Below are 49086 nucleotides of genomic sequence, written 5' to 3'. Positions count from 1 at the left end.
GGCCGCCAAGCATGCGTGCCAAGCATGCGTGCCAGGCATGACTGCGTGGGAGCGGGCTTGCCCCGCGATAGCGCCCGCTGGGCTTTAAATCTGCTCCAGCAGCCAGCCACGAAATGCCCGCAACGACGGCAATGCCTCATTACGCGGCGGATATATCAGGTAGTAACTGCGCTGGCTGGCAAACGCGACGCCCGGGCTGAACAGCTCGCCCTTGGCCAGTTCTTCCTCGACCAGAACCCGCGGCACCAGGCCAATGCCAATGCCTGCTCGTACCGCCTGGATCAGGTGCGAGGTCAGCTCGAAGCTTGGCCCCAGGCGCATCGCTCGGTGTGGCAGGTCATGGTGGGAGAACCACTCGCCCCAGGCGTGCGGGTTGTTGGCCACATTCAGCAGTACCTGTTCGCTGATGCGCGCCGGGCTCCAACCCTGCGCCTCACTGGCAGCCTCCTGCGGCAGGATCACCACCAGCTCTTCGGCATGCAGGCGATGGCAGATCAGCCCTGGCAGGTCATGGCTGGCCACGCCGATGGCGGCGTCGATCTCGCTGGTGTCGAAGTTGATCGCTTCAATGCGTGAATGAATATGTACCAGCATCCCCGGATGGGCCGCGTAGAAAGCATGCAGACGCGGCAGCAGCCATTTCGAGCCGAACGTCGGCAGGGTGGCCAGGCGCAAGGTGCCGACGCCTGTCTGGTAGGCCAGTGCCTGCAAGGTGGCGCTGCGGATCCGCCCGAGCGCTTCGCTGAGCTCGCGCTGGTACAGGCGCCCGACGTCGGTCAACTGCACCTGGCGCCCTTCGCGGCGGAACAAGGTCAGGCCTAACTGCTGCTCCAGTGCCTGCACCTGGCGGCTGACCGCGCTCTGGGTCAGCGACAGTTCGGCGGCAGCGCGAGTATAGCTTTCATGCCGAGCGGCGGCCTCGAACGCCAGCAGCAGCGACATCGACGGGGTCAGGTGGCGGTAATTCATTCATAAAGCTCATCAATAGCGGCAGGAATATCCGTTTGCCCCTGGCCGGAAAGTACAGGAACATTGGCATATTCGTCATCCCTGGCTGTGTAACCTATGCCGGGAAGACAGGTTTACCGTGAATCAGCCCATATCAAGAGGCCATCCAACGATGATCGCCCAGCTGTCGACCAGTGCCCCTGCCGTCAACTACCCGGAATTTCTCGAAGCCCTGCGCAGCAGCGGTTTCCGCGGCCAGATCAGTGCCGACTACGCCACCCGTACGGTGCTCGCCACCGATAACTCGATCTATCAGCGCCTGCCACAGGCGGCGGTGTTCCCGCTCGATGCCGACGATGTGGCCAAGGTGGCCGCACTGATGGGCGAGCCGCGTTTCCAGCAGATCAAGCTGACCCCGCGTGGCGGTGGTACCGGCACCAACGGCCAGTCGCTGACTGACGGCATCGTCGTCGACCTGTCGCGGCATATGAACCAGATCCTGGAGATCAACGTCGAGCAGCGCTGGGTGCGCGTCCAGGCCGGGGTGGTCAAGGATCAGCTCAATGCGGCGCTCAAGCCACACGGCTTGTTCTTTGCCCCGGAGTTGTCCACCTCCAACCGCGCTACCGTGGGCGGCATGATCAACACCGACGCCAGCGGCCAGGGCAGTTGCACCTACGGCAAGACCCGCGACCACGTGCTTGAACTGCACAGCGTGTTGCTCGGTGGCGAGCGCCTGCATAGCCTGCCGATCGACGATGCGGCGCTGGAGCAGGCTTGCGCCGCGCCGGGTCGTGCTGGCGAGGTTTATCGGGTTGCCCGCGACATCCAACAGGGCCAGGCCGAGCTGATCGAAAGCACCTTCCCCAAGCTCAATCGCTGCCTGACCGGCTACGACCTGGCGCACCTGCGCGACGAGCAGGGCCGCTTCAACCTCAATAGCGTACTGTGCGGCGCCGAGGGCTCGCTGGGCTACGTGGTCGAGGCCAAGCTCAATGTGCTGCCGATCCCCAAGTACGCAGTGCTGGTCAATGTGCGCTACACCAGCTTCATGGATGCCCTGCGAGACGCCAATGCGCTGATGGCGCACAAGCCACTGTCGATCGAAACCGTCGACTCCAAGGTGCTCATGCTGGCGATGAAAGACATCGTCTGGCACAGCGTTGCCGAGTACTTCCCGGCTGACCCTGAGCGGCCGACCCTGGGTATCAACCTGATCGAGTTCTGCGGCGACGAGCCGGGCGAGGTCAACGCGCGGGTGCAGGCGTTCATCGCGCATCTGCAGAGCGACAAGGGGGTCGAGCGCCTGGGTCATACCCTGGCCGAGGGGGCCGAGGCCGTGACGCGGGTCTACACCATGCGCAAACGCTCGGTGGGCCTGCTGGGCAACGTCGAGGGCGAGGTGCGGCCGCAGCCGTTTGTCGAAGACACGGCAGTGCCGCCTGAGCAGCTGGCTGACTATATCGCTGACTTCCGTGCGCTGCTCGACAGCTATGGTCTGGCCTATGGCATGTTTGGCCACGTCGATGCCGGGGTGTTGCACGTGCGTCCGGCCCTGGACATGAAAGACCCGGCCCAGGCGGCGCTGGTCAAGCCAATCTCGGATGCGGTGGCGGCGCTGACCCAGCGTTACGGCGGTCTGCTGTGGGGCGAGCATGGCAAGGGCCTGCGTTCGGAATACGTGCCGGATTACTTCGGCGAGTTGTACCCGTCGCTGCAACGCCTGAAGGGTGCGTTCGACCCGTATAACCAGCTCAACCCAGGCAAGATCTGCACGCCACCTGACAGCGCCGAAGGCCTGACCAAGGTCGATGGCGTGAGCCTGCGCGGTGATCTTGATCGAACCATCGATGAGCGCGTCTGGCAGAGTTTTGGCAGTGCTGTGCACTGCAACGGAAATGGCGCCTGCTACAACTACGACCCCAACGACGCCATGTGCCCGTCGTGGAAGGCCACCCGTGAACGGCAACATTCGCCCAAAGGTCGCGCTTCGCTGATCCGGGAGTGGCTGCGTCTGCAAGGTGCGGCGGATATCGATGTGCTGGCGGCGGCGCGCAGCAAAGTGTCCTGGCTCAAAGGGCTGCCGACCCGCCTGCGCAATAACCGAGCGCAGCAGCAGGGCCAAGCGGACTTTTCCCACGAGGTGTACGAGGCCATGGCCGGTTGCTTGGCCTGTAAGTCGTGCGCAGGGCAATGCCCGATCAAGGTCAATGTCCCGGACTTCCGTTCGCGTTTCCTTGAGCTGTACCACGGCCGCTACCAGCGCCCGCTGCGCGATTACCTGATCGGCTCGCTGGAGTTCAGCATTCCCTATCTTGCCCATGCGCCGGGCCTGTACAACGCGGTGATGGGCTCGACGTGGGTGAGCAAACTGCTGGCGGACAAGATCGGCATGGTCGACAGCCCACTGATCAGCCGTTTCAACTTCCAGGCCACCCTGAGCCGTTGCCGGGTCGGTGTTGCCAGCGTGCCAGCGCTGCGCGAGCTGACCCCGGCCCAGCGTGAGCGCAGCATCGTGCTGGTCCAGGATGCCTTTACCCGTTACTTCGAGACGCCGCTGCTGGCCGCGTTCATCGAGCTTGCCCATCGTCTGGGGCATCGTGTGTTCCTGGCGCCCTACAGCGCCAACGGCAAGCCGCTGCACGTGCAGGGCTTTCTCGGTGCGTTCGCCAAGGCGGCGATCCGCAATGGTAGCCAGTTGAAGGCGCTGGCCGACTGCGGCGTGCCTTTGGTCGGCCTGGATCCGGCGATGACGCTGGTCTATCGCCAGGAGTATCAGAAGGTGCCTGGCCTGGAAGATTGCCCGAAGGTGCTGCTGCCGCAGGAGTGGTTGATCGATGTGCTGCCTGAACAGGCGGTGGCGGATGCCGGTCACTTCCGGTTGATGGCCCATTGCACCGAGAAGACCAACGTGCCGGCCAGTACCAAGCAGTGGGAGCAGGTGTTTGCCCGCATGGGGCTGAAGCTGGTGACCGAGGCGACCGGCTGCTGCGGGATGTCCGGCACTTATGGGCATGAGGCGCGCAATCAGCAGACGTCGCGGACCATCTTCGAGCAGTCGTGGGCGACCAAGCTGGATAAACAAGGGGAGCCGTTGGCGACTGGCTATTCGTGCCGTAGCCAGGTCAAGCGCATGGCCGACAAGCAGATGCGCCATCCGCTGGAGGTGGTGTTGCAGTACGCCCTGCGCTGACCCTCAAGCGCATCGCGGGGCAAGCCCGCTCCTACAGATCTGTGGGAGCGGGCTTGCCCCGCGATGGCCATTCAGGCTTGGCGCAACCGCCGCGCCTGGCGGTACAGATACAGGCTCAGCACCAGCCCGCAAGCCGAGGCCGCTGCGGCAAACAGAAACATCGAGGCAAAGCCAAACCCAGATGCCACTGCGCCCACCAGCGGCCCGGTAATGCCCAGCGACAGATCGATGAACAGCGAATACGCCCCCACCGCGGCGCCGCGGTTGGCTGCTGATACCTGATTCACCGCCTCGACCCCCAGTGCTGGGAAGACCAGCGAGAAGCCAAACCCACTCAACGCAGCGCCCGCCAAGGCAATCTCGGCACTCGGCGCCTGCCACAGCATCAGCAACCCCAGGGTTTCCACCGACAGGCAGGCAATTGCCACCCGGAAGCCGCCGATGCGGTTGATCAGGTTGCCGAACAACAGTCGAGCACTGATGAAGCTGGCGCCAAACAGGCTCAGGGTCAATGCGGCATTGGGCCAGTCGCGGCTGGCGTAGTACAGGGTGATGAAGGTGGCGATGGTGCCAAAACCGATCGAGCCCAGGGCCAGCCCCGAGCCGTGCGGAAACACCTTGCCCAGCACCTGCAAAAACGGCAGGCGCACACCGCTGACAATGGGCGCGGCGCGCTTGGGCCATGCCAGCAGCAGGCCCGTCACTGCCAGCAGGATGATGCTCACGCCCATGCTCCACAGCCCCCACTGCTTGACCATCAGCACTCCCAGCGGGGCGCCGACGGCCAGCGCGCCGTAGCTGGCGATACCGTTCCAGGAGATTACCTTGGCGGTATTGTGCGCGCCCACTCGGCCGATACCCCAGCCGATCGAGCCGGAGCCGACCAGGCTTTCTGCGCTACCCAATACCAGTCGGCCAATCAACAGGCAGGTCAGGCTGAGCCATGGCATGTGGTTGAGAAAACTGCAGGCGAGCATGAACACGCCGCTCAGGCCGCAGCCGAACAGGCCATACATGACCGCTTTTTTGCTGCCCAGGTTGTCGATGATGCGGCTGGCCGTGGGGCGGCTGAGCAAGGTGGCGAGGTACTGCACGCTGATCACCAGGCCCGCGACTACTGCGCTAAAGCCCAGTTCGTTATGCACATAGCCCGGCAGTACGGCCAAGGGGATGCCGATGTTCAGGTAGCCGATAAAGGTGAAGATGACGATCGAGACGACTTGCAGGGTGACCGCAAGGGGGCGCGGTGAATCGGGCATGGAGGGTCTTCGTGGCAGGGGATCTGGACGGTGTGAAAACGTGATGACGTGGGAGTTCCCGAAGGTCAGCCGTTTTCACACTGTCGTGCGCGGTTATTCCTGATCAGCGCTGGATGTATCGTCGCCATCCTGCTCGACGGCAGGCGTCGGCTCGGAGTGGGCGGCAACGGTTTGCTCTTCGGGGTTCAGGCTTGGGAAGGGAAGATTCGGGATTTCATGCATCTCGACGTTCCTCGCAAGTGTGAGTGAAAAGGCTGCGCCAGGCGCGTTTATGGCTTTGGAAAGCTGGGGCAGGATACAGCAGTCTGCATGACAGTTTGAACTTTTTGCCTGTCAGTTGTCGGTTTTGCGGGCGGATACCGGACGGCAACGGGCCGGTTGGCCCTTCTAAATGCAATCGCGGGGCACGCCCGCTCCCGCGCGCCTGCTTCATTGCGCAGGGCGTAGGAGCGGGCTTGCCCCGCGATCAGAGGTGTAGCGAGTTACTTGCGGCCTTCAGCCGTCTCGGCAACTTTGTCAGTGCGCGCGCACATGATGAAGTCGTTGCGATGCAGGCCCTTGATCGAGTGGCTCCACCAGGTCACGGTGACTTTGCCCCACTCGGTCAGCAGGCCTGGGTGGTGACCTTCGGCTTCGGCAATTTCGCCAACGGCATTGGTGAACGCCAGCGCGTGCTTGAAGTTCTTGAACAGGAAAACCCGCTCAAGCTCCATGTGGCCGTCACGCACTTCGATGTTCCAGTCCGGGATCTCGCGGATCAGCTGCGCCAATTCTTCATCGCTGACTTTCGGCGCATCGGCGCGGCAGGCTTCGCAGTGGGCTTGGTTCAAGGCATTCATGGGTGTCATTCCGGTTTGAGTTGTTATCGTCAAGGCGGCTCAGGCAGCGACCTTGGGTGGAAACTTCGGCGCGTGCAGGCCCAGCTGCATGCCCTGGTGGACCATGCCCATGATGTCTTCGTGGGCCAGGTCGAACAGGCGCTTGAGGTTCGGCAGAACGAAATACAGCGGCTGCAGGATGTCGATCCGATACGGCGTGCGCATGGCTTCGATTGGGTCGAACGCCTGGTGTTCCGGCTCGTTCGACAGGCTGTAGACGGTCTCCTTGGGCGAGGAGAGGATGCCACCGCCATAGATCTTGCGACCTTGCGGGGTGTCCATCAGGCCGAACTCGATGGTCATCCAGTACAGACGCGCCAGGTACACCCGCTCTTCCTTGGTCGCGGCCAGGCCGAGCTTGCCATAGGTGTGGGTGAATTCGGCGAACCAAGGGTTGGTCAGCAGAGGGCAGTGGCCAAAGATCTCGTGGAAGATGTCCGGCTCTTGCAGGTAGTCGAGCTCTTCCGGGGTGCGGATGAAGGTAGCCACCGGGAAGCGCTTGCTGGCGAGCAGTTCGAAGAAGGTCTGGAAGGGGATCAGCGCCGGGACGCGGGCGACCTGCCAGCCCGTGGTAGCGCCCAGTACCTTGTTGATTTCGCCCAGCTGCGGGATGCGGTCATGGGGCAGCTTGAGCTGCTCGATGCCGTCCAGGTATTCCTGGCAGGCCCGGCCTTCGATCACCTTCAATTGACGGGTGATCAGGGTGTTCCATACCGCATGCTCTTGCTGCGGGTAGTCGATAAAGCCGTGCGCGTCGGGCTCGCGTGCCACGTACTGCGTCTGTTTCATGTGGCTCTCCTGGTGAGGGCGGTCTTTCTTGTTATGGATGCGACATGCCCTAGGAATAGCCCTTCAGCGCAGCCTTTGCACTGGGTGTGGGGTGTTTGCTGATCAGGTGAAGCGGGTGATTTCGTAACGTAAATTTTACAAAAAAGCGCTTATCCCGGAAAATCACGGAGATCCGGCTGACCTTTTACCTGAATTTGTCAGCTTATCTTTACGACTTTTACGCGTGCCGATGAAAAAATCGGCGGCTTCGGGACATTTCCATGCGTATCAAAGTGCATTGCCAGAACCGCATCGGCATTTTGCGAGACATCCTCAACCTGTTGGTCGAGTACGGCATCAACGTGCTGCGCGGCGAGGTTGGCGGCGACCACGGCAATGCCATCTACCTGCATTGTCCGAACCTGGTGAACCTGCAGTTCCAAGCCTTGCGGCCGAAATTCGAAGCGATCGCCGGGGTGTTCGGCGTCAAGCGCGTCGGCCTGATGCCCAGCGAGCGTCGGCATATGGAGCTCAATGCGTTATTGGGTGCATTGGAGTTCCCGGTGCTGTCGATCGACATGGGCGGCAGTATCGTGGCGGCCAACCGTGCGGCGGCGCAGTTGCTTGGGGTGCGGGTCGATGAGGTGCCAGGCCTGCCGCTGGCGCGCTACGTCGAGGACTTCGACCTGCCCGAGCTGGTGCGGGCGAACAAGTCGCGCATCAATGGCCTGCGCATCAAGGTCAAGGGGGATGTGTTTCTCGCCGACATCGCCCCGTTGCAGTCCGAGCATGACGAAAGCGAGGCGTTGGCCGGGGCGGTGCTGACCTTGCATCGCGCCGACCGCATTGGCGAGCGCATCTATAACGTGCGCAAGCAGGAGCTGCGCGGATTCGACAGTATTTTCCAGAGCTCGCGGGTGATGGCCGCCGTGGTGCGCGAAGCGCGGCGCATGGCGCCGTTGGATGCGCCGTTGTTGATCGAGGGCGAAACAGGCACTGGCAAGGAGTTGCTGGCGCGTGCCTGCCACTTGGCCAGCCCGCGTGGGCAGGCGCCGCTGATGGCGCTCAACTGCGCGGGGTTGCCGGAGTCGATGGCCGAAACCGAGCTGTTTGGCTATGGTCCGGGCGCTTTCGAGGGCGCGCGCGCGGAGGGCAAGCTGGGGCTGCTGGAACTGACCGCAGGAGGCACGCTGTTCCTTGATGGGGTGGCCGAAATGAGCCCGCGCCTACAGGTCAAGTTGCTGCGTTTCTTGCAGGATGGTTGCTTTCGCCGGGTGGGCAGCGATGAAGAGGTGTATCTGGATGTGCGGGTCATTTGCGCCACCCAGGTCGACCTGTCCGAGCTGTGCGCGCGGGGCGAATTCCGCCAGGACCTGTACCACCGCTTGAATGTGCTGTCGCTGCATATCCCGCCGCTACGAGAGTGCATGGATGGCCTCGAAGGCCTGGTGCAGCACTTTCTCGATCAAGCCAGCCGGCAGATTGGCTGCCCGATGCCGCGCCTGGCGCCCGCCGCCATGGAAAAACTCAGCCACTACCATTGGCCGGGTAATGTGCGGCAATTGGAGAACGTTTTATTCCAGGCTGTTTCATTATGTGAAGGCGGGCTGGTGAAGAGCGAACATATTCGTCTGCCGGATTATGGCGTGCGCCAACCGTTGGGGGAGTTTTCGTTGGAAGGGGAACTTTCGCAGATTGTCGGACGCTTTGAAAAAGCGGTGCTGGAAAGTTTGCTTGGCGAATACCCAAGTAGTCGGGCATTAGGCAAAAGACTGGGGGTTTCGCATACAACCATTGCCAACAAGTTGCGTGAATACGCCTTGGGCAAATCGTCCGAGTAAACAGTTGAAGGGGCCGCTAAGCGGCCCCATTCACAGGGATCAACCGTTGGAGCAACCGTTACCCATCACGCGGTATTCGAGAATGTGCTTCTGGCCCTTGGAGTCCTCGTAGGTCATGCGGGCGGGCACTACTTCACAGACGTTAGGCACTTCGCTCATGGACAGCACACGGGCAATGTCCAAGTGCTGCGAGTAACTGTACTGTTCAACCGGAATCTGCTCGACATCGTTTGCAACTTCGTCGGCCATCGCCGCGCTGCAAAGACCGCCAAGTACCAATACCAGTAACGCTTTCATTTTCAATTTACCTGTCTAAGGTCGTGAGGGGGCACGCGGCGCTTGTGACGCCGCGAGTACAACGAGTGTTTAACTATCGGGATGAAGAGGGGATTAACGTTGCCTTCGTGGGGGCTGTTACCAGAAGTTAATCGCCTTGCCGTTGCTGGCGAGGTGAATTTTATGGCCCGGCCTACAGCTGAAACAGTGGGGGTTTTGATAAAGACTGTTGACAGAATCTGTAACAATCGCCGGGAAAGCAGCTTTTGATTACTGGTCGAATGCCGGTGTTGTGCGGGCTAGAGCGGTTGCGCGAAACCTCTGCGGCGAAGGAGGGGCTTGCTACTACCAACGTCGAATGGCCTTAGCCGCTCTGGTACAGTTACAAACGGTTCCATACAAAAACAACTATTACACCGAGGTAACACAGATGAGTGCGGCTCCACTGTATCCCGTTCGTCCCGAGGTTGCGGCTACTACCCTGACCGACGAGGCCACCTACAAGGCCATGTACCAGCAGTCGGTGATCAACCCCGACGGTTTCTGGCGCGAACAGGCCCAGCGCCTGGACTGGATCAAGCCGTTCACCAAGGTCAAGCAGACCTCCTTCGACGATCACCATGTCGATATCAAATGGTTTGCTGACGGCACTCTGAACGTTTCCTACAACTGCCTGGACCGTCACCTCGAAGAGCGCGGCGATCAGGTGGCGATCATCTGGGAAGGCGACGATCCTTCCGAAAGCCGCAACATTACCTACCGCGAGCTGCACGAGCAGGTGTGCAAATTCGCCAACGCCCTACGTGGCCAGGATGTGCACCGCGGCGACGTGGTGACCATCTATATGCCGATGATCCCCGAGGCGGTGGTGGCCATGCTGGCTTGCGCCCGAATTGGCGCGATCCATTCGGTAGTGTTCGGTGGCTTCTCGCCTGAGGCCCTGGCCGGTCGAATCATCGACTGCAAATCGAAGATTGTCATCACTGCCGACGAAGGCGTGCGTGGCGGTCGGCATACGCCGCTCAAGGGCAACGTCGACCTGGCCCTGACCAACCCTGAAACCAGCAGCGTGCAGAAGATCATCGTGTGCAAGCGCACCGGTGGCGACATCGCCTGGCACCAGCACCGCGATATCTGGTACGAAGACCTGATGAAGGTCGCCTCCAGCCACTGCGCACCTAAAGAGATGGGCGCCGAAGAAGCGCTGTTCATCCTTTATACCTCTGGCTCGACTGGCAAGCCCAAGGGTGTCCTGCACACCACTGGTGGCTACATGGTCTACGCCTCGCTGACCCATGAGCGGGTGTTCGACTACCGCCCGGGCGAAGTCTACTGGTGCACCGCCGACGTTGGCTGGGTCACCGGCCACAGCTACATCGTCTATGGCCCGCTGGCCAATGGCGCCACCACCGTGCTGTTCGAAGGTGTGCCGAACTACCCGGACATCACCCGCGTGTCGAAGATCATCGACAAGCACAAGGTCAATATCCTCTACACCGCGCCGACCGCGATTCGCGCGATGATGGCCGAAGGTCAGGCCGCCGTTGCCGGCGCAGATGGCTCCAGCCTGCGCCTGCTCGGTTCGGTGGGGGAGCCGATCAACCCTGAGGCCTGGAACTGGTACTACCAGACTGTCGGCAAGGAGCGTTGCCCGATCGTCGACACCTGGTGGCAGACCGAAACCGGCGGCATCCTGATCAGCCCGCTGCCAGGGGCGACTGGCTTGAAACCGGGTTCGGCAACCCGTCCGTTCTTTGGCGTGGTGCCGGCCCTGGTGGATAACCTGGGTAACCTGATCGAAGGCGCCGCCGAGGGTAACCTGGTGATCCTCGACTCCTGGCCGGGTCAGTCGCGTTCGCTGTATGGCGACCATGACCGCTTTGTCGACACCTACTTCAAGACCTTCCGCGGCATGTACTTCACCGGTGACGGTGCGCGCCGTGACGAGGATGGCTACTACTGGATCACCGGTCGCGTGGATGACGTGCTCAACGTTTCCGGTCACCGCATGGGTACCGCCGAGATCGAAAGTGCGATGGTGGCCCACCCGAAAGTCGCTGAGGCGGCGGTGGTCGGCGTGCCGCATGACATCAAAGGGCAGGGCATCTATGTGTATGTGACCCTCAATGCCGGGGTCGAGTCGAGCGAGCAATTGCGCCTGGAGCTGAAGAACTGGGTGCGCAAGGAGATTGGTCCGATCGCTTCGCCGGATGTCATCCAGTGGGCGCCAGGCCTGCCCAAGACCCGCTCGGGCAAGATCATGCGGCGGATCCTGCGCAAGATCGCCACGGCCGAGTACGACGCGCTGGGCGATATCTCGACCTTGGCCGATCCAGGTGTGGTGCAGCACCTGATCGATACCCACAAGGAAATGAGCCGCGCTTCGGCTTGATAGCGGCCAGTCTGCACAGAACCCCGCCAGCAACGGCGGGGTTTTTGCATTCTGTTACCTCGACATTCATCGGTAACCGTTTTCTGTCACCTTGGTCGCACGAGAACGGGGCCGTCAGAAACATTCCTGTGCCATTGTGGGGCAATCCTGCAGACAATTCGTGCAGGTTTGCACGCTACACTTGCCGGAATACAAGGGTTTGCCAATAATAGGCGCACTTATTGCTTCGTTTACAGGTTGTTTTCTTTTCGCTCTTGCATAATGAGTGAGAGCTGTCAATATCGCCCGCCGCGGTTTCAAGCGCTTCTGTAACTAGTTGTCGCTTTGAAGAAATATCGACTACCGGGCTGTCGTTAAAATGCCACTCACTCGCTCGTGGTCTGCGACCTTGGTCGATACCCCTCGCGGCTCGCGTTGTACCCATTCGCATTCGGGCAGCTGTTACCCCTGCCTTGTATTGCCCCGTACCGATGGAGTTACCTGATGAAGAAGCTCGCACTGCTTGGCGCCCTGGCGCTGTCCGTGTTGTCCCTGGTATCGCACGCCGATGAGAAACCGTTGAAGATCGGTATCGAGGCCGCCTACCCACCCTTCGCCTTCAAACAGCCCGATGGCAGCATCGCCGGCTTCGACTACGACATCGGCAACGCCCTGTGCGAAGAGATGAAGGCCAAGTGCACCTGGGTCGAGCAAGAGTTCGACGGCCTGATCCCGGCACTGAAAGTGCGCAAGATCGACGCCATCCTGTCGTCGATGTCGATCACTGACGATCGCAAGAAGTCGGTCGATTTCACCAAGCGCTACTACCTGACCCCGGCTCGCCTGGTCATGAAGCAGGGCGTCACCGTCAGTGACAGCCTGGCTGAGCTCAGTGGCAAGAAGATCGGCGTGCAGCGCGGCTCGATCCACGACCGTTTCGCCAAGGAAGTCCTGGCGCCTAAAGGTGCAACCGTGGTGCCTTACGGCACCCAGAACGAAATCTACCTGGACGTGGCTGCCGGTCGCCTCGACGGCACCGTGGCTGACGCTACCCTGCTCGAAGATGGTTTCCTCAAGACCGACGCCGGCAAAGGCTTCGCGTTCGTTGGCCCATCGTTCACCGACGTGAAGTACTTCGGCGACGGCGTCGGCATTGCCGTGCGCAAAGGCGACAAGGCCAACGCTGAGCGGATCAACGCCGCCATTGATGCCATTCGCGCCAACGGCAAGTACAAGGCGATCCAGGACAAGTACTTCAACTTCGACATCTACGGGCCTGACGCTCAGTAAGACATCGAGTTTCACCTGTGCAATGGTGCAAACAGCAGAGACTCTGAGGTTTGCACCATTTTTCATTCCCTGGGTCTAGAGGAATCCCAATCATGTTGAAAGGCTACGGGGCAGTCATCCTCGACGGGGCGTGGCTGACGCTGCAGCTCGCCCTGTCGTCGATGGCCCTGGCCATCGTGCTTGGCCTGATCGGCGTGGCGCTAAGGTTGTCGCCAGTGCGCTGGCTGGCCTGGCTGGGCGATATGTATGCCACGGTCATTCGCGGCATTCCGGATCTGGTGCTGATCCTGCTGATCTTCTATGGCGGCCAGGACATTCTCAACCGGGTGGCGCCGCTGCTCGGCTACGAAGACTATATCGATCTCAACCCGCTGGTGGCCGGTATCGGCACCCTGGGTTTCATCTTTGGTGCTTACCTGTCGGAAACCTTCCGCGGTGCCTTCCTGGGCATTCCCAAGGGGCAGGCCGAGGCAGGCGTGGCGTACGGCATGAGCAGCCGCCAGGTGTTCTTCCGCATCATGGTGCCGCAGATGATTCGCCTGGCGATCCCAGGCTTTACCAACAACTGGCTGGTATTGACCAAGGCTACCGCGCTGATCTCGGTGGTGGGTCTGCAGGACATGATGTTCAAGGCCAAGCAGGCGGCTGATGCCACCCGCGAACCCTTCACCTTCTTCCTGGCGGTGGCAGCCCTGTACCTGGTGATCACCAGTGTCTCGCTGCTGGCGCTGAAGTACCTCGAGAGGCGCTACTCGGTGGGCGTTAAGGCGGCAGAACTATGATCTTCGACTACAACGTCATCTGGGAGGCGCTGCCGCTTTATCTTGGCGGCCTGCTGACCACCCTCAAGCTGCTGGCGCTGTCGCTGTTGTTCGGTCTGCTGGCGGCGGTACCGCTGGGCCTGATGCGCGTTTCCAAGCAGCCGCTGGTGAACATCACCGCCTGGCTGTACACCTATGTGATCCGCGGCACGCCGATGCTGGTGCAGCTGTTCCTGATTTACTATGGGCTGGCCCAGTTCGAGGCGGTGCGCGAGAGCATCTTCTGGCCGTGGCTGTCGAGCGCGACGTTCTGTGCCTGCCTGGCCTTCGCCGTCAACACCAGTGCCTACACTGCAGAAATCATCGCCGGTAGCCTCAAGGCCACCCCGCATGGTGAGATCGAAGCGGCCAAGGCCATGGGCATGTCACGCTTCAAGATGTACCGGCGCATCCTGCTGCCGTCGGCCATGCGCCGGGCGCTGCCGCAGTACAGCAACGAAGTGATCATGATGCTGCAGACCACCAGCCTGGCCTCGATCGTCACCCTGATCGACATCACCGGCGCGGCGCGCACCGTCAATGCCCAGTACTACCTGCCTTTCGAGGCCTACATCACGGCGGGCGTGTTCTACCTGTGCCTGACCTTCATTCTGGTGCGCCTGTTCAAGATGGCCGAACGCCGCTGGCTCGGCTACCTGGCGCCGCGCAAGCACTGAACGCTCTGTGAGAACCGACAGCATGTACAAACTCGAAGTCCAAGACCTGCACAAGCGCTATGGCAGCCATGAAGTGCTCAAGGGCGTGTCCCTGGCCGCCAAGGCAGGCGATGTGATCAGCATCATCGGCTCCAGCGGTTCGGGCAAGTCGACCTTCCTGCGCTGCATCAACCTGCTCGAGCAGCCGCATGCCGGCAAGATCCTGCTCAACAACGAAGAACTCAAGCTGGTCGCTGGCAAGGATGGCGCGCTCAAGGCTGCCGATCCCAAGCAGCTGCAGCGCATGCGCTCGCGCCTGTCGATGGTATTCCAGCACTTCAACTTGTGGGCGCACATGACGGCGCTGGAAAACATTATCGAAGCACCGGTGCATGTGCTGGGCATGAGCAAGAAAGACGCGCTGGAAAAAGCCGAGCATTACCTGGCCAAAGTCGGCGTTTCGCACCGCAAGGACGCCTACCCAGGGCATATGTCCGGTGGCGAGCAGCAGCGTGTGGCGATTGCCCGGGCGCTGGCGATGGAGCCGGAAGTGATGTTGTTCGACGAGCCGACCTCGGCGCTAGACCCAGAGCTGGTGGGCGATGTACTCAAGGTCATGCAGTCGCTGGCCCAGGAAGGCCGGACCATGGTGGTGGTCACCCACGAGATGGGCTTTGCTCGCGAGGTGTCCAATCAGCTGGTGTTCCTGCACAAGGGGGTAGTGGAGGAGGCGGGCAATCCGCGCGAGGTGCTGGTCAATCCGCAATCGGAACGGCTCAAGCAGTTTCTCTCTGGCAGCCTGAAGTAAAGGCTGCACCTTTGCACCATAATAGGGCATGCTGCGCAGCGAGCGCAGCCTGACCCGGCGCCACTGACTCGAACTTCCCAAGGTTTCGGACCACGCCCTATGACCACCCAGCGAATCGGTTTTCTCATCTGGCCCAGCACCAAGCCGTTGACCTTGGCGTTGGCCGAGGAGGCATTGCTGGTGGCCCAGCGGGTGCATCCAGATGTCGTCTACGAGCTGGTGTTCCTTCAGGCCGAGCCGTCCGAGCAGCAAGGCTGGCGTCTGCCGGGTGAACCGTGGAATGGGCGTCTGGAAGGTGTGCACAAGCTGTTGCTGCTGGCCGATGAGCCGCCCACGGCGGTCAATGCCACGTTGTCTACTGCGCTCAAGCAGCTGGCGCGCAGTGGCTGCATGATCGGTGGGCTTTCCGCAGGCGTGTATCCGTTGGCGCTGTTGGGTTTGCTCGACGGCTATCGGGCTGCGGTGCATTGGCGTTGGCAGGACGATTTCGGCGAGCGCTTCCCCAAGGTGATCGCCACCAGCCATCTGTTCGACTGGGATCGCGACCGCCTGACCGCCTGTGGCGGCATGGCCGTGGCTGACCTGCTGCTGGCGGTGCTGGCCCGTGATCATGGTGCCGAACTTGCCGGGGCGGTGTCGGAAGAGTTGGTGGTCGAGCGCATCCGTGAGGGTGGCGAGCGTCAGCGGATTCCACTGCAAAACCGCCTGGGTTCCAGCCATCCAAAGCTGACCCAGGCAGTGCTGCTGATGGAGGCCAACATCGAAGAGCCGCTGACCACTGACGAGATCGCCCAACATGTGTGCGTATCTCGCCGACAGCTGGAGCGGATCTTCAAGCAGTACCTTAATCGGGTGCCGAGCCAGTATTACCTGGAGCTGCGCTTGAACAAGGCGCGGCAGATGTTGATGCAGACCAGCAAGTCGATCATCCAGATTGGCTTGTCGTGCGGGTTCTCTTCCGGGCCGCATTTCTCCAGCGCCTATCGCAACTTCTTTGGCGCCACCCCGCGCGAAGATCGCAACCAGCGCCGTAGCAACAGCCCGTTCGAGCTCAGCTCGGCCCCTGCCGAACGCGGCTGAAATCTGCCCCGGATAGATTGCGTGGGAGCGGGCTTGCCCCGCGATTGCGTCAGCAGAGCCTACACCGCTCCCAATTGAGAAACGCTCGCTTGTCACCCTCGCTGCCAAGCTGTCGCACTAGGCTGTGAACAAGCGTTCACCCATTTGCGGCTGCCATCTCCCCGACAAACCCTGCCTCCTTTACACTGCGCGATTGCGACACTGTTTGTCGCATTGCCGAAAGCCTGGCTAAAACAGGGTTTTGCGCTGTAACAAGTTGTCGCTTGGCCGCAAGGACAGGCGCTGATCAGTCCTTACAATCCCCCCATCGCTCGCCACTTTCAGGCCAGCGTTCCTCTTCAGGAGACTCAGATGTCCGTTGAGCAAGCCCCGGTGCAACGTGCCGATTTTGACCAGGTCATGGTTCCCAACTACTCCCCGGCGGCCTTCATTCCTGTGCGAGGCGAGGGTTCCCGAGTCTGGGACCAGTCGGGTCGCGAGCTGATCGACTTCGCGGGCGGCATCGCGGTAAATGCCTTGGGTCATTGCCATCCGGCACTGGTCAAGGCCCTGACTGAGCAGGCCAATACCCTCTGGCACGTCTCCAACGTGTTCACCAACGAGCCGGCCCTGCGCCTGGCGCATAAACTGGTGGATGCGACCTTTGCCGACAAAGCGTTCTTCTGCAACTCTGGGGCTGAATCCAACGAGGCGGCTTTCAAGCTGGCCCGTCGCGTCGCCCACGACCGTTTCGGCCCTGAAAAGCACGAGATCATCGCCACCCTGAACAGCTTCCACGGGCGCACCCTGTTCACCGTCAGCGTCGGTGGCCAGCCGAAGTACTCCGACGGTTTCGGCCCGAAGATCACCGGCATCAGCCACGTGCCATACAACGATCTGGAAGCGCTCAAGGCGCAAATTTCCGACAAGACCTGCGCGGTAGTGATCGAGCCGATCCAGGGTGAAAGCGGCGTAGTGCCAGCCGACAAGGCCTACCTGGAAGGCGTGCGTAAACTGTGCGACGAGCACAATGCCCTGCTGATCTTCGATGAAGTGCAAACCGGCGTTGGCCGTACTGGCTCGCTGTACGCCTACCAGCACTATGGCGTCACCCCAGACATCCTCACCAGTGCCAAGAGCCTGGGCGGCGGTTTCCCGATTGGCGCCATGCTGACCACCGCAGACCTGGCCAAGCACCTGGCCGTTGGCACCCACGGCACCACCTACGGCGGCAACCCGCTGGCCTGCGCCGTCGCCTGCGCGGTGCTGGATGTGGTCAACACGCCCGAGGCCTTGGCGGCTATCACCGCCAAGCACGCGCGCTTCAAGGCGCGCCTGGAAAAAATCGAGCTGTTCAGCCAGGTGCGCGGCGTCGGCCTGCTGATCGGCTGCGTACTGGTCGATGCCTGGAAAGGCAAGGCCAAGGACGTGCTCAACGCGGCCGAGAAGGAAGGCCTGATGGTCCTGCAGGCCGGCCCGGACGTGGTGCGTTTCGCGCCAAGCCTGGTGGTCGAAGATGCCGACATCGATGAAGGCCTGGATCGCTTCGAGCGCGCCATCGCCAAGCTGACCCAGGGCTGATCGCCCTTGTCGCCGGCCCGGTGCGTAACGCCGGCCGGCGATCGCTGAATTCCAGTGCGGGTGCCTGCCAAGTCAATAATCACGGCGCCCGCCGTTTTTCCGTGCCGAGCCACTCGGCCCGTATTCCAAAGGAGTGACACCATGCTGGTAATGCGCCCCGCGCAAATGGCTGACCTCAATGAAGTGCAGCGCATGGCTGCGGACAGCCCCGTTGGTGTCACTTCGCTGCCGGATGATGCCGGTCGCCTGGGCGACAAGATCGCCGCGTCCGAGACCTCGTTCGCCGCTGAAGTCAGCTTCAATGGCGAGGAGAGCTATTTCTTCGTCCTCGAAGACAGCGAAACTGGCAAGTTGGCCGGCTGCTCGGCGATCGTCGCCTCGGCAGGCTACTCCGAGCCGTTCTACAGCTTTCGCAACGAGACCTTCGTGCATGCGTCGCGCGAGCTGAAGATCCATAACAAGATCCACGTGCTGTCGCTGTGCCACGACCTGACGGGCAACAGCCTGCTGACCAGCTTCTATGTGCTGCCCGAATTGGTCGGCACTGGCTGGGCCGAGCTCAATTCGCGGGGTCGCTTGCTGTTCATGGCCGCTCACCCTGAGCGCTTTGCCGATTCGGTGGTCACCGAGATCGTTGGCTACAGCGACGAGCACGGCGAGTCGCCGTTCTGGGATGCCATTGGGCGCAACTTCTTCGACCTCAATTATTCCGATGCCGAACGCCTGTGTGGCCTGAAGAGCCGCACCTTCCTCGCCGAGCTGATGCCGCACTACCCGATCTACGTGCCGCTGCTGCCGGACCTGGCCCAAGAGGCCATGGGCCAAGTGCACCCGCGCGCGCAGATCACCTTCGACATCCTCATGCGCGAAGGCTTCGAGACCGAGCACTACATCGACATCTTCGACGGCGGCCCCACCCTGCATGCGCGGGCTTCGGGGATCCGCACCATCGCGCAAAGCCGCGTGGTGCCAGTCAAGCTTGAGCAAGCGCCGGCCAAGGGTGGTCGCCCGTACCTGGTGTGCAACGGTCAGTTGCAGGATTACCGCGCTGTGTTGCTGGAGCTCGATTGGGTGCCGGGCAAGCCGGTCAGCCTCAGTAGCGAAGCCGCCGAGGCCCTAGGTGTCGGTGAGGGGGCAAGCGTGCGTCTGGTCGCCGTTTGATGGCCGTGGCCGGATAGCCACGGGGCGCGACCGGCAGCAGAGTTTCGCGGCAGGCACAGACCGCCGCACAAGGAGATAGCATGATCGTTCGTCCTGTACGCAGCAGCGATTTACCCGCGCTGATCGAATTGGCACGGAGCACCGGCACGACCGGGCTGACCACCTTGCCGGCCAACGAGGAGCGCCTCGGCCAGCGGGTGCGCTGGGCCGAGAAGAGCTTTAACGGCGAAGCCGGGCGCGGTGACACCGATTACCTGTTCGTGCTGGAGAACGACGAAGGCCTGGTAGTGGGTATCAGCGCCATCGCCGGAGCGGTCGGCTTGCGTGAGCCTTGGTACAACTACCGGGTCGGGCTGACGGTCAGCGCTTCGCAGGAGCTGAACATCTATCGTGAAATCCCCACGCTGTTTTTGGCTAACGACCTGACCGGCAATTCCGAGCTGTGCTCGCTGTTCTTGCGTAGCGACTATCGCAATGGCCTCAATGGCCGCCTGTTGTCCAAGGCGCGGATGCTGTTCATTGCTGAGTTCCCCGAGCTGTTCGGCAAGAAGGTGATCGCTGAAATGCGCGGTATCTCCGACGCGGCCGGTCGCTCGCCGTTCTGGGAATGCCTGGGGCGGCACTTCTTCAAGATGGAGTTCAGCCAGGCGGACTATCTCACTGGCGTGGGCAACAAGTCGTTCATCGCCGAACTGATGCCCAAGTTCCCGCTGTATACCTGCTTCTTGTCTGAAGCGGCGCGCGAGGTCATTGGCCGGGTGCACACCGACACCGAGCCTGCACTGGCCATGCTTGAGCGCGAAGGCTTCAACTATCAAGGCTATGTCGACATCTTCGACGCAGGCCCGGCGATCGAGTGCGAGACCGCCAAGATCCGTGCCGTGCGCGAGAGCCAGAACCTGGTGTTGGCGGTGGGTACGCCAGGCGACGATGCCACGCCTTATCTGATTCACAACCGCAAGCGCGAAGACTGCCGCATCACCGCCGCGCCCGCACGCCTGGCGGCGGGCACCTTGGTGGTCGATCCGCAGACCGCCAAGCGCCTGCGCCTGGGCGCTGGCGATCATGTGCGCGCGGTGCCACTTTCGGCCGCGCGGGAGGCTCAGTAATGACGACTCATTTCATCGCGGGGCACTGGCAAGCAGGGCAGGGCGAGCCACTGCAATCGCTCAATCCGGTCACTCAGGCAGTCGTTTGGCAAGGTCAGGGCGCCACTGCCGCTCAAGTCGACGCGGCAGTGACAGCAGCGCGGCAGGCCTTCCCGGCCTGGGCGCAACTGAGCCTGGATGCGCGTATTGCCGTGCTTGAGGCTTTTGCCGATCAGCTCAAGGCCAATGCCGACGAGCTTGCGCGTTGCATCGGTGAAGAAACCGGCAAGCCGTTGTGGGAGTCGGCCACCGAAGTGACCAGCATGGTCAACAAAGTGGCGATCTCGGTGCAGAGCTATCGCGAGCGCACCGGGGAAAAGAGTGGTCCACTGGCGGACGCTACGGCGGTGTTGCGGCACAAGCCGCATGGCGTGGTGGCGGTGTTTGGCCCGTATAACTTCCCCGGCCACCTGCCTAACGGGCACATTGTGCCGGCGCTGTTGGCGGGTAACTGCGTGGTGTTCAAGCCGAGTGAGCTGACCCCCAAGGTCGCCGAGTTGACGGTCAAATGCTGGATTGCCGCCGGCTTGCCTGCGGGTGTTCTCAACCTGCTGCAGGGCGCTCGCCAGACCGGTGTCGCCCTGGCCGCCAATCCAGGTATCGATGGCCTGTTCTTCACCGGCTCCAGCCGTACCGGCAATCTGCTGCACCAACAGTTCGCAGGGCGCCCGGACAAGATCCTTGCCCTGGAAATGGGCGGCAATAATCCGCTGCTGGTCGATCAGGTCAAGGACCTGGACGCTGCGGTGTACACCATCATTCAGTCGGCCTTCATTTCTGCGGGGCAGCGCTGCACCTGCGCCCGCCGCCTGCTGGTGCCGCAAGGTGCCTGGGGTGACGCGCTGCTGGCGCGCCTGGTCGAGGTGAGTCGCACGATCAGCGTTGGCGCGTTCGATCAGCAGCCGGCACCGTTCATGGGTTCGGTGATTTCCTTGCAGGCCGCCCAGGCATTGCTGGATGCGCAACAAGCCTTGCTCGGCAATGGCGCTGTAGCGCTGTTGGAAATGACCCAGCCGCAGCCTGACGCCGCGCTGTTGACCCCGGGCATTGTGGATGTCACCGCTGTGGCTGAGCGCCCGGACGAGGAATTCTTCGGGCCGTTGCTGCAAGTGATCCGCTACAGCGATTTCGACGCCGCCATCGATGAAGCCAACGCTACCCAGTACGGCCTGGCGGCGGGCCTGTTGTCAGACTCGCGTGCGCGCTACCAGTACTTCTGGCTGCGTAGCCGGGCCGGCATCGTCAACTGGAACAAACAGTTGACGGGGGCGGCCAGCAGTGCGCCGTTCGGCGGTGTGGGTGCCAGCGGCAACCACCGCGCCAGTGCCTATTACGCGGCCGACTACTGCGCCTATCCGGTGGCTTCGCTGGAGACCGCCAGCCTCGCCCTGCCGGCGACTTTGACGCCGGGCGTCACCCTATAACAAACGGTCTCGGAGCCTAGCCGATGAAATCCTACGAAGTGAATTTTGATGGCCTGGTGGGGCCGACCCACAACTACGGCGGTCTGTCTTACGGTAACGTGGCCTCGCAGAGCAATAGTCAGCAGTGCTCCAACCCGCGTGAAGCGGCGCGCCAGGGCCTGGCCAAGATGAAGGCGCTGAGCGACCTGGGCTTCAAGCAGGGCGTACTGGCCCCGCAGGAGCGGCCGGATGTCGCCGCCCTGCGTCGGCTGGGCTTCTCTGGCAGCGATGCCGAGGTGATCAGCCGCGCCGCGAAAGAGGCCATGCCGCTGCTGGTCGCCAGCTGCTCGGCGTCGAGCATGTGGGTGGCCAATGCCGCCACGGTCAGCCCAAGCGCCGATACCGCCGATGGTCGCGTGCATTTCACCGCTGCCAACCTCAACTGCAAGTACCACCGCAGCATCGAGCACCCGACCACCAGCCGGGTGTTGGCAGCCATGTTTGCCGATGAGCAGGTGTTCGCTCATCACCAGGCGCTGCCTGCGGTGGCCCAGTTCGGCGACGAAGGTGCGGCCAACCACACGCGCTTCTGTCGCAGCTATGGCGAGCCAGGGGTCGAGTTCTTCGTCTATGGCCGCAGCGCTTTTGACAGCCGCTTCCCGGCGCCGCAAAAGTACCCGGCCCGGCAAACCCTCGAGGCCTCGCAGGCCGTGGCTCGGCTGCATGGGCTCAGCGACGACGGGGTGGTCTACGCTCAACAGAACCCGGCAGTGATCGACCAGGGGGTGTTCCACAACGACGTAATCTCGGTGGGCAACGGCGAGGTGCTGTTCTACCACGAAGACGCCTTCCTCGAGACCGATGCGGTACTTGCGCAACTGCAAGCTAAACTGGCCAGCAAGGGCGCCAACTTCCAGGCCATCCGGGTGCCTCGGGCGGCGGTAGCGGTAGAGGACGCGGTGCGTTCCTACCTGTTCAACAGCCAGCTGCTCTCGCGTGAAGATGGCTCGATGCTGTTGGTGGTGCCGGAGGAGTGCCGCAACAACGAGCGGGTCTGGAGTTATCTCGGCCAGCTGACCAGCACGGGCGGCCCGGTCAAGGAGGTCAAGGTGTTCGACCTCAAGCAGAGTATGCAAAACGGCGGTGGCCCGGCTTGCCTGCGCTTGCGCGTGGCCTTGAAGGAATCGGAACTGGCGGCGGTCAATCCAGGCGTTATCATGTCGCCGTCGCTGTACGACACCTTGGTCCGGTGGGTAGACAAGCACTACCGCGATCGCATGAGCGAGACCGACCTTGCCGATCCGCAACTGCTGGTCGAGTGCCGTACGGCCCTGGATGAATTGACCCAGATCCTCATGTTGGGTTCGGTCTATCCGTTCCAACGCCAACCTTGAAGAGAGAATTGTAATGTCCGACGCCCTGCGCCTGATCCTTGAAGATGAAGACGGCACCCAGCTGGAAACCTCCTGCACGCGGTTTGCCGTGGTCTGGCAAGGTAAAGAAGTGTGGATCCAGCAGGACGGCCGCGGCCAGCTGCTGATCGGCGTCGATGTCGCCGAAGACGACACCGAGTACGCCAACCTGCTGCTGCGCCCGATGGCCACCAACCTGGTCAGCCTGGAGCTGGAAATGGAGTCGGCAGAAGTCGGCGACGATGACGACCACGTCCACGGTCCTGACTGCGGTCACCACCACTAAGGAAACGCCTATGCTCGCTCTCGGCAAATTGCTTGAGCTGACCCTGACCGATCACGAACCGGCCGAGAAGACCCAAGTGACCACCCGGGGCGTGCGTTTGCGCTGGCTGGGCGAGGGGGCGTTGGAAGTACGCCCGCCTGAAGGCGAGGATTGCGGCCTCGACCTGCTGTTGTCAGCCGGTATCCATGGCAACGAGACGGCTCCGATCGAGCTGCTCGAGAAGTTGCTGCATGGTGTGGCCAATGGCGAGATCAGGCCGCGCGCGCGGGTGCTGTTCCTGTTCGGCAACCCGCCTGCGATCCGCAAGGGCGAGCGTTTCATCGAGCAGGATATCAACCGCCTGTTCAACGGCCGTCACGAGCTTTCCAGTGGTTTCGAAGCGTTGCGCGCCGCTGAGCTTGAGCAGTTCGCCCGGGTGTTCTTCAGCAAGCCTGAGCGCACCCGCCTGCATTACGACCTGCACACTGCTATCCGCGGCTCGAAGATCGAGCAGTTTGCGCTGTATCCGTACAAGGAAGGGCGCAAGCACTCGCGCCGCGAGCTGGCCCGCCTGGCAGCGGCGGGGATGCAGGCGGTACTGCTGCAGAGCAAGTCTTCGATCACTTTCAGTGCCTTTACCTATGAGCAGCTGGAGGCCGAAGCCTTCACCCTGGAGTTGGGCAAGGCGCGGCCATTTGGGCAGAACGAGCAAGTCAATCTCGACCGGCTCGAGACCCGCCTGCGCCAGATCATCGAAGGCAACGAGCCGCCGACCGACGACACGCTCGATGGTTTGCAGCTGTTCAGCGTGGCGCGCGAGATCATCAAGCACAGCGACTCTTTCAACTTGCACCTGCCGACGGATATCGAAAACTTCTCCGAGTTGGCCAAAGGCTACCTGTTGGCCGAAGACCTGGCCGAGATGCGCTGGGTGGTCGAGGAGGAGGGCGCGCGGATCATTTTCCCCAACCCTAAAGTGCGTAACGGCTTGCGCGCCGGCATCCTGATCGTGCCGACTTCTGCACAGCTGCTGGGTTGAGCGTGCATGTTGGCGTGACAGCGAGAACGAGAGAACAAAATAGCGTGGGAGCGGGCTTTGCCCCGCGATAGTGGTTAGCGATTCGCCCCCCGTTCTGCCACTGCACCCAAGCAAATCCTTGGATCCAAACACCGATGAAAACCTTTTAATTCACCACCTATTCCATTTTCCCTTCCCCTGAGCGGTAATTGGCTTGCCACCGGCCAAACGCTCGCCTTAGCATCCCGGTCATGTTTTTGCCCGCGTTGAGCTGAAATTCCGTCCAATCGACGGTTTCCATCGCATAAACACACTGCACCGAGATTGCAGGACCGATATAATGCGGCCCTTTGCCGTCGTTTCGACGCGTTTGCCTTAACGGCCGCCGTTTCCGTGGAAGAACCTATGAAAAGCGCAGAAATCCGTGAAGCCTTCCTCCGCTTCTTCGAGGAGCAGGGGCATACCCGAGTCGCCTCCAGCTCCCTGATTCCGGGCAATGACCCGACCCTGCTGTTTACCAACGCCGGTATGAACCAGTTCAAGGACTGCTTCCTCGGCCAGGAAAAGCGCGCCTACACCCGCGCTGCCAGCAGCCAGAAGTGCGTACGCGCCGGCGGCAAGCACAACGACCTGGAAAACGTCGGCTACACCGCGCGTCACCACACCTTCTTCGAAATGCTGGGCAACTTCAGCTTCGGCGACTATTTCAAGCGCGACGCGATCACCTTTGCCTGGACCTTCCTGACCTCCGACAAGTGGCTGAACCTGCCCAAGGAAAAGCTCTGGGTCACCGTCTACGCCAGTGACGATGAAGCCTACGACATCTGGACCAAGGAAGTCGGCGTGCCGGCCGAGCGCATGGTGCGCATTGGCGACAACAAAGGCGCGCCCTACGCCTCCGACAACTTCTGGACCATGGGCGACACCGGCCCGTGCGGCCCATGCACCGAGATCTTCTACGATCACGGCGCCGACATCTGGGGCGGCCCACCCGGCTCGCCAGAAGAAGACGGCGACCGCTACATCGAGATCTGGAACAACGTCTTCATGCAGTTCAACCGCACCGCCGATGGCGTCCTGCATCCGCTGCCAGCGCCGTCGGTCGACACCGGCATGGGCCTGGAGCGGATCAGTGCGGTCATGCAGCACGTGCACTCGAACTACGAGATCGACCTGTTCCAGAACCTGCTGGCAGCTGCGGCCAAGGCCATCGGTTGCAGCAACGACGGCCAGGCTTCGCTGAAGGTCGTCGCCGACCATATTCGCTCCTGCGGCTTCCTGATCGCCGACGGCGTGCTGCCGTCCAATGAAGGCCGCGGCTATGTGCTGCGCCGGATCATTCGCCGTGCTTGCCGTCACGGCAACAAGCTGGGTGCCAAGGGCAGCTTCTTCTACCAGATCGTTGCGGCACTGGCGGCCGAGATGGGCGAAGCTTTCCCTGAGCTGACCAGCCAGCAGGCGCATATCGAGCGCGTGCTCAAGGCTGAAGAAGAGCAGTTCGCCAAGACCCTCGAGCAGGGCCTGCGTATCCTCGAGCAAGACCTGTCGCAGCTTCAGGGCACTGTCGTCCCAGGCGACGTGGTGTTCAAGCTGTACGACACTTACGGCTTCCCGATGGACCTGACCGCTGACATCGCCCGTGAGCGCGAGCTGAGCATCGACGAGGCTGGCTTCGAGCGTGAGATGGACGCCCAGCGTGAGCGTGCCCGCTCCGCCAGCGCCTTCGGCATGGACTACAACAGCCTGGTCAAGGTCGACACCGCCACCGAGTTTCTCGGCTACGACGCCACCGAAGGCCAGGGCAAGGTCATTGCTCTGTACAAGGATGGCCAGGCGGTCGACCAGCTGGGCGAAGGCGAGCAGGGCGTTGTCGTACTGGATCGCACGCCGTTCTACGCCGAATCCGGTGGCCAGGTCGGTGACTCTGGCTACCTGCAGTCCGGCGCTGTGCGCTTCGACGTGCAAGACACTACCAAGACCGGTGGGGCATTCCTGCACCATGGCGTTGTCGCCAGCGGTGCTCTGGTCATCGGCTCGCCGGTTGAAGCCAAGGTCGACGCCGAGGTGCAACACGCTACCTCGCTGAACCACTCGGCCACTCACCTGTTGCACGAAGCGCTGCGTCAGGTGCTGGGTGAGCATGTCCAACAGAAGGGCTCGTTGGTCGACAGCCAGCGCCTGCGCTTTGACTTCAGTCACTTCGAGGCGCTCAAGCCAGAGCAGATCAAGGCTCTGGAAGACATCGTCAACCGCGAAGTGCGCAAGAACACCGAGGTACTGACCGAACTGACCGATATCGAAACCGCCAAGCGCAAGGGCGCCATGGCGCTGTTCGGCGAGAAGTACGGCGATACCGTGCGCGTATTGAGCATGGGCGGCGATTTCTCGGTGGAGCTGTGCGGCGGCATCCATGCAAAGCGCACTGGCGATATCAGTGTGTTCAAGATCATCAGCGAAGGTGGCGTGGCCTCCGGTGTGCGTCGTATCGAGGCGATCACCGGCGCCGCGGCCCTGGCTTACCTGAACGCTGCCGAAGAGCAGGTCAAGGAAGCCGCGCAACTGGTCAAGGGCAACCGTGACAATCTGATCGACAAGTTGTCGGCTGTGCTGGAGCGCAACCGTCAGCTGGAGAAGCAGCTCGAGCAGCTGCAGGCCAAGGCCGCCAGCGCCGCCGGAGACGATCTCTCCAACGCGGCTGTTGAGGTCAAGGGCGCCAAGGTTCTCGCCGCACGCCTGGATGGTCAGGATGGCAAGGCCTTGCTGGCCCTGGTCGATCAGCTGAAGAACAAGCTCGGCCATGCAGTGATCCTGCTGGGCAGCGAGCATGAGGGCAAGGTCGTGCTGGTGGCTGGCGTGACCAAAGACCTCTCCGGCCAACTCAAGGCCGGCGATCTGATGAAGCAGGCCGCTGCAGCGGTAGGCGGCAAGGGCGGTGGTCGTCCGGACATGGCCCAGGGTGGCGGCGTTGACGTCGCTGCGCTGGACAATGCCCTGGCCCTGGCTGTGCCGTTCGCCGAACAGGGGCTTTGAGATGAAGCGGCCCGCTGTCTAGTAGCGGGCCGCTTCATGTTGGATTGATTATTGGGTGCCCATCGTGGGCAGAGGCAGCTTTGAAATGGCGTTGATCGTACAGAAATTTGGCGGCACCTCTGTCGGTTCCATCGAACGAATCGAGCAGGTTGCCGACAAGGTCAAGAAATTCCGTGACGCGGGCGATGACCTGGTGGTTGTGCTGTCGGCCATGAGCGGGGAAACCAACCGCCTGCTGGACCTGGCCAAGCAGATCAGCGACAAGCCGGTTCCGCGTGAACTGGATGTGATCGTCTCGACTGGCGAGCAGGTGACAATTGCCCTGCTGGCCATGGCCTTGATCAAGCGTGGCGTGGATGCGGTGTCCTACACCGGCAACCAGGTGCGCATCCTCACCGACAGCGCGCACAACAAGGCGCGCATCCTGCAGATCGACGACCAGAAGATCCGTGCCGACCTCAAGGCAGGTCGCGTGGTGGTGGTGGCCGGTTTCCAGGGTGTCGACGAGCACGGCAGCATTACCACCCTGGGCCGTGGCGGCTCGGACACCACCGGTGTGGCCCTGGCCGCGGCGCTCAAGGCCGACGAATGCCAGATCTACACCGATGTCGATGGTGTCTACACCACCGACCCGCGTGTTGTGCCCCAGGCCCGTCGCCTGGAGAAGATCACCTTCGAAGAGATGCTGGAAATGGCCAGCCTCGGTTCCAAGGTGCTGCAGATTCGCTCGGTGGAGTTCGCCGGCAAGTACAACGTCCCGCTGCGCGTGCTGCACAGCTTCAAGGAGGGTCCAGGTACCCTCATTACCATTGATGAAGAGGAATCCATGGAACAGCCGATCATTTCCGGTATCGCCTTCAACCGTGATGAGGCCAAGCTGACCATTCGTGGCGTACCGGATACCCCGGGCGTTGCCTTCAAGATCCTCGGCCCGATCAGCGCTTCGAACATCGAAGTGGACATGATCGTGCAGAACGTCGCGCACGATAACACCACCGACTTCACCTTCACTGTGCACCGCAACGAATACGAAGCGGCGCTCAAGGTACTTGAGAATACTGCTCGTGAGATCGGTGCCCGTGAAGTGATCGGCGACACCAAGATCGCCAAGGTTTCCATCGTTGGTGTTGGCATGCGCTCGCACGCCGGTGTTGCCAGCCGCATGTTCGAAGCGCTGGCCAAGGAGAGCATCAACATCCAGATGATCTCCACTTCCGAGATCAAGGTCTCGGTGGTCATCGAAGAGAAGTACCTGGAGCTGGCGGTGCGTGCCCTGCACACCGCGTTCGAGCTGGACGCCCCTGCCCGTCAGGGCGAGTAAGGCGTTGCCTCGGGAAGGGCGCGGCTTGCCGCGCCCTTCGCGTTTCTGGATGCCATGGAGAGTCCTGTCCTACTCACTATGGCAGCCACACGGGCCCTGCCTTCGTCCCTGGTGCACGGCCCGGCTACCACAGACTGTTACCCCTGATTGAACTGCGTAAGGAGAAAGCTATGTTGATTCTGACTCGTCGGTGCGCCGAGAGCCTGATCATTGGTGACGGTGAGATCACCGTTACGGTCCTGGGTGTCAAAGGCAACCAGGTACGTATTGGCGTCAGCGCCCCTAAGGAAGTGGCCGTTCACCGCGAGGAAATCTACCTGCGAATCAAGAAAGAGAAGGATGAGGAGCCAAGCCTTTAATTCTTTTGAAGTTTTTTTCAAAAAAAGGGTTGCAAACGAGGAGGAGGCTGTTTAATATTCGCCTCGTGTTGCGGTGAGGTGGCCGAGTGGCCGAAGGCGCTCCCCTGCTAAGGGAGTATACCTCATAAGGGTATCGGGGGTTCGAATCCCCCCTTCACCGCCATTATTTGCGTAGGGCGCTTCAGCTGGACAAGATTGCTAAGTCGTTGAAATTAAACGAAAAAGTACTTGTCAAAACGGTAAAGCGAACTATAATGCGCGGCAAGAATTGGACTCATAGCTCAGCTGGATAGAGTACTCGGCTACGAACCGAGCGGTCGCAGGTTCGAATCCTGCTGAGTCCACCATACAACATGACGATTTTGCTTGCAGGGTCGGATTGTATAACCAGTGGTAATCTGGTCTAAAACTACCAACTTGGACTCATAGCTCAGCTGGATAGAGTACTCGGCTACGAACCGAGCGGTCGCAGGTTCGAATCCTGCTGAGTCCACCATATAGCACGGCGATTGTGCTTGCACGGTCGCCTTGTTTCAACCAGTGGTAACCTGGTCTAAAACTACCAACTTGGACTCATAGCTCAGCTGGATAGAGTACTCGGCTACGAACCGAGCGGTCGCAGGTTCGAATCCTGCTGAGTCCACCATATACAGCAAAAAGCCCGCTTTTATAGCGGGCTTTTTGTTTTCCGCTATTCACTGAATTGTCAGTGATGTCCAGCTAGACTCTCAGATAAGCCCTCTAGGCCTGCAGCGCCTAGGCAGGCGATCATCATCTTACGGCTTGAACATTGTCTGTGCTTTTTTATGGGCAGCCGCCGTCGCACTGATGGCTTCGAGCGTTGTCATAGCTTTATCGCGCAAACGATTGTTCTTGCCAAAAATTTAAGCGATCTGACAGCTGTTGCAGTGTATGATTGCGCCCGTCAGCCCCGCCGGGGCTTGTGGAATACCACCATGGACTTACCCAGTAGTTACTCCCTAACACGATTTGCCAAGTTAGATCTGACCGATTGATTCCCCCGGCGTGCTCCGCTGCTGGGAGTGGAGTTCGCCTATGACCGAAGTAGAAGTAAAGAAAGCCCAAGAGAGCCTGCAGGATCGCCTGGCTCAGGTGATCGATCTATTGCAGCGCCAGCGGGTAGTTGAAGACCTGACTCATCGCCAGGAAGGTCATCACCATGACCTGGTGGAAAATCTTGTCCACCGCCAGAATCTGGTTGAGCTGCAACGCAAGCTCGACGATCTGCACCCCGCCGACATCGCCTACATTCTCGAGGCCCTGCCGCTCGACGACCGTCTGACCGTTTGGCAGCTGGTTCGCTCTGAGCGCGATGGCGACATCCTCCTTGAAGTGTCCGACGCGGTCCGTCAGACCCTGATCGCCGATATGGACGATCACGAGCTGCTCGCCGCCGCCAAGGAGATGGACGCTGACGAACTGGCGGACCTCGCTCCTGAGCTGCCGCGTGATGTCGTTCATGAGCTGATGGAAACCCTCGATGCCCAGCAGCGCGAACGCGTCCGTTCGGCCCTGAGCTACGACGAGGAGCAAGTGGGTGCGCTGATGGACTTCGAGATGGTCACCATCCGCGAAGACGTCAGTCTTGAGGTGGTATTGCGTTACCTGCGCCGTCTCAAAGAGCTGCCTGGCCACACCGACAAACTGTTCGTAGTCGACTACGACGGTATCCTCAAGGGCGTGCTGCCGATCAAGCGTCTGCTGGTCAACGATCCGGACAAGCAGGTGGCCGAAGTAATGGCGACCGATCCGGTGTCGTTCCATCCGGACGAAGATGCCTACGATGCGGCCCAGGCCTTTGAGCGTTACGACTTGGTTTCCGCGCCGGTAGTAGACAAGAGCGACCGCCTGATCGGCCGTTTGACTATCGATGAAATGGTCGACCTGATTCGTGAGGAGAGCGAGAACGAAGTCCTCAACATGGCTGGTCTGCGTGAAGAGGAAGATATCTTCGCCTCGGTCTGGCGTTCGCTGCGCAACCGTTGGGCGTGGCTGGCGATCAACCTGGTGACTGCGTTTCTCGCTTCGCGGGTGATCGGGTTGTTCGAAGGTTCCATCGAGAAGCTGGTGGCGCTCGCGGCATTGATGCCGATCGTGGCGGGCATTGGCGGCAACTCGGGCAACCAGACCATCACCATGATCGTCCGCGCCATGGCCCTGGACCAAGTCAGCCCGGGCAACACCGCGCGGCTAATGCGCAAAGAGCTGGCTGTATCTCTGATCAACGGCCTGATCTGGGGTGGGGTGATCGGGGCGGTGGCGTACTGGCTCTACGGTAGCTGGTCACTTGGGCTGGTAATGACCGGGGCGATGACCTTGAACCTGCTGTTGGCAGCATTGATGGGCGTATTGATTCCAATGACCCTGGCGCGTCTGGGGCGCGACCCGGCAATGGGCGCGAGCGTGATGATCACTGCAGTGACCGACAGTGGTGGTTTCTTCATCTTCCTTGGCTTGGCCACCTTGTTCCTCATGTAAGTGAGCAAACTACAGACGAAAAAAAGCCAGCATTAGCTGGCTCTTTTTTTGACCGCTGGAAGGGATCAGGACGCGTCAGCGGCCATTTCCACGTCGTGGGCGATCAGTGCCACCAGGGCATTTTGCTGGCGGTGAGAGAGCTGACGGAAGCGCTGCAACAGCTCGCGCTCGTGCAGGCTCAGCTCTGGGCTATCCAAACGCATGCTCAGCTCGTCGCCCAGTGCGCCTTCCTGGATAAGACTCTGTTCCAGGCGGGCGATGATCTCGGAGTTCATGCTGCGGTGATGGTTGCGGGCTACCTCGGCAATGCGCTCACGCATCCCGTCAGGCAGGCGGACGACAAACTTGTCAGCGGTGCGGCTCGAATAGATAGCCTGTTTCATTGGGCGCATATAAATTGACCGGTTTACTGGTTCAGGGGAAGCGGTTCTCAAATTGGCCGCACGGTGGAAGTACGACCGTGGCGACGACAAAATGTTCAACCGTCATGTAATTTTGGGTGTTCATCTTGCCTCAATGTCGCCGTTTCCTTGGCGTCAATTCTGTGACAAATAGTGATCCGGATAAAGGCTTTTTGCCAGTACCAATTATCAGAAATGAGCACTGGTTTGAAAAGTTTTGCTTTTGTCGGATGGTCTTGACGTCAGACCTTTGTCGTCAAAATCTGGTAACGGGCGGCAAAGGCAGGGGAAAACACCTAGAATGCGCAGGTTCCCTATTAGAGAGCATAGTGGCTATGCAACATGACGCAAGCGGCGTTCCGACTAAGACAGGGCGCCTGATATTCCTGATTGGACCCTCTGGATCGGGAAAAGATTTCCTGATTGACGCTGCTCGCGCGAAATTGACTACGCACGGCGTCGAAGTTGCCCGCAGGGTCATTACCCGCTCGGCAGAGGCCAAGGGCGAATCGGCTCACGGCGTGACCCCGGAGCAATTCGAAGCGATGCGCGAGGCCGGGCAGTTTGCCATGTATTGGCGTGCTAATGGCCTTGCGTACGGCATACCTGCGCAGATTGACCGTTGGTTGGAAGCGGGGCATCACGTTTTGGTCAATGGCTCGCGTGGTTATCTGGCTGAGGCCCGTCGGCGCTATCCCAATCTACTGGCAATTCGCCTGGATGTTGCCCCGCAGGTGCTACGACAACGGCTGCTGGCGCGCGGTCGGGAAACGCTCGAAGAGATCGAGCACCGTCTGCAACGTAATGCCCAGCTAGCCAAGCACGATGATCAGAGTGTGCAGGTGCTGGACAACTCGAGCACGTTGCACAAGGCGGTCATGGGATTGTTTGACTTGCTGCATCGTCAGGGCTTGCTTAAGGCCGCAGAGCAGGGCCACGCCTGCTAGAACTCAGAGAAAAGGATTACCTGCAAAAAGCCCGAATCAAGCATGACAAACGCCAGCCTGCTGGTTAACATGCTCGCCGTCACGCCCGTTCGTCAGTCATTGACGGCACCTGTGTCTCAGTAGCTCAATTGGATAGAGCATCCCCCTCCTAAGGGGAAGGTTGGCAGTTCGAACCTGCCCTGGGACACCATTTCATCTATATCGCTAGCCTTTTTTGCCTTTGACGCGGGTTCCAGCGACTCAGCCTAATACTTAGTCCAAGCTTGACTAAACTGCTTCCACCACATCTCTCTTTTGGATGTACGGAGCAGCCATGCTTGATTACTTCGCACTCGGTGTGTTGATTTTCGCAGGTCTGGTGTTGTTCTACGGCATCATCGTGCTGCACGACATCCCTTACGAAATTGCCGTTCATCGCAACCATCCGCACCAAGACGCTATCCACGCCACCGGTTGGGTCAGCTTGTTCACCCTGCACGCGTTATGGCCGTTCCTGTGGATCTGGGCAATGCTCTACCGCGAGGATCGCGGCTGGGGCATAGGCACAAGCACAGACTTGGATCGCCATAGCCCAGCAGCTGAGTTGCAGCAGCAGATCGTCGAACTGCAACAGCGTGTGGCGCATCTGGAAGCAAGGCAGGCCAACCCTCGAGACAGTGAGTATGAGTCCGGCGGGGGGAGCTAGACCATGGACCTGCTGCTGATCCTCACCTACGCCGCAATCTGCATTGCAATCTTCAAGCTGTTCAACATTCCGCTAAACAAGTGGACTGTGCCCACCGCCGTATTGGGCGGTGTGGTGATGATCGGCGCACTGATTTTCACCATGAACTACAACCACCCTTATTCGGAGGTGGCGCGTTCTTATTTCGTTTCAGTGCCGGTGGTGCCAGTGGTCAGCGGCAAGGTGATTGATGTGCCGGTCAAGGGCAACGAGGTCTTGCAGGAGGGCGATGTACTGTTTCGCATCGATCCCGCGCCTTTTCAGTACCGCCTGCAATCGCTCAAGGCCCAGCAGGTGGCGGCAAGGGGCGATCTGTTTCGCATCAACGAGCTGATCAAGCGCAATTTCGGCACCCGGCGTGAGCAAGAAGCAGCGCTGGCCCGGGTCGGCGACCTGCAGGCGCAGATCGACAACGCCCAGTTCGAGCTGGACAACACCGTGGTACGCGCCCCGAGCAAGGGCTTTGTCACCCATGTGTCACTGCGTCGCGGGATGATGGCGACGCGTTTGCCACTGCGCCCGTCGATGGTGTTCATCCCGCAGGAGGGTCAGTACTTCGCTGCGTGGATGCGCCAGAACAGCCTGCTGCGCCTGGTCGCGGGGGATGAAGCGGAAGTGGCGTTCGATGGCATCCCGGGCAAGGTGTTCAAAGGGCGGGTGAAGAGTGTCATCACGGTAATTGCCGAAGGCCAGGTGCAGCCTTCTGGCACGCTAGTGAGCTACACCGGCTCGCCGCCGCCCGGGCGGGTGCCGGTGATCATCGAGATCACCGATCCGGCGTTTGCCCAGTACAGCGCGCAGATGCCGGGCGGCGCCTATGGCCAGGCGGCGATCTACAGCAAGCACTTCGAACACATCGGCACCATGCGCAAGATTCTTTTGCGCATGGCGGCCTGGATGAACTACATCTTCCCGTTCCATTGATGGCAACGCTGACCCTCGGCGCACCGCTGGGCGGTAGATGCAGGCAGGGTAGGGGTCGCGACCTACACTAACCAGGCTGTTTCCTCTCACCCGCTTTCAAGCGCAGGTTGCAAAAATCATCATGCTCAGGCCATCGTCGCTCAGCCTTTTTATCGCCTTGCTGCTGGCTAGTGCCCAAGGGGTAGCCGAATCTGTGGTGCCCTTGCGCGGCCAGAACTCACAGCAGACTCAAGCCGACATCAGTGAATGCCACTCCATTGCCAACAGCGCCAGCAGCACCCCGCCTGCCTCGGGTGGTCGGCTCAGAGGTGCGGCGGTCGGCGCCACGGCCGGGGCAGTTGGCGCCCAGGTTCGCGGCAACCAGCACGAAGAAGTCTATGACCGTATCGACGATGACGTGAAACAGGAGTACCGACAAAATCGCGCACGCGAGACTGCGGCTGCCGGTGCTGTGGTCGGTGGTGCCAGGCAGCGTCAGGAGCGTCGCCAGCAACGCCACAACGCTGAATCAACCAATGCCAGCGCGTACACCAGCTGCCTGCAAGGCAAGGGGTATCAGGTCACGCCTTGAGTGCAGCGACCCGCAGCACCCAGCCACGTGTCACCAGGAGGTATTGGCATGTCCAAGAGCAAGAAAGGCAAACCGCAGAAGGGCGAGAAACTGAAGAACAAGGACTACCTCGAACACCTGCGTCATCTGCATGTCGAGTTGGTCAAGTTGCAGGAGTGGGTCAAAGCCAAGGGCATCAAGGTCTGCATCATCTTCGAAGGCCGTGACGGTGCGGGCAAGGGCGGGACCATAAAGGCCCTGACCGAGCGGGTTAGCCCACGCGTGTTTCGAGTAGTGGCCCTGCCAGCACCGAACGACCGGGAAAAAAGCCAGATGTACTTGCAGCGCTATCTGCCGCATCTGCCTGCCGCGGGGGAGGTAGTGATCTTCGATCGCAGTTGGTACAACCGCGCCGGCGTCGAGCGGGTCATGGGTTTTTGCACCCAGGAGCAGGCCGAGAGCTTTCTCAATGCCGTGCCAAGCGTGGAGCGGGCGATTATTGATTCAGGGGTGATACTGCTCAAGTACTGGCTGGAAGTCAGCGAGCAGGAGCAGACCCGACGCCTTGAGGCGCGCATCGAGGATGGGCGGAAAATATGGAAGCTGTCGCCAATGGACCTTAAGTCCTACAGCCGCTGGTATGACTATTCGCGCGCACGGGACGAGATGTTCAGAGCTTCTGACACCGGCCATGCCCCCTGGTTTGTCGCTGACTCAAATGACAAGCGCCGCGCCCGCCTCAACATCATTGCCGATCTGCTCAGCCGGATCCCGTACAAGGACGTGCCACGCGAGAAAGTGAAGTTGCCCAAGCGGCAGAAACCCGGGAACTATCGCGAGTCGGATTATCAGTTCAAGCGCGTAGCAGAACAATTCTGAGCGCTAACGAGTAGGGGCGAGCGTATCCATTTTCGCTGCCCCGGCCAGCCTGTCAGCTGGCCATGACTTGCAGCTGATCCTTGCGTTGCTCGGCATTGTGCGCGGTCGCAGGATCTGCAGCAGGGTTGACTGCTGCCGCGCTCAAGGCCTGCTCTTGCAACTTGGCCTGCGTTTCGAGCTCGATGTCCTCTTTCAGTCGCTGGGCGATCTGCTCACCGATCTTCTGCTTTTGCTCGGGCGGCAGGGCTTCGAACTCCTCAGGGGTCAGGCCGAGCTCCGCAAGAATCTTCTCCTGGATCTTCTCCTCCGGAGTCTTGCTCATATAGTCGCGAAACTCCTGCAGCGCATTACTGCCGTCCTGCGTGCCGATACTGGCCTGCTGGCGGGCGCTGATATCAGGGTTTTGCAGCGCTACCTTGAGCTTGGCGAAGGCTTCCTCGCGAGCATCTTCAGCGTTTTGCTGCGAGGTGTTGGCTTGGCTGTTGTGCTGGCGGGTGGTGTTGGTTGCGACGGTCTGGCGTACCGGCATGACCTCGGCCAGCGCCTGTTCGTTGGTGATACGGCTTTGTGGCTGAACAGCATTCTGCCAGCCTAGCCCATTGAGGCTGATCATCATGACTCCTCCTTGGAGTATCAAAGGCAGGGCTTAAGAGGCAAAAGCTGTGCCAGCCTTAGGCTTTGTACGAAAAGCCTTGATACTTGTTCATGCTGCGTTGAAAACAGCCTCGGAATGCTCATTTACTCCAGTAAAGTCGAGCGCGACTCCGACCGTTCCTCGGCTGTTTTCGCCTTGCCTGACCGGCGTCTCAAGACTTTTCATACAGACCCTAGAAAACGGCTAAATAGCCCATCGGGAGTATTCCAGCCGCTACCCCGGTAGGAATATGCTTGCCACGCACAGGAACAGGATTGCCGCCAGCGGCAAAAGCAATGTTGCTCAGCAGCCCCGCGCAGGGGCGCAGTTGCTGGACACTACGGAGAGCGTCCATGAGTCAGGAATCAAGGCCGGTACCCGCCGGCTTCAGTGAACAGCAGTTGCACACGCTGTTCGAGCTGATCAGCGATGGTATCTGGGATTGGGACGCCAATAGCGGCTACGTCTATCGAAATCCTGGTTGGTACGCCATGTTGGGTTACCAGAGCCATTCGCTGGATAACAGCGTGCTGACCTGGGAAAGCGTGATCCACCCTGAAGATTATCCGCGGGTGATGGCGCACTTCGAGGCCTACATCAACCAGCGCAATGAACATTACCGGATCGAGTACCGCTGCCGCTGCCAGGATGGCAGTTACCTGTGGATCGAAGACAGCGGCCATATCATTGCCCACAACCCGGATGGCTCGGTGGCGCGCATGCTCGGTGCCCATCGCAACATCGATGCGGGCAAGCGCCTGGTGGCCGAACTCGAACAAAAAAACCATAGCCTGGAAGCCCAGGTCGCCGAACGCACCCGCGAGTTGTCCTGGGTCAACCAGCAACTGCAACGCCAGCTGGATGAAAACCGTGAACTGGCTGAACGCGATGCGTTGACCAGAATCGCCAACCGCTATCGGCTGGAAAAGGCCTTGCAGCAAGAATGTGAACGGGCGCGACGCTTTCGTCAGCCGTTTTCCCTGCTCGCCATGGACGTTGATGATTTCAAACCGATCAACGATCGCTATGGCCATGCCCGGGGCGATGCGGCACTGATCGAATTGGTCGAGCGCATTCGCCTGTGTTTGCGCGAGCAAGACCTGCTGGCCCGTTGGGGCGGTGATGAGTTTGCCGTGGTCTTGGCGCAAACGTCCTTGAATGAAGCGCTTGAGCTCGCTGCGAAGATTCGCCGGGCGCTGGAGCAGATCGAGCCGGTCGGCGATTGCCGCCTGACCCTCAGTTACGGTGTGGTGCAGTGCCAGCAAGGCGAAGACCCAGCTGGGCTGCTCGGGCGAGCCGATAAAGCCCTGTACCGCGCCAAGGCAGCAGGCAAGAACGTCATCAGCGAATAAAAAAAGACCCGCGGCGCAGCTAGCGCAGCGGGTCAAATCGGCCTTCGCCGCTTCAGTGTCAGATGTGCAGAGCCTGGCCCAGCGCCCTCAATGCGGTTTCCTGGACCGCTTCACCCAGGGTCGGGTGGGCGTGGATGGTGCCGGCGATGTCTTCCAGGCGAGCGCCCATTTCCAGCGATTGGGCAAATGCGGTCGACAGCTCCGAAACGGCTACGCCCACGGCTTGCCAGCCGAGGATCAAGTGGTTGTCGCGCCGAGCCACCACGCGCACGAAGCCCGTTTTCGATTCCAGGGTCATGGCCCGGCCGTTGGCCGCGAACGGGAACTGCGCGACGATGCAGTCCAGCCCTTGCTCGCTGGCCTGCTCCGGCGTCTTGCCGACCACCACCAGTTCCGGATCGGTGAAGCATACTGCGGCAATCGCGGTGGGCTCGAAGCGTCGCGTGTGGCCGGCGATCAACTCGGCGACCATCTCGCCCTGGGCCATGGCCCGATGGGCAAGCATGGGTTCGCCGGCCAAGTCGCCAATCGCCCAGACGTTGCGCATGCTGGTTTGGCAGCGCTCATCCACGGCCAGCGCAGCACCCTTCATCTGCAACCCCAGGCTTTCCAGGTTGAAGCCCTGGGTGCGCGGCCTGCGACCCACCGCCACCAGCACTTGGTCAGCTTCGACTCGCAGTTGCTGACCTTGGCCATCACGGGCCAGCAGGCAACCGTTTTCATAGCCCTCTACGCTGTGGCCCAGGTGCAGGCTGACGCCCAGCTTCTTCAGCGACTCGGCCACTGGGGCAGTCAGCTCAGCATCGTAAGTCGGCAAGATGCGCTCGCGCGCTTCCACCACGCTGACTTGAACGCCCAGCTTGCGGTAGGCGATGCCCAGTTCCAGGCCGATATAGCCACCGCCGACCACCACCAGGTGCTTGGGCAGCGCCTTGGGTGCCAGCGCCTCGGTCGAGGAGATGATCGGCCCGCCGAGCGGCAGCATCGGCAATTCGACGCTGCTCGATCCTGTGGCCAGCAGCAAGTGATCGCACTGGATGCGCTGGCCATCGACTTCGACACTCTTGCCGTCGAGGATCTTCGCCCAGCCATGTATCACCGTCACGCCATTCTTTTTCAGCAAGGCCGCGACGCCGCTGGTCAGGCGGTCGACAATGCCGTCCTTCCAGGCCACGCTGCGGGTGATGTCCAGGCGCGGCGCAGAAACACTGATGCCCAACGCCGATTGCTCAGTGTGCTGGCAGGTCTGGTGAAACTGCTCGGCCACATGGATCAGCGCCTTGGACGGAATGCAGCCGATGTTCAGGCAGGTCCCGCCCAACGCCTGGCCTTCGACCAGCACGGTAGGGATGCCCAGTTGCCCGGCGCGGATGGCGGCGATGTAGCCACCAGGGCCGCCACCGATGATCAGCAGGGTCGTGTTGATAATCTGTTGCATGCTCACTCCACGAACAGGCAGGCGGGCTGTTCCAGCAGGCCGCGCACGGCCTGGATGAACAGGGCGGCATCCATGCCATCGACCACCCGGTGGTCGAACGAGCTGGACAGGTTCATCATCTTGCGCACGACGATCTGGCCGTCGATCACCACCGGCCGTTCGACCATGCGGTTGACGCCGACGATCGCCACTTCCGGAGTGTTGACCACCGGCGTGCTGACGATGCCGCCCAGGGCGCCCAGGCTGGTCAGGGTGATGGTCGAGCCGGACAGTTCTTCGCGGCTGGCCTTGTTGTTGCGCGCAGCGTGGGCCAGGCGAGTGATCTCGCTGGCGTTGCCCCACAGGTTGCCCGCCTCGGCGTGGCGCAGCACCGGCACCATCAGGCCGTTATCGCCCTGGGTGGCGATACCGACGTGGACCGCACCATGGCGGGTGATGACCTGGGCTTCGTCGTCGTAGGTGGCGTTGATCTGCGGGAAATCGCGCAGGGCCACGACCATGGCGCGTACCAGGAACGGCAACAGGGTCAGCTTGCCGCGGCTATCGCCGTACTTTTGGTTGAGCTGCTGGCGCAGCGCTTCCAGGGCGGTGACGTCGATCTCCTCGACATAGCTGAAATGCGCGACCCGGCGCTTGGCGTCCTGCATGCGCTGGGCGATCTTGCGGCGCAGGCCGATCACCGGCACCTGCTCGCTGTCGCTGCGTTTGGCGTAACCGCTGGGCGCTTGACCTGCGCTGCTGTGTGGCTTGCTCATGAAGCCATCGAGGTCTTCGTGCAGGATGCGTCCGGCAGGGCCGCTGCCATGTACATAACGCAGTTCGATACCGGCATCCAGCGCGCGCTTGCGCACAGCCGGGGAGGCCAGCGGTTTTTCATTGGCCTGGCGCGGCACGATAGGCGCCGCAGCAGCGCTACTGGCCGGCTGGCTGGCTACGGCGACTGGCTCGGGGCGCAGCTCAGGCGTGCTTGCAGCGGGCGCCGGGGCTGGCTGTTGCGCAGGCTTGGCCTGCGGTGCGTCGACGTGGTTGCCGCTGCCTTCGACTTCAATGCGGATCAGCTCGCTGCCCACCGCCATGACTTCGCCAGGCTGGCCGCCAAGGGCCAGGACCTTGCCACTGACCGGCGAGGGGATTTCCACCGTGGCCTTGTCGGTCATGACATCGGCGACTACCTGGTCCTCGGCGATCACATCGCCGACTTTGACGAACCATTCCACCAACTCGACCTGCGCGATGCCTTCACCGATGTCCGGCATCTTGATGACGTGCGTGCCCATTCAGACCTCCATGACCCGTTTCAATGCCGCACCTACCCGTGAAGGGCCTGGGAAGTAAGCCCATTCCTGCGCGTGAGGGTAGGGGGTGTCCCAACCGGTGACGCGCTCGATCGGCGCTTCGAGGTGATGGAAGCAGTGCTCTTGAACCAGCGATACCAGCTCGGCGCCAAAGCCGCAGGTGCGGGTGGCTTCGTGGACCACCACGCAGCGGCCGGTCTTTTTCACCGACTCGACAATGGTGTCCAGGTCCAGCGGCCACAGGCTACGCAGGTCGATGACTTCCGCGTCGACGCCGGTTTCCTCGGCAGCGACTTGCGACACGTACACGGTAGTGCCATAGGTCAGTACGGTAACGTCGTTGCCCGGGCGGGTGATCGCCGCCTTGTCCAGTGGCACCGTGTAGTAACCATCCGGTACTGCGCTCTGGGCGTGCTTGGACCACGGTGTAACCGGGCGGTCGTGGTGGCCGTCGAACGGGCCGTTGTACAGGCGTTTGGGTTCAAGGAAGATCACCGGGTCGTCGCATTCGATCGAGGCGATCAGCAGCCCTTTGGCGTCATATGGGTTGGAGGGCATCACGGTGCGCAGGCCGCACACTTGGGTGAACATCGCCTCTGGGCTCTGGCTGTGGGTCTGGCCACCATAAATGCCACCGCCACAGGGCATGCGCAGGGTCAGTGGCGAAATGAACTCGCCGGCTGAACGATAGCGCAGGCGGGCCATCTCCGAGACGATCTGGTCGGAGGCCGGGTAGAAGTAGTCGGCGAACTGGATTTCCACCACCGGCCGCAGGCCATAGGCGCCCATGCCCACGGCGGTACCGACGATGCCACTTTCGGAAATCGGCGCGTCGAACACTCGCGATTTGCCGTACTTGGTCTGCAAGCCTTCGGTGCAACGGAACACGCCGCCGAAGTAGCCGACGTCCTGGCCGTAGATCACCACATTGTCGTCGCGCTCAAGCATGACATCCATGGCCGAGCGCAGGGCCTGGATCATGGTCATGGTGGTGGTGGACATGGCGGTTTCCAGGTCGATGCTGTTGTTGTGATCGTTCATCTCAGACCCCCAGCTCTTGGCGCTGACGGCGCAGGTGTTCGGGCATTTCCTTGTACACGTCCTCGAACATCGAGGCGGCGCTTGGGATATGGCCATTGCTCAAGGTGCCGAACTGTTCGGCGTCTTTCTGGGCCTTGAGAATCTCGGCTTCGAACTCGGCAGTCACCGCTTGATGTTCTTCCTCCGACCACTGGCCGATCTGGATCAGGTGCTGCTTCAGGCGAGCGATCGGGTCGCCCAGCGGGAAGTGGCTCCAGTCATCGGCGGGGCGGTACTTGGACGGATCGTCGGAAGTCGAGTGTGGGCCGGCGCGGTAGGTGACCCACTCGATCAAAGTCGGCCCCAGGCCACGGCGGGCACGTTCAGCGGCCCAGCGCGAGGCGGCGTAGACGGCGATGAAGTCGTTGCCATCGACGCGCAGCGAAGCGATGCCACAACCTACGCCACGCCCGGCGAAGGTGGTCGACTCACCACCGGCAATGGCCTGGAAGGTGGAGATCGCCCACTGGTTGTTGACCACGTTGAGAATCACCGGCGCGCGGTAGACGTGGGCGAAGGTCAGGGCGGTGTGGAAGTCCGACTCGGCCGTGGCGCCGTCGCCGATCCAGGCCGAGGCGATCTTGGTGTCACCCTTGATCGCCGACGCCATGGCCCAGCCGACCGCCTGGACGAACTGGGTGGCCAGGTTGCCGCTGATGGTGAAGAAGCCGGCCTCGCGGACCGAATACATGATCGGCAACTGGCGGCCCTTGAGCGGGTCGCGGGTGTTCGACAGCAACTGGCAGATCATGTCCACCAGCGATACCTCGCGGGCCATCAGGATGCTCTGCTGGCGGTAGGTCGGGAAGCACATGTCGCTGCGGTTCAAGGCCAGTGCCTGACCGCTGCCAATGGCTTCCTCGCCCAGGCTCTGCATGTAGAAGGACATCTTCTTCTGGCGCTGGGCAACCACCATGCGACTGTCGAAGATGCGCGTCTTGAGCATGGCGCGCATGCCTTGGCGCAGCACCTGCGGGTCAATGTCCTCGGCCCACGGGCCGACGGCATTGCCGTTTTCATCCAAAACCCGGACCAGGCTCTTGGACAGGTCCGCCGTTTCGGCAGGCTCGACATCAATCGGGGGTTTACGTACCAGGCCTGCATCGTTCAGACGCAGGTAGGAAAAATCGGTCTGGCAGCCTGGCCGGCCGGTAGGCTCGGGCACATGCAAACGCAGGGGGGCGTACTCGTTCATGCTGTTTACGCTCGCTCGGATGTTGTTTTTGTGAGCTTTGAAGCGGTCGCCGCTGACTACTGGCTCGTGACTGGTAGGTCAGCGCTAATTACATGTTAGAGGGAGCTCAGGAGAATTTTTCTCTCAAGTTCATTGCGTTTGTCCTGAGGGGAAGATAAACATTCCGGATAAACACAAAAATCAGGTGATTTTGTCTCATGCGCAAACTCGATCGCACGGATATCGGCATTCTCAACAGCCTGCAGGAAAACGCCCGGATCACCAACGCGGAGCTGGCGCGCTCGGTGAACCTGTCACCGACGCCGTGTTTCAACCGGGTCAAGGCGATGGAGGAGTTGGGGGTGATTCGCCAGCAGGTGACCTTGCTCTCGCCCGAGGCGCTGGGGCTGGATGTGAATGTGTTCATCCATGTCAGCCTGGAGAAACAGGTCGAACAGTCGCTGCACCGCTTCGAGGAAGAGATCGCCGAGCGGCCTGAGGTAATGGAGTGCTACCTGATGACGGGCGATCCGGATTATCTGCTGCGGGTGCTATTGCCGAGCATTCAGGCGCTGGAGCGGTTTCTCGATTACCTGACGCGTTTGCCGGGGGTGGCCAACATTCGCTCCAGCTTTGCCCTCAAGCAGGTGCGCTACAAGACCGCCTTGCCGTTGCCGGCCAATGGCATGACCTTGCGTGAGTGATCTGAACCTTTGTCCGGGCGGCCAAACCACGACTGTTCACTAAACCCGCATGTATCCGCAATCAGCTGCTTGATATTTTAAACACCCCCAGCCTATGTTGTGCTTGTCGCCGTCCCCGGCATACAAAAACAACAAGGATAGAGTCATGACGACCGAAGCCCAGCGCGCCTTCGCCGAGCACCTCATGGGCATTGCTGAAATCGAGTGCGTAACCCCTGACCTCAATGGCGTCCCGCGCGGCAAAGTGATGACAGCCGAAGGTTTCCTCGAAGGCCGGCGCCTGCAAATGGCCCGTGGGGTACTGCTGCAATGCATCATGGGTGGTTACCCGGCCGCCACGTTCTACGGCAGCGACGACGGCGACCTGGCATTGGTCGCCGACCCCGCCCAGGTTCACCGCCTGCCCTGGAGCGACGAGGCGCGGGCTCTGGCCATCTGCGATGCCAACGAGCTCGATGGCGCCTCATCCGGGTTGTCGACCCGTGGCCAGTTGAAGGCAGTCATTGCCCGTTATGCTGCACTGGGCCTGGCGCCAGTGGTGGCCACCGAGCTCGAATTCTTTGTCTTCGCCCCTAATGGCGACCCTGGCCAGCCGTTCCAGCCACCGCTGGGCACGGACGGTCGCCGCGAACTGGGTCATTCGGCGTTCAGCGTCAGCTCCAACAACGGCTTGCGCCCATTCTTCAATGAGGTATACCGCTGCATGGCCGCACTCGGCCTGCCGCGCGACACCTTCATGCACGAGATGGGCGTCAGCCAGTTCGAGATCAATCTGCTGCACGGCGACCCGCTGCTGTTGGCTGACCAGACGTTCCTGTTCAAGCACCTGCTCAAGGAAGTCGCGCTCAAGCATGGCCTGACCGTGGTGTGCATGGCCAAGCCATTGGCGAAAACCCCAGGCAGCTCTATGCACATCCATCAGAGCCTGGTCGAGATCGGCAGTGGGCGCAATGTCTTCAGTGATGCGGCAGGGCAGCCCACCGAGACCTTCCATCACTTCATCGGCGGCCTGCAGGCGTGCATGGCGGACTTCACCGCGTTGTTCGCGCCCAACGTCAATTCCTATCAGCGCCTGTGCCATCCCTACGCCTCGCCCAACAACGCCTGCTGGTCGCAAGACAACCGCGCCGCTGGCCTGCGCATCCCGGCCAGTTCGCCGTTGGCGCGTCGGGTCGAAAACCGCTTGCCCGGCGCCGACGCCAACCCCTACCTGGCGATCGCCGCCAGCCTGGGCGCCGGCTTGCATGGCATCGAGCAGCAGTTGCAGCCGACGCCGGCGATCCAGGGTGAATTCGAAGTGCCGGAGCACCTAAGCCTGCCCTGCACCCTGCATGCTGCGCTGGAGCGGCTCAAGCGCAGCACGCTGGCGCGGGAACTGTTCGGCAAGGAGTTCATCGAAGGCTATGTCGCGACCAAGACCCTGGAGCTGAGCGATTTCTTCGATGAGATCACCCCGTGGGAGCGCCGCGTGCTGGCGGCACAAGCCTGATCGCGACACAACTGACACTGGACACGTCCGGCATGAGTTTTTTCCGGGGTGGGGGCCTGCGCCGCCACGGATTTGCCCTTATGCTTGCCAGCACCCCCTCCACCTGACCAGGGAGCCCTTCGGGACGCATGCGACAGATCTGGAAGTCTTTTCGTTCGCTGTATTTCGCCGCCCTGATGATGCTGATCGGCTCGGGCCTGTTGAGTACCTACCTGGCCCTGCGCCTGGCTGCCGACCATGTCGACAGCCTGTGGGTCGGTGCGCTGATGGCGGCCAACTACTTCGGTCTGGCGCTGGGCGGCAAGATCGGTCACCGGCTGATCGGCCGGGTGGGTCATATTCGCGCCTATGCCACCTGCGCCGGCATCGTCGGCGCAGCGGTGCTGGGCCATGGCCTGACCGACTTGCTACCGGTATGGGTGGGCCTGCGGATGATCGTCGGCCTGGGGATGATGTGCCAGTACATGGTGATCGAGAGCTGGCTCAACGAGCAGGCCGACGCCAAGCAACGCGGTGCGGTGTTCAGTGGCTACATGATCGCCTCGTACCTGGGCCTGGTGCTCGGGCAGTTGATCCTGGTCGTGCACCCTGAGCTTGGCCCAGAGCTGTTGATGTTGGTCGCCATGTGCTTTGCCCTGTGCCTGGTGCCGGTGGCCATGACCCGGCGGATTCACCCGGCGCCCCTGCGTCCGGCGCCGATGGAGCCGAAGTTCTTCATCAAGCGGGTCCCGCAGTCGTTGAGTACGGTGCTCGGCTCGGGCCTGATCGTCGGTTCGTTCTATGGCCTGGCGCCGCTGTATGCCTCCAGCCAAGGCTTGAGCACCGAGCAGATCGGTCTGTTCATGGGCTGCTGCATCTTTGCCGGGCTGGTGGTGCAGTGGCCGCTGGGCTGGCTGTCTGATCGCTACGACCGTGCGGTGTTGATCCGCAGTGCGGCGGTGGGGCTGGCATTGGCGGCGGCTCCGCTGGCGATCTTGCCCAGTGTGCCGCTGGAGGTCCTGTTTGCCATTGGCTTTGTGATTTCCTTGCTGCAGTTCTGCCTGTATCCATTGGCGGTAGCGTTTTCCAACGACCACGTGGAGAGTGAACGGCGGGTCTCGCTGACCGCCATGCTGCTGGTGACCTATGGCGTGGGCGCTTGTATCGGGCCGTTGGCGGCGGGGGTGCTGATGAAGGTGCTGGGCCCGCAGATGCTGTATGCGTTCTTCTTGTTCTTCGCCTTGGTGCTGGTATGGCGCATTCGGCCTAAAGCGGTTACGGGCTTGCACCAGGTGCAGGACGCACCGCTGGGCCACGTGGCGATGCCGGCCGCTGGATCGCCGCTGTCTGCAGCCCTCGACCCACGGGTCGATGAGCAGACGGTGCAAGACGTGATGCAGGCGCCGATTGCGGCGGAAGATACCGAGGATGAGCAGCAAGAGCAGGACATGCCTGCGGCGCAAGTCGACAAGCCGGCTTGAATCCTGCTGGCACAAATAGAGAAGCCACCCGAGGGTGGCTTTTTCATTTCTGCAGCAAAATCAATAATCGTCCTTGTCGAACCGCCGCGCCTCACGCTGCAGCTGGTAGACAAAACTCTCGATCTTGCGCTGCGCCTGACCATTGAGGTTATGGAAGCGCACACCGGCAAACGTCGTGTTGATCCGCTCTTCATAATGCAGATGACGCAGCTCCACCATCACATCGTTCAGCCCCAGCGGGCTGGCTGCCTTGAAACGCTCATACACCTGCCCCAGTTGCAGGCGCTCTTCGACGTTGCCGTCAAAGCGCATCTTGCAGCCGGTGGCGGAAATATCCAGCAGCTTGCCGCGCAGCGCGCCATTGCCCTTGAGGTGAGTGCCATCGAGCGTGACATCGACCAGCTGCGACAGCTTCAACGCAGCGCGAAAGGCATTACGCCGCTGGTGATAGGTCACTTCTTCCGGCAGTGGGCCGCGGTAGCTGCGGTGGCCGTCGATTTCGGTGATGGTCAGCGGGGTGTTGCATTCCCAGGCTATACGGACACCGTCGTGGAAGCCTTCGACGCGGAAGGGTTCGCCATTCTCGATGAATTTTTCGCCGTCGCGCGGGATCATCTCGTCCAGCGCCAAGGTGTTGCTGTCACGGTCCACATGCACCACGTAGCTTTGGAATCGCTGGCTGCGCTCATGGAAGGTGATGATCAGCGGATCGTGGCTATCCAGCAGCTGGCGCAGGTTGGCGGCAATCTCCAACGGAGTGCTCAGCACCTTAGGCGGCTGGGGAGCATCGGATTCATTGAACACGGGTTATCAATCTCCAGGCAAAAACAACACACGCAAGTAACGGCATTTTGCCAGTATGTTCCGTGCCTTGATAGAAATAATCACACTTGGCTGAGCGCCCGAGGCTTAGCCAGTGGCGAGGTCGCGCCACGGCTATCGTACAGCGACGGAGAATCGCCGCCGTTGAGGATTCTGATCTGGTTGGCCGTGACTTGCTGCTGCATCTGAATGATCCGGCCATTGGTCTCGTTGACCTGCTGGCAGGTGTCCATCAGTTGGGTCAGCACATCGAGTTGCTGCAAGATCAAGTCGCCATTTGGCGACTGCGCCGCGAGTGCCTGCACGCCGGCGCGATTGGCACTCAGGCCAAGGCTTGCGAGCAGGTTGTTGCGCCGCTGGCCCTGCTGTTCGAGCAATATGATCAACGACTGTTTGCGCGCCAGGATTTCTTCCAGCGCGACCATTTCCCGGCCATGCAGGGCCACTGCTTCGCTCTGTAGCAGCTCGAGCAGCTCCTGGGTAGGGGCGATGTCGTCTTCGATCAATTGCAGCAGGGTAGTATCGTGCATGGCTGGCTCTTGGCTTAAAGCGTCCTAGAAGTCAGCGCGACGAAGGGTCAGCGCTGAGCTTCGAAATCTAGCAGTTTGCTGGCGACCCGGCCGGCATCGACCTGGTAGCTGCCATCTGCGATTGCCTGCTTCAACTCGGCCACACGGGCACTGTTGACCACCGGCTGATCGCGCAGCTTGTCGCTGATCTTCTGCAACTGCTGGGCCTCTTGACTGAGGTGTACCGCTTCTCCGCTGACGCTGGAGCGCGCTGGCGCTTCACTGGTTTCGCCGGTTTTCTCGGCGTTGCCGGTCGCGGCAGTGCCGCGAACGCCGCCCGTAACGGACGGAGAGTTATTCAAACGACTGAAGTCGATGACCATGATCAGAAACCTCTGGGTATTTGGACGCTTGCCTTGTTTTCGGCCACCCCGAAAAAAACTTTAGGCACAAATGCATAGCCGCTTGTCAGCAAGCTCGCGCAACCCGTTTTCTGACACAGTTTAGGTAAAGCGGTTCCTTACCGCCAGCCCTGCTACATGGCCACCTCGACCTGCCCGGGTCCGGTGACCCGCGCCTTCACTACGCGTTTTGAGTTCAGATTGCGTACCCGGATCTGTTCGCTCAGGCCGCCCTTGCTCAGGGCTTCACCGGGCATGCGCACGCTCAGGCTGCCGCTGCGGGCGATGATCACCACGTGATCGCCCTTACGGATCACCTCGGCCTGTTCCAGGTGTTGCGGGGTCAAGACCTGATCAAGCACGGCCGGGCGCAACAGCTTCATGCCCAGCGCCTGGTCCAGGTCACTGAGAAAACCTTGGTTGAGTGTGCCGACGTCGCGTTCACGCAAGGCGACATCGCCTTCGCCCACCACACTCTCGCGCTTGAGTGGACGGACCATCACCACCACCTCACGGAACAGCTTGACCTGCGCCGGGACGAACACTGTCCACGGTGCGCTGCTGTCACAGCGCACACGCACCGTGACCCGACCCAGCGGCTGCGCTGGGCTTTCCAGCGAGGCGTCCAGCGCCTGGCTGCACAGCGGCATGCGCAGCCGTGGGTCGAGGGTGTTGACCTGGATCTCGTAACGCCCCGGGGTCTGGGTGGTGGCCAGGTAATCTTCGACGGTGAATTCAAGAAACCCTTGGGTGACACCGATAAGCTGTTCAGGCAAGGTTACTGTGTCCGCCAGCGCGCGAGTGCTGGGGGCGAGCAGGCACAACACGGCCAAGTGGCCGGCCAGCAGGCGCGTCAGTCGTCGGAAAAATGTCGTTTTCGTGTACATAGCGCTCAAAAAAGCAAAGCCCGTGCCGACTTTATAGGCAGGCAAAAAATGTAAAGGAGTCTGGCATGGCTG

Annotated in this window: 45 protein-coding genes and 5 tRNA genes (1 of these 50 cut by a window edge); 34 read left to right on the top strand and 16 right to left on the bottom strand. The window is 61.2% G+C overall.

All coding sequences use genetic code 11. The features are described from left to right. Positions 1-84: 84 nt before the first annotated feature. A complete protein-coding gene (locus tag AAZU54_RS14200; protein ID WP_186557410.1) occupies positions 85-969 on the bottom strand; it encodes a LysR substrate-binding domain-containing protein in 885 nt (294 codons plus the stop codon). A gap of 151 nt (positions 970-1120) precedes the next feature. Here AAZU54_RS14200 and ydiJ point away from each other — a divergent pair, with 151 nt between their 5' ends. Further along, positions 1121-4141, top strand: a complete 3021-nt coding sequence (gene ydiJ, locus AAZU54_RS14195) for a D-2-hydroxyglutarate dehydrogenase YdiJ (RefSeq protein ID WP_434727289.1) — start codon at positions 1121-1123, stop codon at positions 4139-4141. Between the two features lie 71 nt (positions 4142-4212). Here ydiJ and AAZU54_RS14190 read toward each other — a convergent pair whose 3' ends face one another. The 4 genes from AAZU54_RS14190 to phhA all read right to left on the bottom strand — a co-directional run bounded on the left by AAZU54_RS14190 (position 4213) and on the right by phhA (position 7067). After that, a complete protein-coding gene (locus tag AAZU54_RS14190) occupies positions 4213-5400 on the bottom strand; it encodes an MFS transporter (RefSeq protein ID WP_312153734.1) in 1188 nt (395 codons plus the stop codon). Positions 5401-5493: 93 nt separating this feature from the next. Further along, positions 5494-5622 carry a hypothetical protein gene (locus AAZU54_RS14185; protein ID WP_264082843.1) on the bottom strand — a complete coding sequence of 43 codons (129 nt, stop codon included), beginning with the start codon at positions 5620-5622 and terminating at the stop codon, positions 5494-5496. A 260-nt stretch (positions 5623-5882) separates the two neighbouring features. Beyond that, positions 5883-6239, bottom strand: coding sequence for a 4a-hydroxytetrahydrobiopterin dehydratase (locus tag AAZU54_RS14180; RefSeq protein WP_186557413.1), 357 nt, complete (start codon positions 6237-6239; stop codon positions 5883-5885). A 39-nt stretch (positions 6240-6278) separates the two neighbouring features. Beyond that, the gene (phhA, locus tag AAZU54_RS14175; RefSeq protein ID WP_186557414.1) at positions 6279-7067 is read right to left on the bottom strand and encodes a phenylalanine 4-monooxygenase; all 789 of its coding nucleotides are present in this window, start codon (positions 7065-7067) and stop codon (positions 6279-6281) included. Positions 7068-7327: 260 nt separating this feature from the next. Between phhA and AAZU54_RS14170 the strand changes: the two genes are divergently transcribed. Beyond that, positions 7328-8887 (top strand): sigma-54-dependent transcriptional regulator, encoded by a 1560-nt coding sequence (locus AAZU54_RS14170; RefSeq protein WP_186557415.1) that lies wholly within the window; start codon positions 7328-7330, stop codon positions 8885-8887. Positions 8888-8926: 39 nt separating this feature from the next. On the opposite strand, the gene AAZU54_RS14165 is transcribed toward AAZU54_RS14170, so the two are convergent. Then, positions 8927-9184 carry a DUF2790 domain-containing protein gene (locus AAZU54_RS14165; RefSeq protein WP_186557416.1) on the bottom strand — a complete coding sequence of 86 codons (258 nt, stop codon included), beginning with the start codon at positions 9182-9184 and terminating at the stop codon, positions 8927-8929. A 409-nt stretch (positions 9185-9593) separates the two neighbouring features. Here AAZU54_RS14165 and acs point away from each other — a divergent pair, with 409 nt between their 5' ends. From acs to mgtE, 21 genes are all read left to right on the top strand, one after another. Beyond that, positions 9594-11555: an acetate--CoA ligase gene (gene acs, locus AAZU54_RS14160; protein ID WP_186557417.1), complete on the top strand. Its 1962-nt coding sequence runs from the start codon at positions 9594-9596 to the stop codon at positions 11553-11555. A gap of 483 nt (positions 11556-12038) precedes the next feature. Then, positions 12039-12824 carry an ABC transporter substrate-binding protein gene (locus tag AAZU54_RS14155; protein WP_186557418.1) on the top strand — a complete coding sequence of 262 codons (786 nt, stop codon included), beginning with the start codon at positions 12039-12041 and terminating at the stop codon, positions 12822-12824. Between the two features lie 92 nt (positions 12825-12916). Beyond that, the gene (locus tag AAZU54_RS14150; RefSeq protein ID WP_186557419.1) at positions 12917-13606 is read left to right on the top strand and encodes an ABC transporter permease; all 690 of its coding nucleotides are present in this window, start codon (positions 12917-12919) and stop codon (positions 13604-13606) included. Continuing rightward, complete coding sequence (locus tag AAZU54_RS14145) at positions 13603-14301, top strand: ABC transporter permease (RefSeq protein ID WP_186557420.1); 699 nt, start codon at positions 13603-13605, stop codon at positions 14299-14301. Before AAZU54_RS14150 ends, AAZU54_RS14145 begins: the two co-directional genes overlap by 4 nt. 22 nt (positions 14302-14323) lie before the next feature. Further along, entirely contained in the window at positions 14324-15088 is a 765-nt protein-coding gene (locus AAZU54_RS14140) for an ABC transporter ATP-binding protein (RefSeq protein ID WP_186557421.1), read from the top strand. Between the two features lie 99 nt (positions 15089-15187). Further along, a complete protein-coding gene (gene argR / locus AAZU54_RS14135; protein WP_186557422.1) occupies positions 15188-16168 on the top strand; it encodes a transcriptional regulator ArgR in 981 nt (326 codons plus the stop codon). 351 nt (positions 16169-16519) lie between these two features. Continuing rightward, positions 16520-17728 carry an aspartate aminotransferase family protein gene (locus AAZU54_RS14130; RefSeq protein WP_434727288.1) on the top strand — a complete coding sequence of 403 codons (1209 nt, stop codon included), beginning with the start codon at positions 16520-16522 and terminating at the stop codon, positions 17726-17728. 141 nt (positions 17729-17869) lie between these two features. Beyond that, complete coding sequence (aruF, locus tag AAZU54_RS14125; protein WP_434727287.1) at positions 17870-18889, top strand: arginine/ornithine succinyltransferase subunit alpha; 1020 nt, start codon at positions 17870-17872, stop codon at positions 18887-18889. A gap of 80 nt (positions 18890-18969) precedes the next feature. Further along, the gene (gene astA, locus AAZU54_RS14120) at positions 18970-19998 is read left to right on the top strand and encodes an arginine N-succinyltransferase (RefSeq protein ID WP_186557425.1); all 1029 of its coding nucleotides are present in this window, start codon (positions 18970-18972) and stop codon (positions 19996-19998) included. Further along, positions 19998-21461, top strand: a complete 1464-nt coding sequence (gene astD / locus AAZU54_RS14115) for a succinylglutamate-semialdehyde dehydrogenase (RefSeq protein ID WP_392468828.1) — start codon at positions 19998-20000, stop codon at positions 21459-21461. The genes astA and astD overlap by 1 nt, the downstream gene beginning before the upstream one ends. Before the next feature lie 23 nt (positions 21462-21484). Beyond that, a complete protein-coding gene (gene astB, locus AAZU54_RS14110) occupies positions 21485-22834 on the top strand; it encodes an N-succinylarginine dihydrolase (RefSeq protein WP_186557427.1) in 1350 nt (449 codons plus the stop codon). A 13-nt stretch (positions 22835-22847) separates the two neighbouring features. Then, complete coding sequence (locus AAZU54_RS14105; RefSeq protein ID WP_186557428.1) at positions 22848-23138, top strand: topoisomerase II; 291 nt, start codon at positions 22848-22850, stop codon at positions 23136-23138. Positions 23139-23148: 10 nt separating this feature from the next. After that, positions 23149-24156, top strand: a complete 1008-nt coding sequence (gene astE / locus AAZU54_RS14100) for a succinylglutamate desuccinylase (RefSeq protein WP_186557429.1) — start codon at positions 23149-23151, stop codon at positions 24154-24156. A gap of 384 nt (positions 24157-24540) precedes the next feature. Continuing rightward, complete coding sequence (gene alaS / locus AAZU54_RS14095) at positions 24541-27165, top strand: alanine--tRNA ligase (RefSeq protein WP_186557430.1); 2625 nt, start codon at positions 24541-24543, stop codon at positions 27163-27165. 85 nt (positions 27166-27250) lie between these two features. Further along, positions 27251-28486, top strand: a complete 1236-nt coding sequence (locus AAZU54_RS14090) for an aspartate kinase (RefSeq protein WP_186557431.1) — start codon at positions 27251-27253, stop codon at positions 28484-28486. A 170-nt stretch (positions 28487-28656) separates the two neighbouring features. Then, positions 28657-28845, top strand: a complete 189-nt coding sequence (gene csrA / locus AAZU54_RS14085) for a carbon storage regulator CsrA (RefSeq protein ID WP_003254503.1) — start codon at positions 28657-28659, stop codon at positions 28843-28845. 72 nt (positions 28846-28917) lie between these two features. Next, positions 28918-29008, top strand: a tRNA-Ser gene (locus AAZU54_RS14080). A gap of 107 nt (positions 29009-29115) precedes the next feature. Then, positions 29116-29192: transfer RNA gene (locus AAZU54_RS14075), tRNA-Arg, on the top strand. Between the two features lie 72 nt (positions 29193-29264). After that, positions 29265-29341 (top strand) — tRNA-Arg (locus tag AAZU54_RS14070). A 73-nt stretch (positions 29342-29414) separates the two neighbouring features. After that, a tRNA-Arg gene (locus AAZU54_RS14065) sits at positions 29415-29491 on the top strand. A gap of 410 nt (positions 29492-29901) precedes the next feature. Beyond that, positions 29902-31344 carry a magnesium transporter gene (gene mgtE, locus AAZU54_RS14060; protein WP_434727286.1) on the top strand — a complete coding sequence of 481 codons (1443 nt, stop codon included), beginning with the start codon at positions 29902-29904 and terminating at the stop codon, positions 31342-31344. Between the two features lie 65 nt (positions 31345-31409). On the opposite strand, the gene AAZU54_RS14055 is transcribed toward mgtE, so the two are convergent. Beyond that, positions 31410-31736 carry an Arc family DNA-binding protein gene (locus AAZU54_RS14055; protein WP_003254499.1) on the bottom strand — a complete coding sequence of 109 codons (327 nt, stop codon included), beginning with the start codon at positions 31734-31736 and terminating at the stop codon, positions 31410-31412. 344 nt (positions 31737-32080) lie between these two features. Here AAZU54_RS14055 and phnN point away from each other — a divergent pair, with 344 nt between their 5' ends. The 6 genes from phnN to ppk2 all read left to right on the top strand — a co-directional run bounded on the left by phnN (position 32081) and on the right by ppk2 (position 35769). Continuing rightward, positions 32081-32692, top strand: coding sequence for a phosphonate metabolism protein/1,5-bisphosphokinase (PRPP-forming) PhnN (gene phnN / locus AAZU54_RS14050; RefSeq protein WP_434727285.1), 612 nt, complete (start codon positions 32081-32083; stop codon positions 32690-32692). A gap of 113 nt (positions 32693-32805) precedes the next feature. Further along, positions 32806-32882: transfer RNA gene (locus AAZU54_RS14045), tRNA-Arg, on the top strand. A 123-nt stretch (positions 32883-33005) separates the two neighbouring features. Continuing rightward, a complete protein-coding gene (locus tag AAZU54_RS14040) occupies positions 33006-33377 on the top strand; it encodes a DUF3302 domain-containing protein (RefSeq protein ID WP_434727284.1) in 372 nt (123 codons plus the stop codon). 3 nt (positions 33378-33380) lie between these two features. Then, positions 33381-34340: an HlyD family secretion protein gene (locus tag AAZU54_RS14035; RefSeq protein ID WP_186555925.1), complete on the top strand. Its 960-nt coding sequence runs from the start codon at positions 33381-33383 to the stop codon at positions 34338-34340. Between the two features lie 121 nt (positions 34341-34461). Then, the gene (locus AAZU54_RS14030; protein ID WP_186555926.1) at positions 34462-34911 is read left to right on the top strand and encodes a YMGG-like glycine zipper-containing protein; all 450 of its coding nucleotides are present in this window, start codon (positions 34462-34464) and stop codon (positions 34909-34911) included. A gap of 48 nt (positions 34912-34959) precedes the next feature. Beyond that, positions 34960-35769, top strand: coding sequence for a polyphosphate kinase 2 (gene ppk2 / locus AAZU54_RS14025; protein WP_186555927.1), 810 nt, complete (start codon positions 34960-34962; stop codon positions 35767-35769). Positions 35770-35821: 52 nt separating this feature from the next. On the opposite strand, the gene AAZU54_RS14020 is transcribed toward ppk2, so the two are convergent. Continuing rightward, positions 35822-36385: a hypothetical protein gene (locus AAZU54_RS14020; RefSeq protein WP_225915575.1), complete on the bottom strand. Its 564-nt coding sequence runs from the start codon at positions 36383-36385 to the stop codon at positions 35822-35824. A 371-nt stretch (positions 36386-36756) separates the two neighbouring features. Here AAZU54_RS14020 and AAZU54_RS14015 point away from each other — a divergent pair, with 371 nt between their 5' ends. Beyond that, positions 36757-37755 carry a sensor domain-containing diguanylate cyclase gene (locus AAZU54_RS14015; RefSeq protein ID WP_264235088.1) on the top strand — a complete coding sequence of 333 codons (999 nt, stop codon included), beginning with the start codon at positions 36757-36759 and terminating at the stop codon, positions 37753-37755. 58 nt (positions 37756-37813) lie between these two features. Here AAZU54_RS14015 and lpdA read toward each other — a convergent pair whose 3' ends face one another. Genes lpdA through AAZU54_RS13995 form a run of 4 tightly spaced genes read right to left on the bottom strand, consistent with a single transcriptional unit; the run spans position 37814 to position 42763 of the window. Next, positions 37814-39193, bottom strand: a complete 1380-nt coding sequence (gene lpdA / locus AAZU54_RS14010; protein ID WP_186555929.1) for a dihydrolipoyl dehydrogenase — start codon at positions 39191-39193, stop codon at positions 37814-37816. 2 nt (positions 39194-39195) lie between these two features. Further along, positions 39196-40470, bottom strand: coding sequence for a dihydrolipoamide acetyltransferase family protein (locus AAZU54_RS14005; protein ID WP_186555930.1), 1275 nt, complete (start codon positions 40468-40470; stop codon positions 39196-39198). Further along, positions 40471-41529, bottom strand: a complete 1059-nt coding sequence (locus AAZU54_RS14000; protein WP_186555931.1) for an alpha-ketoacid dehydrogenase subunit beta — start codon at positions 41527-41529, stop codon at positions 40471-40473. Position 41530: 1 nt separating this feature from the next. Beyond that, the gene (locus AAZU54_RS13995; protein WP_186555932.1) at positions 41531-42763 is read right to left on the bottom strand and encodes a 3-methyl-2-oxobutanoate dehydrogenase (2-methylpropanoyl-transferring) subunit alpha; all 1233 of its coding nucleotides are present in this window, start codon (positions 42761-42763) and stop codon (positions 41531-41533) included. A 197-nt stretch (positions 42764-42960) separates the two neighbouring features. Between AAZU54_RS13995 and bkdR the strand changes: the two genes are divergently transcribed. The 3 genes from bkdR to AAZU54_RS13980 all read left to right on the top strand — a co-directional run bounded on the left by bkdR (position 42961) and on the right by AAZU54_RS13980 (position 46395). Then, positions 42961-43446, top strand: a complete 486-nt coding sequence (bkdR, locus tag AAZU54_RS13990; protein ID WP_027593063.1) for a Bkd operon transcriptional regulator BkdR — start codon at positions 42961-42963, stop codon at positions 43444-43446. 247 nt (positions 43447-43693) lie between these two features. Continuing rightward, the gene (locus AAZU54_RS13985) at positions 43694-44935 is read left to right on the top strand and encodes a glutamine synthetase family protein (RefSeq protein WP_186556047.1); all 1242 of its coding nucleotides are present in this window, start codon (positions 43694-43696) and stop codon (positions 44933-44935) included. A gap of 128 nt (positions 44936-45063) precedes the next feature. Further along, on the top strand, positions 45064-46395 hold the full coding sequence (locus tag AAZU54_RS13980; protein WP_186555933.1) for an MFS transporter: 1332 nt from the start codon (positions 45064-45066) through the stop codon (positions 46393-46395). A gap of 60 nt (positions 46396-46455) precedes the next feature. Here the strand turns inward: AAZU54_RS13980 and AAZU54_RS13975 are convergent, their stop codons facing one another. The 4 genes from AAZU54_RS13975 to flgA form a co-directional block, all read right to left on the bottom strand. After that, positions 46456-47199, bottom strand: coding sequence for a flagellar brake protein (locus AAZU54_RS13975; RefSeq protein WP_264235081.1), 744 nt, complete (start codon positions 47197-47199; stop codon positions 46456-46458). Between the two features lie 80 nt (positions 47200-47279). After that, entirely contained in the window at positions 47280-47747 is a 468-nt protein-coding gene (locus AAZU54_RS13970; protein WP_186555935.1) for a flagella synthesis protein FlgN, read from the bottom strand. 47 nt (positions 47748-47794) lie between these two features. Continuing rightward, complete coding sequence (flgM, locus tag AAZU54_RS13965; RefSeq protein ID WP_264235079.1) at positions 47795-48109, bottom strand: flagellar biosynthesis anti-sigma factor FlgM; 315 nt, start codon at positions 48107-48109, stop codon at positions 47795-47797. A gap of 152 nt (positions 48110-48261) precedes the next feature. After that, complete coding sequence (flgA, locus tag AAZU54_RS13960) at positions 48262-49014, bottom strand: flagellar basal body P-ring formation chaperone FlgA (protein WP_186555937.1); 753 nt, start codon at positions 49012-49014, stop codon at positions 48262-48264. Positions 49015-49079: 65 nt separating this feature from the next. On the opposite strand from flgA, the gene AAZU54_RS13955 reads away from it, so the two are divergent. Then, positions 49080-49086 carry the 5' portion of a chemotaxis protein CheV gene (locus AAZU54_RS13955; RefSeq protein WP_186555938.1) on the top strand. 923 nt of this gene lie beyond the right edge of the window, so 7 of the gene's 930 nt are visible here — the first part of the coding sequence; it begins with the start codon at positions 49080-49082; its stop codon lies off the right edge, out of view.

Origin of the sequence: Pseudomonas sp. Je.1.5.c (assembly GCF_051129895.1) — a bacterium.
Lineage (GTDB): Bacteria > Pseudomonadota > Gammaproteobacteria > Pseudomonadales > Pseudomonadaceae > Aquipseudomonas > Aquipseudomonas urmiensis.
Note: the sequence above shows the minus strand (reverse complement) of the source record. Positions and strands in the feature narration are given on the sequence as shown.

Coding starts and splice junctions, on each gene's coding strand:
- AAZU54_RS14200 (WP_186557410.1), bottom strand. CDS start 969: ATGAATTACCGCCACCTGACCCCGTCGATGTCGCTGCTGCTGGCGTTC.
- ydiJ (WP_434727289.1), top strand. CDS start 1,121: ATGATCGCCCAGCTGTCGACCAGTGCCCCTGCCGTCAACTACCCGGAA.
- AAZU54_RS14190 (WP_312153734.1), bottom strand. CDS start 5,400: ATGCCCGATTCACCGCGCCCCCTTGCGGTCACCCTGCAAGTCGTCTCG.
- AAZU54_RS14185 (WP_264082843.1), bottom strand. CDS start 5,622: ATGCATGAAATCCCGAATCTTCCCTTCCCAAGCCTGAACCCCGAAGAG.
- AAZU54_RS14180 (WP_186557413.1), bottom strand. CDS start 6,239: ATGAATGCCTTGAACCAAGCCCACTGCGAAGCCTGCCGCGCCGATGCG.
- phhA (WP_186557414.1), bottom strand. CDS start 7,067: ATGAAACAGACGCAGTACGTGGCACGCGAGCCCGACGCGCACGGCTTT.
- AAZU54_RS14170 (WP_186557415.1), top strand. CDS start 7,328: ATGCGTATCAAAGTGCATTGCCAGAACCGCATCGGCATTTTGCGAGAC.
- AAZU54_RS14165 (WP_186557416.1), bottom strand. CDS start 9,184: ATGAAAGCGTTACTGGTATTGGTACTTGGCGGTCTTTGCAGCGCGGCG.
- acs (WP_186557417.1), top strand. CDS start 9,594: ATGAGTGCGGCTCCACTGTATCCCGTTCGTCCCGAGGTTGCGGCTACT.
- AAZU54_RS14155 (WP_186557418.1), top strand. CDS start 12,039: ATGAAGAAGCTCGCACTGCTTGGCGCCCTGGCGCTGTCCGTGTTGTCC.
- AAZU54_RS14150 (WP_186557419.1), top strand. CDS start 12,917: ATGTTGAAAGGCTACGGGGCAGTCATCCTCGACGGGGCGTGGCTGACG.
- AAZU54_RS14145 (WP_186557420.1), top strand. CDS start 13,603: ATGATCTTCGACTACAACGTCATCTGGGAGGCGCTGCCGCTTTATCTT.
- AAZU54_RS14140 (WP_186557421.1), top strand. CDS start 14,324: ATGTACAAACTCGAAGTCCAAGACCTGCACAAGCGCTATGGCAGCCAT.
- argR (WP_186557422.1), top strand. CDS start 15,188: ATGACCACCCAGCGAATCGGTTTTCTCATCTGGCCCAGCACCAAGCCG.
- AAZU54_RS14130 (WP_434727288.1), top strand. CDS start 16,520: ATGTCCGTTGAGCAAGCCCCGGTGCAACGTGCCGATTTTGACCAGGTC.
- aruF (WP_434727287.1), top strand. CDS start 17,870: ATGCTGGTAATGCGCCCCGCGCAAATGGCTGACCTCAATGAAGTGCAG.
- astA (WP_186557425.1), top strand. CDS start 18,970: ATGATCGTTCGTCCTGTACGCAGCAGCGATTTACCCGCGCTGATCGAA.
- astD (WP_392468828.1), top strand. CDS start 19,998: ATGACGACTCATTTCATCGCGGGGCACTGGCAAGCAGGGCAGGGCGAG.
- astB (WP_186557427.1), top strand. CDS start 21,485: ATGAAATCCTACGAAGTGAATTTTGATGGCCTGGTGGGGCCGACCCAC.
- AAZU54_RS14105 (WP_186557428.1), top strand. CDS start 22,848: ATGTCCGACGCCCTGCGCCTGATCCTTGAAGATGAAGACGGCACCCAG.
- astE (WP_186557429.1), top strand. CDS start 23,149: ATGCTCGCTCTCGGCAAATTGCTTGAGCTGACCCTGACCGATCACGAA.
- alaS (WP_186557430.1), top strand. CDS start 24,541: ATGAAAAGCGCAGAAATCCGTGAAGCCTTCCTCCGCTTCTTCGAGGAG.
- AAZU54_RS14090 (WP_186557431.1), top strand. CDS start 27,251: ATGGCGTTGATCGTACAGAAATTTGGCGGCACCTCTGTCGGTTCCATC.
- csrA (WP_003254503.1), top strand. CDS start 28,657: ATGTTGATTCTGACTCGTCGGTGCGCCGAGAGCCTGATCATTGGTGAC.
- mgtE (WP_434727286.1), top strand. CDS start 29,902: ATGACCGAAGTAGAAGTAAAGAAAGCCCAAGAGAGCCTGCAGGATCGC.
- AAZU54_RS14055 (WP_003254499.1), bottom strand. CDS start 31,736: ATGCGCCCAATGAAACAGGCTATCTATTCGAGCCGCACCGCTGACAAG.
- phnN (WP_434727285.1), top strand. CDS start 32,081: ATGCAACATGACGCAAGCGGCGTTCCGACTAAGACAGGGCGCCTGATA.
- AAZU54_RS14040 (WP_434727284.1), top strand. CDS start 33,006: ATGCTTGATTACTTCGCACTCGGTGTGTTGATTTTCGCAGGTCTGGTG.
- AAZU54_RS14035 (WP_186555925.1), top strand. CDS start 33,381: ATGGACCTGCTGCTGATCCTCACCTACGCCGCAATCTGCATTGCAATC.
- AAZU54_RS14030 (WP_186555926.1), top strand. CDS start 34,462: ATGCTCAGGCCATCGTCGCTCAGCCTTTTTATCGCCTTGCTGCTGGCT.
- ppk2 (WP_186555927.1), top strand. CDS start 34,960: ATGTCCAAGAGCAAGAAAGGCAAACCGCAGAAGGGCGAGAAACTGAAG.
- AAZU54_RS14020 (WP_225915575.1), bottom strand. CDS start 36,385: ATGATGATCAGCCTCAATGGGCTAGGCTGGCAGAATGCTGTTCAGCCA.
- AAZU54_RS14015 (WP_264235088.1), top strand. CDS start 36,757: ATGAGTCAGGAATCAAGGCCGGTACCCGCCGGCTTCAGTGAACAGCAG.
- lpdA (WP_186555929.1), bottom strand. CDS start 39,193: ATGCAACAGATTATCAACACGACCCTGCTGATCATCGGTGGCGGCCCT.
- AAZU54_RS14005 (WP_186555930.1), bottom strand. CDS start 40,470: ATGGGCACGCACGTCATCAAGATGCCGGACATCGGTGAAGGCATCGCG.
- AAZU54_RS14000 (WP_186555931.1), bottom strand. CDS start 41,529: ATGAACGATCACAACAACAGCATCGACCTGGAAACCGCCATGTCCACC.
- AAZU54_RS13995 (WP_186555932.1), bottom strand. CDS start 42,763: ATGAACGAGTACGCCCCCCTGCGTTTGCATGTGCCCGAGCCTACCGGC.
- bkdR (WP_027593063.1), top strand. CDS start 42,961: ATGCGCAAACTCGATCGCACGGATATCGGCATTCTCAACAGCCTGCAG.
- AAZU54_RS13985 (WP_186556047.1), top strand. CDS start 43,694: ATGACAGCCGAAGGTTTCCTCGAAGGCCGGCGCCTGCAAATGGCCCGT.
- AAZU54_RS13980 (WP_186555933.1), top strand. CDS start 45,064: ATGCGACAGATCTGGAAGTCTTTTCGTTCGCTGTATTTCGCCGCCCTG.
- AAZU54_RS13970 (WP_186555935.1), bottom strand. CDS start 47,747: ATGCACGATACTACCCTGCTGCAATTGATCGAAGACGACATCGCCCCT.
- flgM (WP_264235079.1), bottom strand. CDS start 48,109: ATGGTCATCGACTTCAGTCGTTTGAATAACTCTCCGTCCGTTACGGGC.
- flgA (WP_186555937.1), bottom strand. CDS start 49,014: ATGTACACGAAAACGACATTTTTCCGACGACTGACGCGCCTGCTGGCC.